The sequence below is a fragment of the Streptomyces eurythermus genome, assembly GCF_014649115.1.
GTDB classification, from domain to species: Bacteria; Actinomycetota; Actinomycetes; order Streptomycetales; family Streptomycetaceae; genus Streptomyces; species Streptomyces eurythermus.
This window is the reverse complement of the sequence record NZ_BMSK01000019.1, coordinates 382-57,668: the sequence shown is the minus strand read 5'-3', so window position 1 is coordinate 57,668 and position 57,287 is coordinate 382. Positions and strand designations below refer to the sequence as shown.

The 57,287-nt window shown below is 72.6% G+C and carries 48 protein-coding genes (1 of these 48 running past the window's edge); 22 read left to right on the top strand and 26 right to left on the bottom strand.

Translation table 11 applies throughout. The features are described 5' to 3' along the window. A protein-coding gene (locus IE251_RS31205) for an ATP-binding protein (protein ID WP_189756325.1) crosses the window boundary here: on the top strand, positions 1-2,448 show its 3' portion. 207 nt of this gene lie to the left of the window's left edge; the window shows 2,448 of its 2,655 coding nt (coding positions 208-2,655); its start codon lies beyond the left edge, outside the window; the stop codon is at positions 2,446-2,448. 88 nt (positions 2,449-2,536) lie between these two features. Here IE251_RS31205 and nucS read toward each other — a convergent pair whose 3' ends face one another. After that, positions 2,537-3,208, bottom strand: coding sequence for an endonuclease NucS (nucS, locus tag IE251_RS31200; RefSeq protein WP_189756324.1), 672 nt, complete (start codon positions 3,206-3,208; stop codon positions 2,537-2,539). Between the two features lie 276 nt (positions 3,209-3,484). Here nucS and IE251_RS31195 point away from each other — a divergent pair, with 276 nt between their 5' ends. Next, positions 3,485-3,877: an SCO5389 family protein gene (locus IE251_RS31195; protein WP_030610147.1), complete on the top strand. Its 393-nt coding sequence runs from the start codon at positions 3,485-3,487 to the stop codon at positions 3,875-3,877. 178 nt (positions 3,878-4,055) lie between these two features. Here IE251_RS31195 and IE251_RS31190 read toward each other — a convergent pair whose 3' ends face one another. Continuing rightward, positions 4,056-5,084, bottom strand: a complete 1,029-nt coding sequence (locus IE251_RS31190) for an LLM class flavin-dependent oxidoreductase (RefSeq protein ID WP_189756323.1) — start codon at positions 5,082-5,084, stop codon at positions 4,056-4,058. Positions 5,085-5,305: 221 nt separating this feature from the next. Here IE251_RS31190 and IE251_RS31185 point away from each other — a divergent pair, with 221 nt between their 5' ends. After that, positions 5,306-5,638: an Rv1322 family protein gene (locus IE251_RS31185; protein ID WP_189756322.1), complete on the top strand. Its 333-nt coding sequence runs from the start codon at positions 5,306-5,308 to the stop codon at positions 5,636-5,638. A 60-nt stretch (positions 5,639-5,698) separates the two neighbouring features. Here IE251_RS31185 and IE251_RS31180 read toward each other — a convergent pair whose 3' ends face one another. The 5 genes from IE251_RS31180 to mce all read right to left on the bottom strand — a co-directional run bounded on the left by IE251_RS31180 (position 5,699) and on the right by mce (position 14,237). After that, positions 5,699-6,580, bottom strand: a complete 882-nt coding sequence (locus IE251_RS31180; protein WP_189756321.1) for an ABC transporter permease — start codon at positions 6,578-6,580, stop codon at positions 5,699-5,701. After that, on the bottom strand, positions 6,577-8,004 hold the full coding sequence (locus IE251_RS31175) for an ABC transporter ATP-binding protein (protein WP_189756320.1): 1,428 nt from the start codon (positions 8,002-8,004) through the stop codon (positions 6,577-6,579). Before IE251_RS31175 ends, IE251_RS31180 begins: the two co-directional genes overlap by 4 nt. 253 nt (positions 8,005-8,257) lie before the next feature. Continuing rightward, a complete protein-coding gene (locus tag IE251_RS31170; protein ID WP_189756319.1) occupies positions 8,258-9,193 on the bottom strand; it encodes a coiled-coil domain-containing protein in 936 nt (311 codons plus the stop codon). Positions 9,194-9,379: 186 nt separating this feature from the next. After that, positions 9,380-13,567, bottom strand: a complete 4,188-nt coding sequence (gene scy, locus IE251_RS31165; RefSeq protein WP_189756318.1) for a polarized growth protein Scy — start codon at positions 13,565-13,567, stop codon at positions 9,380-9,382. A 229-nt stretch (positions 13,568-13,796) separates the two neighbouring features. Then, positions 13,797-14,237 (bottom strand): methylmalonyl-CoA epimerase, encoded by a 441-nt coding sequence (gene mce, locus IE251_RS31160; RefSeq protein ID WP_181797084.1) that lies wholly within the window; start codon positions 14,235-14,237, stop codon positions 13,797-13,799. Positions 14,238-14,386: 149 nt separating this feature from the next. Here mce and IE251_RS31155 point away from each other — a divergent pair, with 149 nt between their 5' ends. The 3 genes from IE251_RS31155 (at position 14,387) to IE251_RS31145 (ending at position 17,981) form a co-directional block, all read left to right on the top strand. Next, positions 14,387-15,586 (top strand): acetyl-CoA C-acetyltransferase, encoded by a 1,200-nt coding sequence (locus IE251_RS31155; protein ID WP_189756317.1) that lies wholly within the window; start codon positions 14,387-14,389, stop codon positions 15,584-15,586. 50 nt (positions 15,587-15,636) lie between these two features. Beyond that, positions 15,637-16,593: a methylmalonyl Co-A mutase-associated GTPase MeaB gene (meaB, locus tag IE251_RS31150; protein WP_030790104.1), complete on the top strand. Its 957-nt coding sequence runs from the start codon at positions 15,637-15,639 to the stop codon at positions 16,591-16,593. 149 nt (positions 16,594-16,742) lie between these two features. Then, a complete protein-coding gene (locus IE251_RS31145; protein WP_189756316.1) occupies positions 16,743-17,981 on the top strand; it encodes an MFS transporter in 1,239 nt (412 codons plus the stop codon). A gap of 740 nt (positions 17,982-18,721) precedes the next feature. Here IE251_RS31145 and IE251_RS31140 read toward each other — a convergent pair. The 4 genes from IE251_RS31140 to IE251_RS31125 form a co-directional block, all read right to left on the bottom strand. Next, positions 18,722-19,198 carry a MarR family winged helix-turn-helix transcriptional regulator gene (locus tag IE251_RS31140; protein WP_189756315.1) on the bottom strand — a complete coding sequence of 159 codons (477 nt, stop codon included), beginning with the start codon at positions 19,196-19,198 and terminating at the stop codon, positions 18,722-18,724. 91 nt (positions 19,199-19,289) lie between these two features. Then, positions 19,290-20,099, bottom strand: coding sequence for an AIM24 family protein (locus IE251_RS31135; RefSeq protein WP_189756314.1), 810 nt, complete (start codon positions 20,097-20,099; stop codon positions 19,290-19,292). Beyond that, on the bottom strand, positions 20,096-20,746 hold the full coding sequence (locus IE251_RS31130) for an AIM24 family protein (RefSeq protein ID WP_189756313.1): 651 nt from the start codon (positions 20,744-20,746) through the stop codon (positions 20,096-20,098). Before IE251_RS31130 ends, IE251_RS31135 begins: the two co-directional genes overlap by 4 nt. After that, positions 20,746-21,378, bottom strand: coding sequence for an AIM24 family protein (locus IE251_RS31125; RefSeq protein WP_189756403.1), 633 nt, complete (start codon positions 21,376-21,378; stop codon positions 20,746-20,748). The genes IE251_RS31130 and IE251_RS31125 overlap by 1 nt, the downstream gene beginning before the upstream one ends. A 228-nt stretch (positions 21,379-21,606) precedes the next feature. Between IE251_RS31125 and IE251_RS31120 the strand changes: the two genes are divergently transcribed. The 5 genes from IE251_RS31120 (at position 21,607) to IE251_RS31100 (ending at position 24,582) form a co-directional block, all read left to right on the top strand. Beyond that, positions 21,607-21,951, top strand: coding sequence for a DUF3817 domain-containing protein (locus IE251_RS31120; protein ID WP_189756312.1), 345 nt, complete (start codon positions 21,607-21,609; stop codon positions 21,949-21,951). Then, positions 21,948-22,241: an MTH1187 family thiamine-binding protein gene (locus IE251_RS31115; RefSeq protein WP_030790126.1), complete on the top strand. Its 294-nt coding sequence runs from the start codon at positions 21,948-21,950 to the stop codon at positions 22,239-22,241. Before IE251_RS31120 ends, IE251_RS31115 begins: the two co-directional genes overlap by 4 nt. Before the next feature lie 144 nt (positions 22,242-22,385). Further along, positions 22,386-23,138 (top strand): hypothetical protein, encoded by a 753-nt coding sequence (locus IE251_RS31110; protein ID WP_189756311.1) that lies wholly within the window; start codon positions 22,386-22,388, stop codon positions 23,136-23,138. A gap of 119 nt (positions 23,139-23,257) precedes the next feature. Further along, the gene (locus IE251_RS31105) at positions 23,258-23,938 is read left to right on the top strand and encodes a DUF4166 domain-containing protein (protein ID WP_189756310.1); all 681 of its coding nucleotides are present in this window, start codon (positions 23,258-23,260) and stop codon (positions 23,936-23,938) included. After that, positions 23,935-24,582, top strand: coding sequence for a TetR/AcrR family transcriptional regulator (locus IE251_RS31100; protein ID WP_189756309.1), 648 nt, complete (start codon positions 23,935-23,937; stop codon positions 24,580-24,582). Before IE251_RS31105 ends, IE251_RS31100 begins: the two co-directional genes overlap by 4 nt. A gap of 330 nt (positions 24,583-24,912) precedes the next feature. Here IE251_RS31100 and IE251_RS31095 read toward each other — a convergent pair whose 3' ends face one another. After that, a complete protein-coding gene (locus IE251_RS31095) occupies positions 24,913-25,155 on the bottom strand; it encodes a hypothetical protein (RefSeq protein ID WP_189756308.1) in 243 nt (80 codons plus the stop codon). Between the two features lie 275 nt (positions 25,156-25,430). On the opposite strand from IE251_RS31095, the gene IE251_RS31090 reads away from it, so the two are divergent. From IE251_RS31090 to icmA, 3 genes are all read left to right on the top strand, one after another. After that, positions 25,431-25,940, top strand: coding sequence for a MarR family winged helix-turn-helix transcriptional regulator (locus tag IE251_RS31090; RefSeq protein WP_189756307.1), 510 nt, complete (start codon positions 25,431-25,433; stop codon positions 25,938-25,940). A gap of 43 nt (positions 25,941-25,983) precedes the next feature. Then, positions 25,984-26,322 carry a DUF3817 domain-containing protein gene (locus tag IE251_RS31085; RefSeq protein WP_189756306.1) on the top strand — a complete coding sequence of 113 codons (339 nt, stop codon included), beginning with the start codon at positions 25,984-25,986 and terminating at the stop codon, positions 26,320-26,322. Between the two features lie 74 nt (positions 26,323-26,396). Continuing rightward, on the top strand, positions 26,397-28,097 hold the full coding sequence (icmA, locus tag IE251_RS31080; RefSeq protein WP_189756305.1) for a coenzyme B12-dependent isobutyryl-CoA mutase large subunit: 1,701 nt from the start codon (positions 26,397-26,399) through the stop codon (positions 28,095-28,097). 63 nt (positions 28,098-28,160) lie between these two features. Here the strand turns inward: icmA and IE251_RS31075 are convergent, their stop codons facing one another. Continuing rightward, complete coding sequence (locus IE251_RS31075; RefSeq protein WP_189756304.1) at positions 28,161-28,787, bottom strand: TetR/AcrR family transcriptional regulator; 627 nt, start codon at positions 28,785-28,787, stop codon at positions 28,161-28,163. A gap of 207 nt (positions 28,788-28,994) precedes the next feature. Between IE251_RS31075 and IE251_RS31070 the strand changes: the two genes are divergently transcribed. The 4 genes from IE251_RS31070 (at position 28,995) to IE251_RS31055 (ending at position 33,402) form a co-directional block, all read left to right on the top strand. Further along, the gene (locus tag IE251_RS31070; protein WP_189756303.1) at positions 28,995-29,966 is read left to right on the top strand and encodes a tetratricopeptide repeat protein; all 972 of its coding nucleotides are present in this window, start codon (positions 28,995-28,997) and stop codon (positions 29,964-29,966) included. A 625-nt stretch (positions 29,967-30,591) separates the two neighbouring features. Next, positions 30,592-31,251: a DUF6230 family protein gene (locus tag IE251_RS31065; protein ID WP_189756302.1), complete on the top strand. Its 660-nt coding sequence runs from the start codon at positions 30,592-30,594 to the stop codon at positions 31,249-31,251. A 110-nt stretch (positions 31,252-31,361) separates the two neighbouring features. Beyond that, positions 31,362-31,916: a DUF6114 domain-containing protein gene (locus IE251_RS31060; protein ID WP_189756301.1), complete on the top strand. Its 555-nt coding sequence runs from the start codon at positions 31,362-31,364 to the stop codon at positions 31,914-31,916. Further along, positions 31,906-33,402, top strand: a complete 1,497-nt coding sequence (locus IE251_RS31055) for a hypothetical protein (RefSeq protein ID WP_189756300.1) — start codon at positions 31,906-31,908, stop codon at positions 33,400-33,402. The genes IE251_RS31060 and IE251_RS31055 overlap by 11 nt, the downstream gene beginning before the upstream one ends. Before the next feature lie 90 nt (positions 33,403-33,492). On the opposite strand, the gene pyk is transcribed toward IE251_RS31055, so the two are convergent. The 3 genes from pyk to pta form a co-directional block, all read right to left on the bottom strand. Beyond that, on the bottom strand, positions 33,493-34,920 hold the full coding sequence (pyk, locus tag IE251_RS31050) for a pyruvate kinase (RefSeq protein ID WP_189756299.1): 1,428 nt from the start codon (positions 34,918-34,920) through the stop codon (positions 33,493-33,495). A gap of 84 nt (positions 34,921-35,004) precedes the next feature. After that, positions 35,005-36,216, bottom strand: coding sequence for an acetate kinase (locus tag IE251_RS31045; protein WP_189756298.1), 1,212 nt, complete (start codon positions 36,214-36,216; stop codon positions 35,005-35,007). After that, positions 36,213-38,309, bottom strand: coding sequence for a phosphate acetyltransferase (pta, locus tag IE251_RS31040; protein ID WP_189756297.1), 2,097 nt, complete (start codon positions 38,307-38,309; stop codon positions 36,213-36,215). Before pta ends, IE251_RS31045 begins: the two co-directional genes overlap by 4 nt. Positions 38,310-38,502: 193 nt before the next feature. Here pta and IE251_RS31035 point away from each other — a divergent pair, with 193 nt between their 5' ends. Further along, positions 38,503-39,528, top strand: a complete 1,026-nt coding sequence (locus IE251_RS31035; protein WP_030790176.1) for an ATP-dependent 6-phosphofructokinase — start codon at positions 38,503-38,505, stop codon at positions 39,526-39,528. A 43-nt stretch (positions 39,529-39,571) separates the two neighbouring features. Here the strand turns inward: IE251_RS31035 and IE251_RS31030 are convergent, their stop codons facing one another. The 6 genes from IE251_RS31030 to IE251_RS31005 all read right to left on the bottom strand — a co-directional run bounded on the left by IE251_RS31030 (position 39,572) and on the right by IE251_RS31005 (position 46,590). Then, positions 39,572-40,279, bottom strand: a complete 708-nt coding sequence (locus IE251_RS31030) for an XRE family transcriptional regulator (protein ID WP_189756296.1) — start codon at positions 40,277-40,279, stop codon at positions 39,572-39,574. A gap of 127 nt (positions 40,280-40,406) precedes the next feature. Then, positions 40,407-41,294 (bottom strand): carbohydrate ABC transporter permease, encoded by an 888-nt coding sequence (locus tag IE251_RS31025; RefSeq protein WP_229897017.1) that lies wholly within the window; start codon positions 41,292-41,294, stop codon positions 40,407-40,409. Beyond that, on the bottom strand, positions 41,294-42,157 hold the full coding sequence (locus IE251_RS31020; RefSeq protein ID WP_189756295.1) for a carbohydrate ABC transporter permease: 864 nt from the start codon (positions 42,155-42,157) through the stop codon (positions 41,294-41,296). Before IE251_RS31020 ends, IE251_RS31025 begins: the two co-directional genes overlap by 1 nt. Beyond that, the gene (locus IE251_RS31015; RefSeq protein ID WP_189756294.1) at positions 42,154-43,527 is read right to left on the bottom strand and encodes an extracellular solute-binding protein; all 1,374 of its coding nucleotides are present in this window, start codon (positions 43,525-43,527) and stop codon (positions 42,154-42,156) included. The genes IE251_RS31020 and IE251_RS31015 overlap by 4 nt, the downstream gene beginning before the upstream one ends. A gap of 181 nt (positions 43,528-43,708) precedes the next feature. Beyond that, on the bottom strand, positions 43,709-44,401 hold the full coding sequence (locus IE251_RS31010) for a response regulator (RefSeq protein WP_189756293.1): 693 nt from the start codon (positions 44,399-44,401) through the stop codon (positions 43,709-43,711). Continuing rightward, positions 44,398-46,590 (bottom strand): sensor histidine kinase, encoded by a 2,193-nt coding sequence (locus tag IE251_RS31005; RefSeq protein WP_229897016.1) that lies wholly within the window; start codon positions 46,588-46,590, stop codon positions 44,398-44,400. The genes IE251_RS31010 and IE251_RS31005 overlap by 4 nt, the downstream gene beginning before the upstream one ends. 153 nt (positions 46,591-46,743) lie before the next feature. Between IE251_RS31005 and IE251_RS31000 the strand changes: the two genes are divergently transcribed. Beyond that, positions 46,744-48,123, top strand: coding sequence for a cation:dicarboxylate symporter family transporter (locus IE251_RS31000; protein WP_189756292.1), 1,380 nt, complete (start codon positions 46,744-46,746; stop codon positions 48,121-48,123). 114 nt (positions 48,124-48,237) lie between these two features. Here the strand turns inward: IE251_RS31000 and IE251_RS30995 are convergent, their stop codons facing one another. Beyond that, positions 48,238-48,852, bottom strand: a complete 615-nt coding sequence (locus IE251_RS30995; protein WP_189756291.1) for a TetR/AcrR family transcriptional regulator — start codon at positions 48,850-48,852, stop codon at positions 48,238-48,240. 128 nt (positions 48,853-48,980) lie between these two features. On the opposite strand from IE251_RS30995, the gene IE251_RS30990 reads away from it, so the two are divergent. Both IE251_RS30990 and IE251_RS30985 read left to right on the top strand, forming a co-directional pair. After that, a complete protein-coding gene (locus IE251_RS30990; protein WP_189756290.1) occupies positions 48,981-50,654 on the top strand; it encodes an MFS transporter in 1,674 nt (557 codons plus the stop codon). Between the two features lie 220 nt (positions 50,655-50,874). Further along, complete coding sequence (locus tag IE251_RS30985) at positions 50,875-53,169, top strand: HelD family protein (RefSeq protein WP_189756289.1); 2,295 nt, start codon at positions 50,875-50,877, stop codon at positions 53,167-53,169. Here IE251_RS30985 and glgB read toward each other — a convergent pair. The 3 genes from glgB to IE251_RS41320 form a co-directional block, all read right to left on the bottom strand. Next, complete coding sequence (gene glgB, locus IE251_RS30980) at positions 53,144-55,396, bottom strand: 1,4-alpha-glucan branching enzyme (RefSeq protein WP_373302072.1); 2,253 nt, start codon at positions 55,394-55,396, stop codon at positions 53,144-53,146. The two genes, IE251_RS30985 and glgB, sit on opposite strands and share 26 nt — an antisense overlap. A 132-nt stretch (positions 55,397-55,528) precedes the next feature. Beyond that, complete coding sequence (locus IE251_RS30975; RefSeq protein WP_189756287.1) at positions 55,529-56,914, bottom strand: maltokinase N-terminal cap-like domain-containing protein; 1,386 nt, start codon at positions 56,912-56,914, stop codon at positions 55,529-55,531. A gap of 90 nt (positions 56,915-57,004) precedes the next feature. Beyond that, positions 57,005-57,287 (bottom strand): alpha-glucosidase C-terminal domain-containing protein (locus IE251_RS41320; RefSeq protein WP_229897015.1); only part of this gene is annotated, 283 nt, incomplete at its 5' end.

Below are 57,287 nucleotides of genomic sequence, written 5' to 3'. Positions count from 1 at the left end.
GCCACCAAGCGCACCGCCGTCGAGCGCGCCGAGGTCGAACTCGCCGCCCGTCCGCCCGCCCCGGCCGGTTCCGCCCCCGCCGCCCCCGAGGTGCCGGAGCGTCAGGAGGAACGCGAGCGCCTGGCCCGGCTCCTGGCCCGCGGGCGCTCCGTCCGCCTCACCGGCCCGGCCGGTTCCGGCCGCACCGCGCTGCTCGACGCGGTCGCCGAGGACTGCCGCGACCTCGCCCCCGACGGCGTGGTCCGGCTGAGCGGCTTCCGCCGGGCGTCCGGCGACCTGCTGCACGACCTGTTCCACGCCGTCCACGACGCCCCCGGCTACCGTCCCGATCCGGACGAACTCCGGGCGCTCGTGGGGGAGATCGGCGCGGTCGTCGTCGTGGACGACCTGGAGTTCGGCGGCGCCGCCCTGGACGAACTGCTCGACGCCACCCCCGAGTGCGCGTTCCTGTTCTCCGTCACGCCCGACGTCCCCGCGCCCTCGGCCGAGACGGACGTGGAGGAGGTCTTCCTCGGCGGTCTCGACCGGGCCGCCGGGCTGGCGATCCTGGAGCGGACCGCCGGCCGGGCGCTCACCGAGGAAGAGGTCAACTGGGCCGGCGACCTGTGGTTCGAGTCCGAGGGGCTGCCGCTGCGGTTCGTGCAGGCCGGTGCCCTGCTCCGGCAGCGCGACCGACTGCGGGCCAGCACCGGCGCGGTGGACGAGTACGGGGTCTTCGAGGACGTACGCCGGCCCGTCGAGCGGCCGGTGGAGCCGGGGGAGGAGGTTCCGCTGCCCTCCCTCGGCGAGGCGGCGGCACCCGCCCCGCTGCTCGCCTCCCGGCTCACCCCCTCCGCCCGGGCCGCCCTGCGCTTCGCGGTGGCCCTCGGCGGCGAGCTGCCGCACCAGGCGCACCTGCCCGCCCTGGTCGGCGACACCCACGCCGACGCGGCCCTCGGCGAGTTGGCGAGCTGCGGCCTGGTCTCCCCGGTCGGCTCCCGCTACCGGCTCGCGGCCGGTGTGCGGACCCAGCTGGAGGCCGCCGGATACGCCGACGACGCGGCCGGGCACGCCCTCACCGCCGCCCGGCACTACGCCTGGTGGGCCGGGCATCCCTCGGTCACCCCGGAACGGGTGTGCGCGGAGGCCGACGCGGTGCTGGCCGCGCTGGCCGCCGTCGTCCCGCGTGCGTCGTCCGCCGCCGCCGACGACGACGAGGGCGGCGCGGTGCGGCTGGCGCGTACGGCGGCGCCCGCCTTCGCCGCGGGACTGCACTGGAGCGCCTGGGAACGGGCCCTGCGGTCCGGCGCGGAGGCCGCCCGGCTGAGCGGAGAGGTGGCCGAACAAGCCTATTTCCACCACGAGTTGGGCATCCTCGCGCTGTGCTCCGGGCAGTTCGGCCGGGCCCGTGCGGAGCTGGAGGCGTCGAGCGGGCTGCGCGGCGCGCTCGCGGACAAGCGGGGCGCGGTGGCCGGCCGCCGGGCGCTGGCGCTGCTCGCCGACCGCGCCGGCGAGGCGCCGGGGCGGCCCGCGCCGTCGCCGGCCGCGCCGGTGCGGGAGGAGCCGGCGGAGGTACGGCCGGACGAGCCGGCGCCGGTGCCCCACGGCCCCGCGGGCGAGACCCAGGTCACCCGGCAGCTGCCCCAGCCCGTGCCCCGGCCGGTGGCCCCGCCGGTGGCGGAACCCGCGACCCGGCCCGTGGCGCGGCCCGCTGCGCGGGGCGGCGGCCTGCGGCGGCTGGCCCGGCGCAACCTGGTGGCGGCCGGCGCCGGGGCCCTGCTCGCGGCCGTGCTCGGTACGGTCGTCACGCTCGGCATGACGTCCTCCGGCAGCGCCGGCCAGGACCCGGGAGGCAAGGTCGACGCCAATCCGTCGGCGGGCCCCGAGGCGGGCGAGGAGGACTCGGGCGTGGGACCGTCGGACGGCGGCGACACCGGCGCGGTCGGCGGCCGGCCCACGGCACCGGGCCCGGACGGCACGTACGGCACGGCGGACGACCCCGCACCGCCGAGGGCCACGTACCGCCCCTCGGAGAGCGGCGAGCCGTCCCTGCCCGGCACGTCCTCCGGCTCGCCGTCGGCATCGCCAAGGCCCGGCGGGACGGGCGGCTCGTCCACGGGCGGGACGACGGGAGGCACGTCCGGCGGCTCGACCGGGAGCGGCGGCGCGGGCTCCACCGGCTCGACGGGGGGTACGCCGACGGGCGGCACCACGACCGGCGGCTCGACGGACGGCTCGGCCACGGGCGGGACGACGGGCACCGAGACGGGCGGCACCACCGGTACGACGGGGGAGACCACCGGCGGCCCGACGGACGGTTCGTCCACGGGCGGGGCGACGGGCGGCACCACCGACACGGGCGGCACCACCTCCGGCGACACCACCGGCACGACGACCTCCGGCTCCACCGGCTCCACCACGGCCTCGGCGACCTACCCGGCCCCGTCCGCGACGAACTCGGTGATCTGACCCGCCCCGCCGACGGCATCCGGCACACACCGCCGCCCCCGGCCCCCGCAGCGGGGGCCGGGGGCGGCGGTGTGCGTGGCGGGGGCGGTCAGAACAGGCGGAGTTTGTCGTCCTCGATGCCTCGGAGGGCGTCGTAGTCCAGGATGTGGCAGTTGATGCCGCGGTCGGTGGCGAGGACGCGGGCCTGGGGCTTGATCTCCTGCGCGGCGAAGACGCCGCGGACCGGCGCCAGATGCGGGTCGCGGTTGAGCAGCTCCAGGTAACGGGTGAGCTGTTCGACACCGTCGATCTCGCCCCGCCGCTTGATCTCCACCGCGACCGTCTGCCCGTCGGCGTCCCGGCACAGGATGTCCACCGGCCCGATCGCGGTCATGTACTCGCGGCGGATCAGGGTGTACCCCTCGCCCAGGGTCTCGATGCGGTCGGCGAGCAGCTCCTGGAGGTGCGCTTCCACGCCGTCCTTGATCAGGCCCGGGTCCACCCCGAGTTCGTGCGAGGAGTCGTGGAGGATCTCCTCCATCGTGATGATCAGTTTCTCGCCCGCCTTGTTGACGACGGTCCACACGCCCGCCTCCTCGCCGGTCCCCTCCTTCAGCGTGCAGGGCGGCGACATCCAGTTGAGCGGCTTGTAGGCCCGGTCGTCGGCGTGGATGGAGACGCTGCCGTCCGCCTTGACCAGGATCAGTCGCGGTGCCGAGGGCAGATGGGCGGTGAGCCGGCCGGCGTAGTCGACCGAGCATCGGGCAATGACGAGACGCATGGTCGGCAACGCTACTCGACGCGCGCCGGTGCACGCGATCCGCCCATCCTGCTCCCTGCGGATCGTCCCGATTGTCCCTGGAACCTCTTGTTCATCCCTGGCCGATAGTGAGCATGAGCCGACCGTTCCATATACGCATTCTGCTGGTGTGGTCACCGACCGTTGCCTACCGTAGGGAACGGGAGGTTGCGGCCCCTGTACCGAGCGTGTCGGAAATCGCGAACTCCCCTATCTGTCCGCCAGCCCCTGCGCTTCGGGGGTGCGAGAGGAGAACCCATGTCGCTCGACGTCTCACCGGCCCTACTCGAACAGGCCGAGCGAGGCGAGGTCGACGAAGCAGCATTCGTCGACTGCGTCCGGACCTCCCTGCCCTACGCATGGGAGATGATCAGCTCCCTGGTGGCCCAGCTGAAGGTGGACGGCGGACCCTTCGCCGACAACCAGACGCCCCCGCCGGACGAGCAGGCGCGCGGTCAGCTGCTGCGCGCGCTCGCGAGTGACGCGATACGCGGCGCGTTGCAGCGGCACTTCGGTGTGCGGCTGGCCTTCCAGAACTGCCACCGTGTGGCGGTGTTCCCGCTGGACGCCTCGGTGGACGAGAGGCTGGCCCGCTTCACGTCGGTGCGCGCCCAGCTGTTGAACCAGTCCCCGGAGCTCCGGGACTGCTGACGCGGCCGCGGCACGGCCGTGACCGAGTCGCCGGAGCCGTCGGCTTGCCGCTCCACCCCGGGGGAGGTGCACGCGTCGTCGGGGCGGCAAGCCCCCCGGCGGCCCCGCGCCGGGGACGGCCGGCGGGGCCCGGGAGAGCGGGACCGGCTGTCCGGGAGACCGGCGCGGTCCGGCGCGGTCAGCTCAGCTGGGGCAGTACCTCCGCGCCGAGCCGCCGCAGGTTCTCCTCGGTGGCCGCGAGCTGGCCCGAGCCCTCGGCCAGGAGGGCGAAGCGGGAGATCCCGGTGCGCTCCGAGGTGGCCGCGAGCCGGTCGGCGGCGAGCCGTGGGGTGCCCACCGGATGCAGCCCGCAGAGCAGTTCCGTGTAGGCGTGCGGGTCGCGCATCACGCGCTCCCGTCCGTCCACCGTCATATGGGCCCCGAGCCCCTGCCGCAGCCAGCCCGGCATCGCCTTCAGCAGGGTTTCGGCCGCGTCGCTGCGCCGGTCGGCGAGCTGGCAGACGCCGGCCGAGACATGGGCGGCGCCCGCGATCTCCTCGGCCGTCCGGCCCGCCGCGCGGGCGCAGTCCCGCCACAGGGCGACCATCTCGGCCTTCTCCTCGTCCCCGATGTGCATGCCGAGCAGCATCGGCAGCCCGCGCTCCGCGGCCAGCCGCACGCTCGCCGGCGAGGTGCAGGCCAGCACGACCTCGGGGCCGGGGCTGTCGGTCAGGGCGTCCGACGGGCGCGGTACGACGGGTACCTCGCGGAAGGAGAAGCGCTCGCCGCCGGCGGCCACCGCCGGTTCGCGCAGCCAGCGCAGCAGCAGATCGAGGGACTCCGGGAACCCGTGTTCGTACGCCTTCAGGCCCGCGCCGAACACCTCCAGGTCCACCCAGGGGCCGCCGCGCCCGACGCCCAGGGTGAACCGTCCGCCGCTGGTGACGTGGAGCAGCGCGGCCTGCTCGCCGAGGGCGACCGGGTGCGCGGTGGGCAGGACGCTGACCGCCGTGCCGACCCGGACGCGCCGGGTGCGGCCCAGCAGCAGCGCGGCCAGGGTGACCGCCGAGGGGCATGTGCCGTAGGGCACGAAGTGGTGCTCGGCCAGCCATACGGCGTCCAGCCCGGCCTGCTCGGCGACCTCCGCCGAGCGGACCGCCCGGTGCAGCGCCTCTCCCGGACCCTGACCGGGGAACTGGGCGGCCAGCACAAAAGTTCCTACGCGCATCACATTCCTGCTTCCTTGGCTCCGACCCGGAGCTCCCCCGCCCGGCATAACCGTCTGACACGTGCCAAGGACACGGTCCCGCAGGGAGATTTGCCGATTGTCTGCAGAATGGGTCGCCCAGGAGGGGGACTTGTGGGGGTTGGTTCCGTACCCGTACCCCGCTCGGCGCCGCGTAGGCTGGACGCAGCCCCTGCTTCCTGTATAGCCCCGAGAGGTGTCCCGTGTCCCCGCGTCGCAACCGACCGAAGGCAGCCGGATCGTCGGGCCGGAGCGCCGAGGACGACCCCGCGGGCCGGTACGGCGGCTGGCAGTCCACCGAGAGCTGGCAGGGCGAGGACTGGAGCGTGCGGCACGTGGCCGGGGCGAGCGCGCAGGGCAAGACCTACCGCTGCCCGGGCTGCGACCAGATGATCCCCTCCGGCGTCCCGCACGTGGTGGCCTGGCCCGAGTACGCGGGCGTCGACGACCGCCGGCACTGGCACAAGGCCTGCTGGAACGCGAAGGACCGCCGCACCACGCGGGTGCAGCGGTCCCGTAACGCGCCGAGGTTCTGAGCCGCACGGCCAGGTGCTGTCGTACGCCTCACACGTCGTACGGCTCACATGTCGTACGGCTCACACGTCCCGGCTCCGCAGCAGCGCGTACGTGCCCGCGTACACCGCCGCCGTCAGGCCCAGCATGATCCACAGCGGGTCCCAGCCGGACGGGCCGGACTCGGTCAGGGAGTTGGAGTAGAAGACGCTCAGCTGGTTCGGGATCGAGTACTCGAACAGCCAGTCGCGCAGCTTCTCCATCGACTGGGCGACCATGAACATCGCGATCACCAGCGGTGCCAGCACCACGCCGATCATGATGGTGATGGCGCCCGCGGAGTGCCGGATGACCGAGCCGATGAGCAGCGAGAGCAGGCCGAGCAGCGCGATGTAGAGGCTGATGCCGACGGTGGCCTTGAACCACTCCGAGCCGCTCGGGGTGCGGGCGCCGGCGCCCTCCAGCATGGACACCTGGACCATCGCCACGAAGGCGGACGCGACCAGGGTGAACACGAAGGCGACGGTGAAGAACACGATCGACTTGGCGGCGAGCACCCGGGCCCGGCTGGGGCACGCGGTCATCGTCGTGCGGATCATGCCCGTGCCATACTCCGAGGCCGTGGTCAGCACGCCGAGCGTGATGATGCAGATGGAGCCGAGCAGCAGGCCGAAGAAGCCGAGCGTCAGCGGGTTCTCGCCGTCCATGTCCGCGGAGCTGGAGTTGGCCGAGACCAGCGCGCCGGCGGCGAGACCGATGCCGACGACGAGCAGCACGAACACGCCGAGCGTCCACATCGTGGAGCGCACCGACCTGATCTTCGTCCACTCGGAGGCCAGCGCGTGCCCGAGATGGGTGCGCACGACCGGGATGGGCGAGGTGTAACCGGCGTACGACCCACCAGGCGCCTGCCACTCGGGCGCGGCGGCCGGGGCCTGCGGCATCGGGGGCTGGGGGGTGCTCATCGGGCGTCCTCGGGCTGGGTCGTCGGGGCGGGGGCGGGGGCGTCGGCCGGGCTCGTGGCGGGGGCCGTGGGAGTGGCGGCGGGCGCCTGCTGCGGCGCGGGCGGGGTCGCGGGAGCCTGCGGGGCGGCCGGCGCCTTCTTGGTCAGCAGCGTCGGCTGGTCCTGCGGCACCGGGGCGGCCGAAGGCACCGGGGCGGCCGCGGGAGCCGCCGCGCCCGGCTGAGCCGCGCCCGCCTGCGCCGGGGCCGCGGGCTGGGCCGGAGGGGCCGGCTGGGCGTACGGATTGGCCGTACCCGGCGCCGTGCCCGCGGCGCCGTACCCGTGCGCAGGGGCACCCTGGCCGTTGCCCGGTGCGCCGCCGTACGGGCCGCCCGGGGGCATCGCGAAGGGCTGGCCGCCCTGCTGCGGCGGCGGCGGGGCGTACCAGCCGGGCTGGCCCTGGCCGGGCACCGGCACGGGCGGCTGGGCGCCGGGCGGCAGCGGCTGCTGGAGGCCCGCCTTCTGGTCGGCGGTCGAGCGGTAGTCCACGGCGGCCTGGGTCATCCGCATGTACGCCTCCTCCAGGGAGGCCTGGTGCGGGGACAGCTCCCACAGCCGGACGCCCGCGTCGTGCGCGAGGTCGCTGATGCGGGGCAGCGGCAGCCCGGTCACACGCAGCGCGCCGTCCTGCTCGGGCAGTACGTGTCCGCCCGCCTCGGCGAGCGCGGCGGCGAGCTTCTCCCGCAGCTGCGGCTCGGTGTCGGGGGTGCGCACGCGCGCGAAGTCGGCGGAGTTCGCCGAGATGAAGTCCGTCACGCTCATGTCGGCGAGCAACTGCCCGCGCCCGATCACGATGAGGTGGTCGGCGGTCAGCGCCATCTCGCTCATCAGGTGGGAGGAGACGAAGACCGTACGGCCCTCCGCCGCGAGCGCCTTCATCAGGTTGCGGACCCAGAGGATGCCCTCGGGGTCGAGACCGTTGACCGGCTCGTCGAAGAGCAGCACCTGCGGGTCGCCGAGCAGCGCGGCGGCGATGCCGAGGCGCTGGCCCATGCCGAGCGAGAAGCCCTTGGAGCGCTTCTTCGCCACGTCCTGGAGGCCGACCACACCGAGCACCTCGTCCACGCGGCGGGCCGGGATGCCCGACAGCTGGGCGAGGCTCAGCAGGTGGTTGCGGGCGGACCGGCCGCCGTGCACGGCCTTGGCGTCGAGCAGCGCGCCGACCTGCCGGGGTGCGTTGGGCAGCTTGCGGTACGGATAGCCGCCGATGGTGACCGACCCGGACGTGGGGTTGTCCAGCCCGAGGATCATCCGCATCGTCGTGGACTTGCCCGAGCCGTTCGGCCCGAGGAAGCCGGTCACGGCTCCTGGCCGTACCTGGAAGGAAAGGTTGTACACGGCGGTCTTGTCGCCGTAGCGCTTGGTCAGGCCGACAGCCTCGATCATGCTCCGCACCCATCGAAAAGGTTCAGGAAGGCGGGGCACACGCCCCCGTAAGGGTTAGGAGGATATCCAGGCGCTGACGGTTCCGCCCAAGAGAGAGTAAAGCCGCAGAGCGACGCCGGCGCGCCACGCGGAACGACGGGCCCGGCCCGCCGGGCGTCCGGAGGCCGGGAGAGGCGCGCGGGCAGGCGGACACGGTGAAGGGGCGGCGGGCCCGGGCCCGCCGCCCCTTCACCGTGTCCGTCGCGCTTGACGACTACCGGGACTGCTGCGCCGGAACGCTCCGGGAGACCGGCTCGTCGTCGCTGGACGTGCCGGCCGCGGCCACCGCGGCGCCGGTCAGCGTGGCGAGCATCTCGCGGACGTTGGTCAGCTGGGCGTTGATGCTGTCGCGGCGGTTGGTGAGCGCCGCCAGCTCCCGCTCGGACTCCGAACGGATCCGGTCGGCCTTGGCGTTGGCGTCGGCCACGATGTCCTCGGCCTGCCGCTGGGCGGTCTCCACCGTCTGCCGGGCCCGGCGCTCGGCGTCGGTGCGCAGCTTCTCCGCCTCCAGGCGCAGCTGCTCGGCCCGGTGCTCGATCTCGGCGAGCCGCTTCTCCGCCTTCTGCTGGCGCGAGGCCAGGTCCCGCTCGGACTGCTCGCGCCGCTTGGCCAGGTTGGTCTCGAAGTCGGCGGCGGCCTGCGCGGCCTTGGCGCGGGTCTCCTCGAAGAGGGCCTCCGCCTCCTCCCGCTTGGACTGCGCGTCCTTCTGCGCCTCGGTACGCAGCTGGGCCGCGTCGGCCTTGGCCTTCTCGACGATCCGGACGCCCTCGTCCTCGGCCTTGGCCTTGCGCTCGGCCGCGTACGCCTCGGCGTCGTTGCGGACCTGCTGGGCCGCCGACTCGGCGAGGTCGCGGTGCTGCTCGGCCGCCCGCCGAGCCTCCTCACGCAGCTCCTTGGCCTCTTCCTCGGCCAGCCGCAGGATCTTCTCGACCCGCGCGCCGAGACCCGCGTACGACGGCTCGGCGTCGGTGATCTGGGCCTGGGCGTTCTGCGTCTCGAGGTGCAGCTCCTCGATGCGCTTCTCCAGGGCGGTGATCCGGGCGAGAGCGCTGTCACGGTCGGAGACGAGCTTGGAGATGCGTTCGTCCACCTGAGCGCGGTCGTATCCACGCCGCACAAGCTCGAAGCCGTAGGGGGAAGTGTCGCTCATGGGGTTCCTGTCGAATGAGACCGGTGAGTGAGGTGATACAAGAATCCTAGGGGCCACAGCGGTGTGTCATCGAGCGGATACGGTTTTGATCTGGAGAATGGCACCTCTTTCGGGTGGCCGGCCGGGGGGCCACTTGCCGAGAAGACGGGCAAAGCACCCAGAAGACACCACAACGCCCCCGGTCCGCTAGCTCTCTGACGACTTGCCACCTGATCGGGGGGCGCCCACGGTGGCGCCCGCCTTGACCCCGCCGTCCTTCCCGGGCGCGGGCGCCTCGAGGGACCCCAGCGCCTCCAGGACGTCCTGCACCCGGGAGATCTCGGCGTTGATGTCCTCGCGCCGGCGCATCAGGATCTCCAGCTCCCGCTTGCCCTCGTCGACGGTGCGCCGCGCCTCGCGGATCGCCTCCGCCTTCAGCTCCTCGGCCTCCTCCACCGTACGCCGGGCCTCGCGGACCGCCTCGGCCTTCAGCTCCTCGGCCTCCTTGACCAGGCGCGCCTTCTTCTGCTCGGCCTCCTTGAGCAGGCCCTCCGCCTTCTTCACCGCGGCGATCCGCACCTTGCCCGCCTCGGAGTCGGCCTCCGAGACCAGCTCCTTGGCCTTGGCCTCGGCCTTCGCCAACTGCTCCTCGGCGGCCTTGATGAGCGCGTCGCAGCGGTCGCCGGTGGACTTCATCGTCTCGGCCGCCTCGTGGCGGGCCCGCTCGTGCAGCTCCTCGATCTCGGTGGTGATCCGGCTCTGCAGCTCCTCCGCGCGCTCCCTTATCGCGGTGGCGTCCCGGCGCGCGCCGACCAGCAGCTCGTCGGCGTCCGTACGGGCCTTCTCCACCAGCGAGTTGCCCTCGATGGTCGCCTCGGCGACGATCCGCTCGGCCTCGCTGCGGGCCGCGCCCACCATCGTGTCGGCCTGCGACTCGGCGTCCGCCGTGGTCTTCAGGGCCTGCGCCTGCGCCTCGGCGAGCAGCTTGTCGGCCTCCGCCGTGGTCTCCGAGATGAGCTTGTCGACCTGCTCGGCCGCCTCCGAACGCCGCTTGTTGGCGTCCTTGCGGGCCTCGTCCAGGGTCCGCTCGGCCTCCTTCCGCGCGGAGTTGACGAGCCGTTCGGCCTCGGCCTCGGCGTCCGCCTTCGTCCGCTCGGCCTCCGCCCGAAGCCGCTCGGCGTGCGCCTGCGCGGAACCGACCGTCTCGGCGGCCTCGGCGCGCAGCCGCTCGGCCTCGCCCGTGGCGTCCCCGACCAGCTGCTCGGCGTTCGCGACGGCCTCCGCGCGCACCCGGTCCGCCTCGGCCAGCGCCTCGGTGCGTACCCGCTCCGCCTCGGCCGCGGTCTCCGTCTGGAGGAGTTCGGCTTCCTTGCGGGCCTCGGTGATGAGGGTGTCGGCCTGGGCGGCGGCGTCGGAGCGGATGCGGTTGGCGTCCTCGCGGGCGTCCGCCCGGGTACGCGCCGCCGCCTCGTTGGCCTCGGTGAGCGTCTCGGACGCCTCGGTACGGATCCGCTCCGCCTCGGCCGCGGTCTCGCTCCGCAGCCGCTCGGCCTCCGTGACCGCCTCGGTGCGTACCCGCTCCGCCTCGGCGGCGGTCTCGGTCTGGAGGAGTTCGGCTTCCTTGCGGGCCTCGGTGATGAGGGTGTCGGCCTGGGCGGCGGCGTCGGAGCGGATGCGGTTGGCGTCCTCGCGGGCGTCCGCCCGGGTACGCGCCGCCGCCTGGTCCGCCTCGGCGAGCGCGTCCGACGCCTCGGTACGCACCCGCTGCGCGTACTCGCCCGCGTCCGCGCGCAGCCGCTCGGCCTCGGCGATCGCCTCCGCCGTCGTCCGCTCGGCCAGCGCCTTCGCGGCCTCGGACTCCTCGTGCGCCTCGCGCCGGATCCGGGCGGCGTCCTCGCCGGCCCGCTCCCGCTCGGCGTAGGCGTCGGAACGGACCCGGTCCGCCTCCTCCTCGGCCTCCCGCCGGGTACGGTCCGCCGCGTGCTCGGCGGCCGAACGCAGCCCGGCGATCTCCTCCTGCGCCTGCTCGTGCAGCCCCGCGACGGAGTCCCGTACCTGCTGGGCGTGCTGCTCGGCGGCGGCGACCATCTCGCCGGCCCGCCGGTCGGCCTCCTCCACCAGCCGGGTCGCCTCGGCCTGCGCCTCCTCGACCCGCTTGCGGGCGGCGGCCAGCAGCTCCTCGCTCTGCTCCCGGGCCCGCTGCCGCTCCTGGCCGGCCTCCTCGCGGGCGGCACCGAGCAGCTCCTCGGCCTCGCGGCGGCGCCGGGCGGCCTCCTCCTGCGCGGCGGCCAGCGTCTCGGACGCCTCGGCACCCAGCCGCTCGGCGGCGGCCTGCGCCTCCGCGCGCACCCGGTCGGCGGTGTCCTGGGCCTCCGCCTTCAGCCGCTCGGCCTCCGCGGCGGCCTCCGACCGCAGCCGTACGGCGATGGCCTCGCCCTCGGCCCGGGACGCGGACGCGTCGGAGGCGGCCTCGGTACGCAGGCGCTCGGCCTCGGCCTCGGCCTGCTCCTGGAGCGCCCGGATCCGCTCGGCGGACTCCGCGCGCAGCCGCTCGGTCTCCTCGGCGGTCTCCCGGCGGACCCGGGCGGCCTCCTCGCGGGCCTCGGTCAGCGCCTGCTCGGCCGACGACAGCCGCTCCTGCGCCTCGGCCTGCAGCCGGGACAGCTCCTCGGCGGTCTCCGCCCGGCGGGCCTCGACGGCCTTCTCGGTCTCCTCGCGCAGCTCCCGCGCGGCCTTCTCGGCGCCCGTCCGGGCCGCCTCGGCCTGCTCGGCGGCCTCGGCGCGCAGCCGCTCGGCCTCCTCGCGGGCGCGCTCCAGGGCCTCCTCGGCCTGCCGGCGCAGCGCGGTGGCGCGCTCGGCGGCCTCGGCGCGGACCTTCTCGCTGTCCGCCGTCGCGGTCTGCCGCAGCTCCTCGGCGTCCGCCTTGGCCTTGCCCAGCAGCTCCTCGGCGGACCTGGCCGCCTCCTCGATCTTGGCGACGGCCTCGCGGCGGGCCTCGGCACGGATCGACTCGCCCTCGGCGACCGCGTCGGCGCGCAGCTGCTCGGCCTCGCCGCGCAGCCGGCGGGCCTCCTCCTGGAGCTCGACCGTCTTGGCCCGGTACTCCTTGGTGTCGTCCTTGGCCGCGCCCTTGAGCTGCTCGGCGATGTCGTGCGCCTCGGCACGCAGCCGGTCCGCCTCCGACTCGGCCTCCGAACGGATCCGCTCGGCCTCCTCGGCGGCGGCCCGGGTGGTCTTCCGGGCGTCCTCCGACGCCTTGTTGAGCACGTCCTCGGCGGTCTTGGCCGCCTTGGACAGCTGGGTGGCCGTCTCCTCCGCGGCGATCGTGCGGGCCTTCTCCGCGGCCTCGGCGACGATCTTCTCGGCCTCGGCGCGGGCGTCCGCGACCAGCTGCTCGGCCTCGGACCGGGTGTGCTCGGCCTCCTTGGTGGCCTCCTCGACCAGCCGGGCGACCTGCTCCTTGGCGGTGCGCGTACGCGTCTCGTTGGCGGCCTCGGCGCTCGCCAGCGCCTTGGCGGCGGCCTCCTTCGCCTCGGTGACCACCTTCTCGGCCTCGGCCTGCGCCTTGCGCAGCGCCTCCTCGGCCGCCGTCATCCGCTCCTCGGCGGCCCGGCTCAGCTCGGCGGCCTGCCGGCGGGCGGCGTCCGACTCGGTGACCGTGGCGGTGCGCAGCTGCTCGGCGTGCTCGGTGGCCTCCTGCGCCTGCGTGGAGGCCGCGTTCAGCAGCCGCTCGGCGTCCGCGCGGGCCCGGCGCAGGATCTGGTCGGCCTCGGCGCGGGCGGACTCGGCCTCGTCGCGCAGCCGCTCCCGGGCCTCCCGGGTCAGCCGCTCGGCCTCCGCGCGGGCGGCGGCCATCGCCTGCTCGGCCTCCGCGCGGGACTCCTCCAGCAGCCGGCGGGCCTGCTGCTCGGTGCGGGCGCGCAACTGCTCCGCCCACGCCACGTTCTCGTTGACGTGCGACTCGACGGTGGCGCGGCGCTCGGCCAGCTCCTGGTCGAGCTGCTGGCGCCGGGTCACCGCCTCCTGGTGCAGCTCCGCCTGGAGCCGGGCGGCCTGCTCGGCGTGCTCCTGGAGGATGCGCTGGGTCTGCGCGCGGGCCTGGCTCAGCTCGCGCTCGGCGTCCTGGCGCAGCTGCTCGGCCTGCATCTGGGCGTTGCGGAGCAACTGCTCGGCCTGGTAACCGATGTCACCGCCGTCGTAGGCGGGCCGGGTCATGAGGGTGCGGCGCGCCTCGTGCAGCTTGGCGCGCAGCACCTCGACCTGGTAGCCGAGGTCCTCGGCGTGCTGGATCGCCTTCTCCCGCTCGGTCCTCAGCCGCTTCATCTCGGCCTCGAACCGAGAGAGGTGGTCGACGTCAGCCGCCGGCTCTCGCTCCTGGCTCTCGTAGCCCCGCACTGCGCGGTCCCATCCGTCCCCTGGTCAGCTTCTCCAACGAGCTCCGTCCATCCGACGGACGGGGCCCCCGGGGAAGGGTGTCGGACAGAGGGCGGAGCACGGGCTGCTGCCCCGACGCTCGTCCCCCGAAACCCGGACCCCGGCTCGGTCCCGCCGGCAACGACGGGACCCGGTCGCCCCGGTTGACGGGACGACCGCCCCCAACCCTACCGGCCCTTATGTACGGGGGTCAGTGCTCGGGCGACTCAACAGGGGCCGAAGTGACCAGTTCTGTGAGGACGCCATGGCAGTCCTTGGGGTGCAGGAAGGTGATCCGCGAGCCCATGGAGCCGCGCCGGGGCTCGTCGTAGAGCACGCGCACGCCCTTGCCCCGGATCTCCTCGGAGTCGGCGTCCACGTCCGCGGTGCCGAAGGCGATGTGGTGGACGCCCTCCCCGTTCTTCGCGAGCCACTTGGCGACCGTGGAGTCCTCGCGGACCGGCTCCAGCAGCTGGAGGTAGGAGGCACCGCCGTCGGAGGTGCCGTTGATCCGGAGCATGGCCTCGCGCACGCCCTGCTCCTCGTTGACCTCGGTGTGGAACACCTCGAAGCCGTACGTGGCCCGGTAGAACTCGACGGTCGCGTCGAGGTCGTGGCAGGCGATCCCGATGTGGTCGATTCGCGTCAGCATGGATTCAGTGCAGCGCTCCCGGGGTGGTTACGCAACGTGCGCGCGATCACACCGACAGGCCGGTGACGACCTGTCCAACCGCTCAGTACATTCGAAGTAAACCCTCGTTCACTCCTCGGCTGTGCGCAGCTGGAAGGGGATCGCACCTCATGTCTTCTGGAACGACCAGCTCGGTGATCGTCGCGGGCGCCCGGACGCCCATGGGGCGGCTGCTGGGCTCCCTGAAGTCCTTCTCCGGAGCCGACCTCGGCGGCTTCGCGATCAAGGCCGCCCTCGACCGTGCGGGGATCGGCGGCGACCAGGTGCAGTACGTGATCATGGGGCAGGTGCTCCAGGCCGGCGCGGGCCAGATCCCGGCCCGCCAGGCCGCCGTCAAGGCCGGCATCCCGATGAACGTCCCGGCGCTCACCGTCAACAAGGTGTGCCTGTCCGGCCTCGACGCCATCGCCCTCGCCGACCAGCTGATCCGCGCCGGCGAGTTCGACATCGTCGTGGCCGGCGGCCAGGAGTCCATGACCAACGCCCCGCACCTGCTGCCGGGCTCCCGCGAGGGCTACAAGTACGGCGCGCTCGAGATGCTCGACGCGATGGCCTACGACGGCCTGACCGACCCCTGGGAGAACATCCCCATGGGCGAGTCCACCGAGAAGCACAACACCCGCCTGGGCATCAAGCGCCCCGAGCAGGACGAGATCGCCGCCCTGTCCCACCAGCGGGCCGCCGCCGCCCAGAAGAACGGCCTGTTCGAGGCCGAGATCACCCCGGTGGAGATCCCGCAGCGCAAGGGCGACCCGGTGCTGTTCAGCAAGGACGAGGGCATCCGCGCCGACACCACCGCGGAGTCCCTGGGCAAGCTGCGCCCGGCCTTCACCAAGGACGGCACGATCACCGCCGGCACCTCCTCGCAGATCTCCGACGGCGCCGCCGCCGTGGTCGTGATGAGCAAGGCCAAGGCCCAGGAGCTCGGCCTCGACTGGCTCGCCGAGATCGGCGCGCACGGCAATGTGGCCGGTCCCGACAACTCCCTTCAGTCGCAGCCGTCCAACGCCATCCGGCACGCGCTGAAGAAGGAGGGCCTGGACGTCTCCGACCTGGACCTCATCGAGATCAACGAGGCGTTCGCCGCGGTCGCCGTGCAGTCAATGAAGGACCTCGGCGTGTCCACGGAAAAGGTGAACGTCAACGGTGGCGCCATCGCGCTCGGCCACCCGATCGGCATGTCCGGCGCCCGCCTCGTGCTGCACCTGGCGCTGGAGCTCAAGCGCCGGGGCGGCGGGATCGGCGCCGCCGCGCTGTGCGGCGGCGGCGGCCAGGGCGACGCGCTCATCGTGCGGGTGCCGAAGGCCTGAGACCCCGTAGGTGACGATTCCGGTACGTCGGTGAAGTGAACGGAGCTGTGATGCAGGACGTCTCCTCTCTGGTGGCCCAGGCCAGGGAAGGCCGGCCGCGGGCCGTGGCCCGGCTGATCTCCCTGGTGGAGGGGGCGTCACCGCAGCTCAGGGAGGTCATGGCGGCACTGGCGCCGCTGACCGGCAACGCCTATGTGGTGGGCCTGACCGGCTCGCCCGGCGTCGGCAAGTCGACCTCCACCTCCGCGCTGGTCACCGCCTACCGCAAGCAGGGCAGGAGGGTCGGCGTCCTGGCCGTCGACCCGTCCTCCCCGTTCTCCGGCGGCGCCCTGCTCGGCGACCGGGTCCGGATGTCCGACCACGCCTCCGACCCCGGTGTCTACATCCGCTCGATGGCCACCCGCGGCCACCTCGGCGGGCTGGCCTGGGCCGCCCCGCAGGCCATCCGGGTGCTGGACGCGGCGGGCTGCGACGTGATCCTGGTCGAGACGGTCGGCGTCGGCCAGTCGGAGGTCGAGATCGCCTCCCAGGCCGACACCAGCGTGGTGCTGCTCGCCCCGGGCATGGGCGACGGCATCCAGGCGGCCAAGGCCGGGATCCTGGAGATCGGCGACGTGTACGTGGTCAACAAGGCCGACCGGGACGGCGCCGACGCCACCGCCCGCGAGCTGAACCACATGCTGGGGCTGGGCGAGGCCCGCGGCCCCGGCGACTGGCGCCCGCCCATCGTCAAGACGGTCGCGGCCCGCGCCGAGGGCGTCGACGAGGTGGTGGAGGCCCTGGAGAAGCACCGCGCCTGGATGGAGGAGCGGGGCGTCCTCGCCGAGCGGCGCACGGCCCGCGCGGCCCGCGAGGTGGAGACCATCGCCGTCACCGCGCTGCGCGAACGCATCGGCGACCTGCACGGCGACCGCCGGCTCGGCGCCCTCGCCGAACGCATCGTCGCCGGCGAGCTGGACCCCTACCGCGCGGCGGACGAACTGGTCGCGGGACTGACCCAGGGCTGAACCCTGGCCGGTCCGGTGATCACCCTGTACCGTGACCGGCATGCTGTTCCTCATCATGGCGTAGGGCCACACCCGGCAGGCGGGGCCGCGCAGTCGGCCACCGCGCCCTCAGGTGTCCCCTTCTTCCGCCTCTCCAGAGGAACTCCCGCGTGTCCACGCTCCCGCCGCGGCCCTCGTACGCCGCCGTCCTGCGCGTGCCCCAGGCCCGCCGCACCTTCACCGCCGCCCTGACGGGCCGTCTGTCCTACGCCACGGTCGGCCTGGCGGTACCGCTGTCCGTCACCGCCGCCACCGGCTCCTGGGCCGTCTCCGGCGTCGTACTGTCCCTGTTCGGCGCCACCACCGTCCTGCTGATGCCGCTGCGCGCCGCCCTGGTCGACCGCCACGGGCCGCGCCGCGTCCTGCTGCCCATGTCACTGCTGTACGGCGCCCTGCTGGCCCTCCTCGCCGCGCTGACCTGGCGTCCGGGCGCACCCGCGGCGGCCGTCGCCGGCACGGCCGCGCTCGCGGGCTGCTGCGCGCCGCCGCTCGGCCCGGCCATGCGCGCCCTGTGGTCCGCGCTGATGCCGGACGAGGGCATGGCCCGGCGCGCCTACAGCCTCGACGCCGTCGCCGAGGAACTGCTGTACGTCTCCGGCCCGGCGCTGGTCGGCGCGCTGCTGGGCGTCGCCCCGGCGGCCGCCGGGATCCTGCTGAGCGCGGCCCTGAACGTGGCCGGCACCTGTGCCTTCGCCACCTCCCCGGCCCTGCCCGGCCCGCGCCCCGCCGCCCGCCGGCGACCGTCCGTCCCGGTGCGGGGACTGCTGCCGGCGGTGGTGGTCGCGCTGGGCCTCGGGCTCGCCATCAGCGCCGTGGAACTGCTGGTGCTGGCCTTCGCCGAGGCACGCTCCTACGACACCGCGCTGGTCCCCTGGATCCTGGGCGCCCTGTCGGCGGGCAGCGCGCTCGGCGGACTCGCGGTCGGGGCGGTGCGCTGGCGGGCGTCCGCCCGGGCCCGGCTGTGCCGGTTCGCCGCGGCCTTCGGACTGGTGCTGGCGGCGGCGGGCCTGGCCCCCGGCCCGTGGACCCTGTCCGGTGTGCTGGCCCTCGCGGGCGCGTTCATCGCCCCGGCGCTGACGACCGCGTATCTGCTGGCCGACGAGACGGCGACGGAGGAGACCCGCATCCAGGCCGGGGCGTGGGTGAACACCGGGGTCAACGCGGGGAGTTCGGCCGGGGCCCTGGCGGCCGGCCTGCTGATCGGCCGCCTGCCGCTGCCGCTGTGCTTCGCCCTGGCGGGCGCCGCCGCCCTCGCGACGGCCGCGGCCGCCACCATCCGCACGGCGAGCCCGGGCCGTACGTCCGCGCCGACGCCGTCCCCCGCACCGGCCCCCGGCGACCACGGATGACCGAGCACACCGCCACCACCCGCCCGCCGACAGCGGCCGCCGGGCGGGCGGGGTGGAGCGGCGGCCGTGTGGCGCCTGCGACCGACCTGGTGTGATGCGCGCCGGTAGGCGTTCTCAGCCGCCGTCGCCCGTGCGGGCGCGCGGCGGACGCCGATCGGTGCTCGATGCGCGACCTCGGCTGCCGCCGGGCGGACACGGTGGAGCGGGTGGCCGGGCCAGCACCTGGCCGGACGCCCGGTGAGCGGGACCGGGCGGGCCCACGCGGGCGGGATGGTGCGGGTGGTGGTGTGAGTGCCGGCGGATGCTGAGCGATTGCTTCCTGCGCGGCCTCGGCTGCCGCCGGTCCGCGTCGGCGGCATGGCTGCGGGTGGCCGGGCCAGCACCCGGCGGATGCCCGGTGAGCGGTGCCGACCGGGCACACGCGGGCGGGTGAGCGAAACCACCGGCACCGCCCGCCCGCCGAGGGCCCCGATTCGTCCTGCTCCGCACCACCCCGCCCACACGGAGGCGGCCACTGCCGGCACCGGTGCGGGTGGCCGTGCGGATGCGTGGCGGACGCTGGGCGGTGTGCCCCGGGGTGGCCGGGGCCGTGCCCGGCGGGTGCCGGTGAGCGGTGCCGGGCGGCTCACGGGATGCCGTGAGCGGTGCCGGGTGCGCTCACGCGGGTGCCGGGTGCCGGGTGCCGGGTGGCTTGCGGGGGCGGCGGGGAGCCGGGTCGCCGCCGCCCGTGCGCGGTGGGCTCAGGGGCGTCCCCGCTGTCCCCTCAGGTGCTCGGCGACCGGCTTGAGTGCCTTGTCCAGTTCCAACAGCGCGTCCGGCGACAGCAGGTCGATGAAGTGCCGGCGCACCGATGCCACGTGATGCGGGGCGACCTTCCGCATCGTCTCCATGCCGTGGTCCGTGAGCACGGCGTACAGTCCCCGCCGGTCGGTGTCACAGTTCTCGCGGCGCACCAGGTTGGCGTTCTCCATGCGCGTGATCTGGTGCGAGAGCCGGCTCTTGGACTGAAGGGTCGCGGAGGCCAGGTCGCTCATCCGCATCCGGACGTCCTCCGACTCGGACAGGTTCACCAGGATCTCGTAGTCGTTCATTGTCAGGCCGAACGGCTGCAGATCCTTTTCGAGCTGGTACGTCAACAGCCTGTTGACCTCCAGGTGGGTGCGCCAGGCGCACTGCTCCGCATCGGTCAGCCAGCGCGTGGCCGTCTCGGTCTCCATGAATGAAGTCTACCTAAGAAGTTGAATGGCGAACTAACTTGGGTGGTGTGACGTGCGCACGCGTTCGACGTCACACTCCGCAGACTACCGCTCACAGCCCGAAGCGACGCTGGAGGTCTCCCAGCTGTCCGGGAAGGCGCGGTGGACCCGACGATTGCGGACCGTGTCCACCCGGTGTCATTCCGCCACCTCCCGGGACCCCGGGTTCGGGCGGAACCGCCCCCGTCGCCACCTCGGCCATGAGGGTCTCGGTCGACTGCAGCAGGACCGTCCCCGCGCCGGCGAACTCGAACTGGTGCTCCTCCCCGGAGACCCCGCCGAGGCCCGTCATCGCACGTAGACCGCCCAGTACACCCGTCAGGTACCCATGGTCGTAGTGATGGCACGGGGACGGGCAGTCGGCCCACCCGACGAGCGCCTGCGGGTCCACCCGGATCGGAGGTTCCACGAACACCACCGGACCGTTTGATGCGGCTACGAACTTTCCGGTTCCGATAAGGGTCAGAAATCCCGGGACGATCGACTGTTTGAGCGCGAGACTTGGCTGAAAAGCGAGCAGATTGCCCGCGCGAATGGTCAAGTTCCCGTCGTCCAGGTCGTAGGAGTTGACGTCGAACGCCCGGTCGGCCAGCAGCATCTTCCCCGAGCCCTCGGCCACGACCCAGTCGCTCGCGTGCAGTGGCGAATGAAACGACGTACGGACAAGCCGGTCGAGTCGACCGTGCCCGATGCCGTTGAACTCGATCGACCCGTAGTAGGCGATCATCTTTCCCTTCTGCAGGAACCACTGCCCGCCCTTCAGCTCCACACAGAAGGTGTACGCGTTGACGTTGTCGTCGGCGGGCAGCGTCAGCGGGTCGTGCACGACCGGTCCGGCGCCCGGGATCCCGTAGATGCTCACAGCTTCTCCTCCGACGCCTGGACGTACACCGTGCCGTTGCCGCTCAGCTCCAGCTGGAAGGCCTCGCCGGAGCCGCGGCCCACCATCTCGCGCCAGCCGAGCGCGGTGGAGAGCCTGTTGCGGAGCTCGCCGTGGTGGGCGACGTACGCCTGGGGGTCGACATGGACCGGGCGCTGCGGGGTGACCGGGACCTCGAAGACGCCGCCGTGCGCCATCACCGCCACCGAGCCGTGTCCCTGGAGCGTGGTCGTGAACAGCCCCTGCCCGGTGACCTGCCCGCGCACCAGGCCCATCACCCCGCCCTGGGCGCCCAGGAACATCGTGCCCTGCCGCAGGGTGCCCTCGAAGGCGAGCAGCCGGTCGGCCTCCACGTAGAGCGTGTCACCGGAGAGGGTGATCACATGGACGTGGTGGCCGCCGTGCCCGAAGAACACCGTGCCGCTGCCCTCGACGGTCATCAGCGGGGTCGCCTCGCCGGCCACCCTGCGCCCGATCATGGACATCAGCCCGCCCTGGCCGCCCTGGACGTTGGGCGTGAAGGACACGTCCCCGCGGTAGGCGAGCATCGCGCCGCGCTGGCTGAACAGCCGCTGCCCCGGCGCCACGGTCGCCTCCACCATCTTGGAGTTGATCTCCCGGAAGGTCATCACACGTCCCCCGCGATCGTGGTCCGCTCGCTCGGCTGCACGTACACCAGCCCGTCGCCCTCGAAGCGGATCTGGAAGGCCTCGCCGCCGCCCTCGCCGAGGAACGTGCGGAACGTCACACCGGACTGGAAGGACTGCCGGACTTGACCCTGGTGGGCGACATAGGCGCCCGGGTCGACGGTCAGCGGGTACTGCGGGGTCACCCGGAGGACGACCGCCGGGCCGTCGGAGAGGATCGCCGCCTGTCCGTGACCCTCCACGGTCGTCGTGAACAGGCCGTTGCCCTGGGAGGCGCCGCGCACCCCGGTGAACGTCGTGCCCGTGCGCAGCCCCGCGTCCGTCGCCAGCAGATTGCTCGCCTCGACGTAGAGCTTGTCCCCCTGGAGGGAGACCAGGTTGATCTCGGACGCCCGGTCCGCGAACCAGCACGTCCCGTGCCCTTTCACCTCCATCACCGTCATCTGCTCGCCGGTGAGCCGCCGGGTCACCATTCCCCGCAGCCCCTCGCCGCCGCCGCTCAGCTTCTTGAAGGCCATCTGCCCGTCGTACGCGACCATCGAGCCGTTCTTCGCCTTCACGGCATCCCCGGTCATGTCGACGGCGAGCACCTTGCTGCCCTGGAGTCGGAACATCGCCACGCTGCGAAACTAGCGGCGGCACGGGTGGACGGAACAGGGCCCACGGGTGGAAACCCACCCTGAGCCGACCCCTAGGGGCGGGGTTTGCCACAATGGGGGAACGCTTGTGCGTGCGTTCACAAACCGGGTTCCGCCGTCGGCCGGCCCGGCACGCATCGGCACGCACAAACCGGCAGTCCGTAACCGGCAGACCGTCGTCGACCCTCCCACCGAAGGTGACCCGTGGACATCAAGACCGCCACCGCCCTCCGCCGCCTCCGCCTGGTCTCGGCCCCCGAGGCCGTGTCCTTCCTGATCCTGCTCGTCTGCTCGGTGCTGAAGCGGACCACGGACTTCGACGCGGTCCCCGTGATGGGAGCGATCCACGGCGTCCTCTTCATCCTGTACGTGATCTTCTGGGCGGACGCCTGGAACCGCGCCAAGTGGCCCCTGAAGACGGCCGCCCTCTACTTCGTCCTGTCGGTGCTGCCCACCGGCGGCTTCTTCGCCGAGCGCAAGCTGCGCCGCGAGGCCGAGGACGCCGTCATCGCCGCCCGCGCCCGCAAGGAAGGAGTCGTGAACGCATGATCGTCGCCTTTTCCGTGACGCCCCTCGGCGTCGGCGAGGACGTGGGGGAGTACGTCGCGGACGCCGTGCGCGTGGTCCGCGAGTCGGGCCTGCCCCACCGCACCGACGCCATGTTCACCTCGATCGAGGGCGAGTGGGACGAGGTCATGGACGTCGTCAAGCGCGCCGTCGCCGCCGTCGAGGCCCGCGCCCCGCGCGTGTCGCTCGTCCTCAAGGCCGACATCCGCCCCGGGGTGACCGACGGGCTCACCAGCAAGGTGGAGACCGTCGAGCGGTACCTCGCCCAGTAGCGGCGCACCCTCCCGCGAGAACCCTGGTCCTCTGGGCCGGGGTTTTTCCGTCCCCGACATTTGAGCGATCGCTCAAAGCGGTGTACGTTCGGCGCCAGACGATTTGAGCAGTCGCTCAAACACCGTGCTCACGTGGGGGAACACATGGGTCTCTACATAGAGACGCACATCCGCGCCGACCTCGACGACCTGTGGGCGCGCACCCAGGACCCCGCCCGGCACCAACGCTGGGACCTGCGCTTCACCGAGATCGACTACCTCCCGCGCGCGGAAGGCGAACCGCAGCGCTTCCGCTACGCCACGCGCGTGCTGCCGTTCCTCACCGTCTCCGGCACCGGCGTCGCCGCCGGCGAGAAGGAACGCGCCGACGGCACCCGCACCTCCGCCCTGCGCTTCGCCTCCCCGCACCCCCTCTCCCTCATCGCCGAGGGCAGCGGCTACTGGCGCTACGTGCCCGACGCCCACGGCGTCCGCTTCCTCACCGGCTACGACTACCGCCCGCGCTGGGGCCTCCTCGGCGCCCTCGCCGACCGCCTGCTGTTCCGCCCCCTCATGGGCTGGGCGACCGCCTGGTCCTTCGACCGGCTCCGGCTCTGGCTGGAGCGGGGCATCACCCCGGAGCGGGCCCGCCGCAACTGGCTCGCCGAACTCACCGTCCGGGCCCTGGTCCTCGCCCTCTGCCTGACCGTGCTCGGCCACGGCTCGCCCCCCGGCCTGCCCGGCCCCTTCGCCGACGCGACGGCCTACCTGTGCCCGCTGCTGCTCGTACCCGGAGTCTTCCTCGCCCTGTTCAAAGCGCCCCTCGCCGGCACCCCGGCCGCCCGCCGCTGCCTGCGCACGCCGGCCACCCGCACCAGGGCGCCCCGCCTGCTGAAGACGCTGGAGGAACACGGATGACGAAGCGCCTCCCCGGACAAGCACCGGCGACGCCTGTGGACGAGCACCGGCCACGCCCGCGGACCGAGCGCCGTGGACACCCCCGGACACGCACCGACGACGCCCCTGGAGAAGTACCGATGACCTCGATCTTCCGGGCCGCGATGGGCCCCGCTTTCGACCGCCTCCACCCCGCGCTGCGCCGCCGCTTCTCCGTCGGCCTGGCCAGCGGCGAGGCATGCACCGGCCGGGGCGTGATGGACCGGATCTGGCACGGACCGGCGTTCGTGAAGCCGTTCCTCGCCCTGGGCGGCACCCGCAACATCCTCGTCCCGCGGGCCGGCCGGAACGTCCCCTTCGTGATCGAGAACGTGCCGTACACCGACGGCTTCGGCCGTGAGACGGTGAGCTTCGTGCGCACTTTCGACCTGCCCGGCCGGCCCCGCCGCTTCGACGCGCAGATGGTCCTCGGCCCCCGCGGCGACCGCGTCCTGGACTACCTCGGCACCCACCAGCACCTCGCCACCGACCTGCACTTCCACGCCGAACCCGACGGTTCCCTGCTCATCCGCTCCGGAACACACCGGTTCCGGGAGGGCCCGGTGGACCTACGCGTCCCCGACCTCGTCGGCGCCACCGCCGAGGTGCGCGAGTCCTACGACGACACCACCGGCCGTTTCCGTATCCGGGTGCGCGTGGTGAACCGGTACTTCGGGCCGCTCTTCGGCTACGAGGGGTCCTTCACCGCCTCGTACACCGACATCCGCGCCTGCGGCGTACGGCCCGGACTGCGTCCGGTGCGGGAGGAGGCGCGCGCATGAGCCCGGAGACCGCGAAGTCACTGGAGACCAAGACCAGACTGCTGGAGGGCGCCCTGCGTACGCTCACCGAGCAGGGCATCGCCAAGACCTCGGCCCGTACGGTGGCCGCGGCGGCCGGTGTCAACCAGGCGCTGGTCTTCTACCACTTCGGATCCGTGGACGAGCTGCTCGCCGCGGCCTGCCGGTACGGGGCGGAGAAGGCGGTGGCCCGCTACCGGGAGCGGCTCGCCGAGGTGGGCACGCTGTCCGAACTCCTGACCGTCGGCCGCGAGATCCACGAGCGTGAGCGGGCCGGGGGCCATGTCGCCCTGCTCGGCCAGCTGCTGGCCGGCGCCCCGACCCACCCCGGCCTGGGCCCGGCCACCGCAGCCGGGCTCGACCTGTGGATCACCGAGATCGAGCGGGTCCTGCGCCGCGTCCTGGCGGCGACACCGTTCGGCGAGTTCACCGACCCGGCGGGGCTGGCGCGCGCGGTCGCCGCGTCCTTCGTCGGGATCGAGCTGTACGAAGGGGTGGACGAGGCCGGGGCCGGGGCGGCGCTGGACGCGCTGGAGCAGCTGGGGGCCCTGGTCGCCGCGGTGGAGTCCCTGGGCCCGGTCGCCCAGCGCGCCGTACGGCACCAGCTGCGGCGGCGGACCCAGTAGAGCGGGGGCGCGGCGGCGGGTGCGGGCGTGTCCCGACGGTTGCCCGCGTCCCGCCGCGCCCCTTCCGTCCGAGCCGGGCGAGCCGTCCCCCTCGACACCGAGGGCGGGGCGAGGCCCAGCCGGTGGGCGAGGGCACCGGTGGTCGAGGGTTCCGCCGGCGCCGCGGGGACGGCGGCCCGGTTTCGGCCCGGCAGCCGTACCAGCGCCTCGGCGCCCCGGGCGCCCGGATCCGTCCACAGGCCCCCAGACCGCGGGCCGGATGGACCAGTGTGGACTGCCATGGGGCCTCGAAACCCGTGACCACGTCCGGCCAAGAGAAGACGTTCGGCATCAGCGCCAGGCCCTGCCCGCCGAGGTCGCGGCGTACTCGACGTGCGGCGCGAGGGCCGGCGTCCGGCCGTTCCAGGACGGCCGGGGGACCAGCTCCGGCAGCGGCCTGCCGAGCCCCACCTCGGCCAGCCGCCGCGAGGGGAAGGCCACGTCCGCCTCCAGCAGGGCCCGCAGCGGCGGCCGGTCCGGCTCCACGAGCACCCGCCACGCCCGTTCCAGGCCGTACACCGGCTCCGGCACCATCCGCGCCGGATCCGCCGGCCGGGCCGTACGCCGACTCCGGCGCACCCGGGGAGCGGGCCGGCGACCGGGCGGTGTCCTCGCGGGCCGCCTCGGGGTCGAGCCCCACCGGGGATCAGCAGCTACAAGCAGCCACAGCGGTTTCGCCCTGCGGGCGCCGGCGCGCTCGGCACCCTGTGCTGCCGCGTGCTCGCCCTGCGCGCCCGGTGGGAACGGCCGGTGACCGAAAGCCGAGACAGGGCTGACCGGCATATGACCGGCCGGTAGGGTCTGATGACGTGCCCAAGCCTCTCAGCCTTCCGTTCGACCCCATCGCCCGCGCCGACGAGCTGTGGAAGCAGCGATGGGGAAACGTGCCCTCCATGGCCGCGATCACCTCCATCATGCGGGCCCAGCAGATCCTGCTCGCGGAGGTCGACGCGGTGGTCAAGCCGTACGGGCTGACGTTCGCCCGCTACGAGGCGCTCGTGCTGCTCACCTTCTCCAAGGCCGGTGAGCTGCCGATGTCCAAGATCGGTGAGCGGCTGATGGTGCACCCCACGTCCGTGACGAACACCGTGGACCGGCTGGTGAAGTCCGGGCTGGTGGCCAAGCGTCCCAACCCCAACGACGGCCGGGGCACCCTCGCCGTCATCACCGACAAGGGCCGCGAGGTGGTCGACGCGGCCACCCGCGACCTGATGGCCATGGACTTCGGGCTCGGGGCGTACGACGCGGAGGAGTGCCGCGAGATCTTCGCGATGTTCCGTCCCCTGCGGATCGCGGCACACGACTTCACGGAGGAGTGACCCGGGACAAGATCTCCCGGAACGGGTGGTTACGCTCGACTCCATGAAAAAGAGCGTGCTGACCCGCTACCGCGTCCTCGCCTACACCACGGGCGTCCTGCTGGTGCTGCTGTGCCTGAGCATGATCGCGAAGTACGGGCTGGACATGGACGGCGCCGCCGACTTCACGCGGGTCGTCGCCATCGCCCACGGCTGGCTGTACGTCGTCTACCTGGTCTTCGCCTTCGACCTGGGCTCCAAGGCGAAGTGGCCGGTCGGCAAGCAGCTGTGGGTGCTGATCGCGGGCACGATCCCCACGGCCGCGTTCTTCGTCGAGCGCAAGATCAGCCACGAGCTCGAGGCCAAGGTCGCCGAGCAGACCCCGGCCGTCGCCGAGGCGTAGCGACACCGCCGTACGGATGCCGTGCGGCGGTCTGCCATCGACATTTACTAGGACGTCCAAGTAAATTCGAGGGTATGGACGCTCACGCCATCGAGGAAGGCCGCCGTCGCTGGCAGGCCCGTTACGACGCCGCGCGCAAGCGGGACGCGGACTTCACCACACTCTCCGGTGACCCCGTGGAACCGGTGTACGGGCCCCGGCCGGGTGACACGTACGAGGGATTCGAGCGGATCGGCTGGCCCGGGGAGTACCCCTTCACGCGCGGGCTCCATCCGACCGGCTACCGGGGGCGCACCTGGACCATCCGCCAGTTCGCCGGCTTCGGCAACGCCGAGCAGACCAACGAGCGGTACAAGATGATCCTCGCGGCGGGCGGCGGAGGGCTGTCCGTCGCCTTCGACATGCCGACGCTCATGGGGCGCGACTCCGACGACCCGCGCTCCCTCGGCGAGGTCGGGCACTGCGGGGTCGCCATCGACTCGGCCGCCGACATGGAGGTGCTGTTCAAGGACATCCCGCTGGGGGATGTGACGACCTCCATGACCATCAGCGGTCCGGCCGTGCCCGTCTTCTGCATGTACCTGGTCGCCGCCGAGCGGCAGGGTGTCGATCCGCGGGTGCTCAACGGGACCCTCCAGACGGACATCTTCAAGGAGTACATCGCGCAGAAGGAGTGGCTCTTCCAGCCGGAGCCCCATCTGCGGCTGATCGGCGACCTGATGGAGTACTGCGCGGCGGGCATCCCCGCGTACAAGCCGCTGTCGGTCTCCGGCTACCACATCCGGGAGGCCGGGGCCACGGCCGCGCAGGAGCTGGCGTACACCCTGGCCGACGGGTTCGGGTACGTCGAGCTGGGGCTCAGCCGCGGCCTGGACGTGGACGTCTTCGCACCGGGGCTGTCCTTCTTCTTCGACGCGCACGTGGACTTCTTCGAGGAGATCGCCAAGTTCCGCGCGGCCCGGCGCATCTGGGCACGGTGGATGCGGGACGTGTACGGGGCGAAGAGCGACAAGGCGCAGTGGCTCCGGTTCCACACCCAGACGGCCGGTGTGTCGCTGACCGCGCAGCAGCCGTACAACAACGTGGTGCGTACGGCCGTGGAGGCGCTGGCCGCCGTGCTCGGCGGGACGAACTCGCTGCACACCAACGCCCTGGACGAGACCCTCGCGCTGCCCAGCGAGCAGGCGGCGGAGATCGCGCTGCGCACCCAGCAGGTGCTGATGGAGGAGACCGGGGTCGCCAATGTGGCCGACCCGCTGGGCGGTTCCTGGTACGTCGAGCAGCTGACGGACCGGATCGAGGCGGACGCGGAGAAGATATTCGAGCAGATCAAGGAGCGGGGCCTGCGGGCTCACCCGGACGGGCGTCACCCGATCGGGCCCATCACCTCCGGGATTCTGCGCGGTATAGAGGACGGCTGGTTCACCGGCGAGATAGCCGAGTCCGCCTTCCGCTACCAGCAGGCGCTGGAGAAGGGCGACAAGAAGGTGGTGGGCGTCAACGTCCACACCGGGTCGGTGACCGGGGACCTGGAGATCCTGCGGGTCAGCCACGAGGTGGAGCGCGAGCAGGTCCGGGCCCTCGCCGAGCGCAAGGAGGCCCGCGACGAGACGGCCGTGCGCGCCGCCCTCGACGGCATGCTGGCGGCGGCCCGCTCCGGGGCCAACATGATCGAGTCGATGCTGGACGCCGTACGCGCCGAGGCCACCCTGGGCGAGATCTGCGGGGTGCTGCGGGACGAGTGGGGGGTCTACACCGAGCCGGCCGGCTTCTGACCGGACCGCCGACGTGCCGCCCGCCGGGAAGTGTCCCGGCGGGCGGCACGTCCATGCGGGTCTTCAGGGGGTCCGGGACGCACCCACCAGGCCCAGCAGGAGGACCCGGATGAAGCTGTGGACCCATTCCCCGTCGGCGGGTTTGCCGCTGACCAGGGTGCGGTGGACCACCGCGCCCGCGACCATGTCGAAGATCAGGTCGACCGTGCGGGCCGCCTGCTCGGGGTCCGGCTCCGGGGGGAGTTCGCCGCGGTGCTGGGCGCGGGCGCGGCCCTGGAGGACCAGGCGCATCTGCCGGTCCACGATCGAGGCGCGGATGCGTTCGCGCAGCGCGTCGTCGCGGGTGGACTCGGCGACCACCGCCATCAGCCCGCTGCGGGCCTCCGGGCGCGCGAGGATGGCCGCGAACTGCAGGACCACGCCCTCGATGTCGGCGGCGAGGCTGCCGAGGTCGGGGAGTTCCAGCTCGTCGAAGAGTTCCGCGACGGCGTCCACGACCAGCTCGTTCTTGCCGGCCCAGCGGCGGTACAGGGTCGTCTTGGCAACCCCGGCGCGCGTCGCGACGTCCGACAGGGTGAGCTTGGACCAGCCCAGCTCGACCAGAGCCTCCCGGGTCGCGGCCAGGATCGCGGTGTCCGCGGCGGCGCTGCGCGGGCGTCCGGTTCGGCTGGCGGGGGTGCGGCTCTGCATTCCCCGACCATAACCGGCGGGTCCCGGAGGGCCGTGAGGGAGATCACCGGGGTGTGGTGTCGCGCGATGCCCGCGTGGCATTACGCTACGACTCGTAGCGAAAGCTCGTGAGGGACGTACACGGGCGATGGCCACAAGGCGCGGGTGGGGACCCGGCGCCACACAATGCTTTTTCGTTCAGGCGCCGGCTCGGGGGAGGATAGACGCATGCAGCCACGGAACATGTCCATGAGCGGTGTCGTCGACCTCGCCGCGGTGAAGGCGGCCCAGGAGGCCAAGGCCAAGGCCGAGCAGGCGCGCGCCGAAGCCGCCCGGCAGGGCGGCACGGGGGCCGTCTCCCCGGCCGATCTCGTCATCGACGTCGATGAGGCAGGATTCGAGCGGGACGTCCTGCAGCGCTCCGCCGAAGTCCCCGTCGTCATCGACTTCTGGGCCGAGTGGTGTCAGCCCTGCAAGCAGCTGAGCCCGGTCCTGGAGCGGCTGGCCGTCGAGTACAACGGGCGCTTCCTCCTCGCCAAGATCGACGTCGACGCCAACCAGATGCTGATGCAGCAGTTCGGGATCCAGGGCATCCCGGCCGTCTTCGCCGTCGTCGCGGGCCAGGCCCTCCCGCTCTTCCAGGGCGCGGCCGGCGAGCAGCAGATCCGGGAGACCCTGGACCAGCTGGTGGCGGTGGCCGAGCAGCGCTTCGGGCTGACCGGTCTGACCGTCGACCCGGAGGCCGAGCCGGGCGGCGCGCCGGTGGCCGCGCCGGCCGAGGGCCCGTACGACGCGGCGCTGAACGCCGCCGCGCAGGCGCTGGACGCGGGCGACCTGGACGGCGCCGTGCGGGCGTACCAGAACGTGCTGGCCGACGATCCGGCCCACCTCGAGGCCAAGCTGGGCCTGGCGCAGGCCGAGTTGCTCCGGCGCGTGCAGGGGATGGACCCGCAGAAGGTGCGTCAGGAAGCCGCCGACAAGCCCAAGGACGCCGAGGCGCAGATCGCCGCCGCCGACCTGGACCTGGTGGGCGGTCATGTCGAGGACGCGTTCGGCCGGCTGATCGAGACCGTGCAGCGTACGGCGGGTGACGACCGGGACGCCGTACGGCGCCGGCTGCTGGAGCTGTTCGAGGTCGTGGGCCAGGAGGACCCGCGGGTCGTGGCGGCTCGCAGGGCCCTCGCGCGCGCCCTTTTCTGAGGGGCGGTACCCGGCCACGGCTTGTGATGCCGTGGTGAAAGATTCTCCGCCAAGGCGTCACGGCGGCCGCGCTTTACCAAATCTTGGTAAACGCGGCGGCTGTTACTGCGAGTAAATCGAAGCCGTTGGTCTGTCTGGATTCGTCCAGGGATCAACGGCTTTGCTCTGCCCAGCGATGCGACCGTATGTCGCGCTCCGAGACCGGTAGGTCTTCCTCCGGTTATCTCGCCGTTACTAGCCAGTAACGAACCCCCTTGTGTCCAGGCCGAGAATGCACCACGATCGGCGACGCTCGGTCCATTCCCGTACCCCGGCAGCCGGCCGGGTCACGGGGCAATCTGGGTCCCCACCGAGCGGGGCCGGCGGCAGTGGCGCCGGGTCCAGGGCAGGGGGGTCTTCGCCACCCCGGCGAAGCCTGTCCAGCAAGGTTGTGCGTGATGTGTGTCAGGCGCGACCCAGTGGTTGTCGCTCGGGGGTGATCGCCGGTGATTCGGGCGCGCAGTGCGCCGCCGAGTGCGGGCGCTCTCCTTTCCGAGGACGTAGCACTTCTCCCATCCCTGCCCGGCTGAGCCGCCGACCGAGGGCGAGTCCGGGCCAGGAGATGTACGTCCGAGAAGGAGGAAATATGGAGTCCCAGGTGCGTGGCGGGACCAGATGGAAGCGGTTCGCTGTGGTCATGGTGCCCAGCGTGGCCGCTACAGCCGCGATAGGTGTCGCCCTCGCGCAGGGCGCTCTCGCGGCTTCGTTCAGTGTGTCGGGGCAGGAATTCAAGGTCAGCGCAGGCCAGCTCGAAGGCTGGGGCTTCACCCAGTATGGCGCGGTCGACACGGGCAAGAGCCTCGACGGCAGCGAGGACCAGGCGCACCCGGTGGCGATCTCGGCGTTCAACAGGGCCGAGATCACCGACATGTGCCAGTCCGTGGTCACTCCCATCCCGTTCCTGAACAAGAAGGTCACCCTCAAGCTGACCGCGGGTGACAAGGGCAAGAAGGTCGAGGCGTCGCAGCTCTACATCGACGTCGCCAACCTCGACGCCAAAGAGGCCCTGTTCGAGGACATGGACATCGGCGTCGCGGCCGGCAGCGGCACCAAGGGCCCCAAGCCCAAGCCCGAGGAGTACAAGCAGAAGAAGGCCAGCCCCTTCGGGTTCGCGCAGCAGGCCGACAAGGCCACGCTGACCGGTGTGAAGCAGACGGCGTGGGCGACCACCGCCGGCACGTTCCAGCTGGCCAACCTTCACATGGGCCTGAGCTGGGGCAGCGGCGAGGGAATCGAGTGCTACTAGGCACACGATGACGGGTGGGGGAGCCTCTGGTTTCCCCGCCCTGCCCTCGCCCCGGCCTTCCCAGCCGCACCACATCACCAGAGCAACGCCGCACCAGGGAGCTGTTGTCTATGAGCGCCGAGACTTCTGCCGCCGTACCCGGCCAGTTCACCCGCCGGAGGCTGCAGTTCCGCGCCTGGCGGGGCACGCGTCCGTTCTGGGCCGGGCTGTTCGTCATGCTCGGCGGCTTTCTGATCCTGTACTTCCCGTACGCGCACGTGCAGCTCGGCAACCTCAGCATGACGGTCGGAACGCCCGGCGGCTCCAGTTCCCTGATCATCGGCGGACTGCTCATCGCCCTCGGGATCATCCTCTGGTTCCAGCAGCACATCCGGGTCTTCGGAGGTGTCGCGGCGATCCTGCTGGCGCTGGTGTCCATCCCGCTGTCCAACATCGGCGGCTTCATCGTCGGGTTCCTGTGCGCGCTGACCGGCGGAGCGATGGCCATCGCCTGGTCGCCGGGCGCACCCGCGCAGCCGCAGCCGACGGACGGGACCGCGGGCCAGGGCGGTTCGCCCGCCGCCGCACACCTGCCGGAGCAGCACGTGTACGGGCTGGACGACCCGAACGACCTGTCAGGAACGAACCCGGCCAACGGGGCGAACGGGAGGCACAGTGCCGGCTGACGAGGTGACTCGCGGGACCGACGTGGACGGGTCCCGCGCGAGAACCGGGCCCCGTCACGCGGCCCCCAGGAAGCCACTGTTCACCAGGTTCCACATGCCGGCCGGCAAGGCCATAGCCTCCGTGGCGATGCCCACGGCCGTGCTCATGGGCATGGGATTCACCTCCACGCTGGCCATCGCCGACAACAACGGCAACTCGTCGTCGTCCCCGTCCGCGCCGCCGTCCGCGTCGGCCAAGGACCTCACGCGTGAGGAGTACGAGGCCTGCGTCAAGGCGCTGGACGAGGAGAAAGGCAAGGAGAAGGACCCTTCCCGGTCACCGTCGCCGTCCGCCTCCGAGGGCGCGTCGGACGCGTCGTCGAAGGAGACCGCCGGGAGCGGCAAGGAGAGCGGGAGCGAGAAGACGCGGGAGAAGGGCGGTGCCTCTTCGCCGGATTCAGGTTCCGACGACAAGGCCACGCCCGAACCGACCGCGACCTCGGACTCCGCTTCCGCCGGGCCGGACGCGGGCAACTCCGGCTCGTCCGGCACGGGTTCCGACTCCTCCGGCTCGGACTCCCGTACGGCGGGCTCGGGTTCGGGCTCCGGCGCCGACACGGACACGTCGGCGAAGACCCGGGACGGGAACCTCCTGGACACCATCGGCGACGCGGTCGGTGACCTCCTCACCGGCGGCCGGGGCAACGACACCGGCACCTCCACGGAGGCATCGGACCCGGCCCCTACGGCGTCCCAGTCGCCCAAGGTCGAGGGCTCCGGCACGGACTCCGGCGGTGGCGCCGCCGGGGACACGCGCAAGACGGCCGACGACACCACCGGCACCGGTGCGAAGACCGGCGAGGGTACGACCACCGGAACCGGTACGAAGTCCGGCGAAGGCGACACCGTCAAGCCGGCCGGGGACGCCACCCCGACCCCGTCGTCCAGTCCTTCGTCCACCCCTTCGGACACCCCGTCGTCCACCCCTTCGGGCACGCCCAGCCCGTCCGGGAGCGAGTCCGCCGCCCCGGAGGACTGCCCGGTGGCCACGGACGAAGAGGGCGCCGTCGACAACACCGTGGCGGTGGCGGACGACCCCTGGTACCTGGACGCCAGCTCCCTGTACCTCAAGGGCGCCGACTACCAGGGCGTCGTGGAGGTGCGCAGGGCGAACGGCACCACGAAGAAGGTGCTGAAGTACGTCATCTCCAATGGCACCGAGATCGGTGACCTGCACCAGACGGTCAAGGACAAGCAGGCGAACAAGACCTACCACGTCCAGGCCGCCAAGGGCTCGACGTCCACCATCACCGGCGGCGACACGGTGATGTACACCGAGAGCATCTCCGGGAACCTCTTCGGGCTGCTCCCGGTGACCTTCAGCCCCGACAGCCCGCCCCCGCTGAACATCCCGCTGATCTACTTCACCCACGTCAAGGTGGTCCAGGCGGCCCAGTTCGGCGGCAATCTGCACATTCCGGGTATGCGTATGTACACGACCGACTGAGCGGTCGCACAAGCCGGTTCGGGAGCCGCACAAGGCCGAGGGCGCCCCCTGTCACAGGGGGCGCCCTCGGTGTGTCACGGGACCGCCGGGTCAGCTGCTCTGGTCGCCCAGGTGGTGGACACGGATCATGTTGGTGGTGCCGGGGACGCCGGGGGGCGAGCCGGCGGTGATGATCACGGTGTCGCCCGCGTCGAACCGGCTCAGCTTGACGACCTCCTGGTCCACCAGGTCGACCATCTCGTCCGTGGTGTTCACGAACGGCACGACGTAGGACTCGACGCCCCAGCTCAGGGTGAGCTGGTTGCGGGTCGACTCCTCCGTGGTGAAGGCGACGATCGGCTGGGTGGCCCGGTAGCGGGACAGCCGGCGCGCGGTGTCACCGGACTTGGTGAACGCGATCAGGCCCTTGCCGCCGAGGAAGTCGGCGATCTCGCAGGCCGCGCGGGCCACCGAACCGCCCTGGGTGCGCGGCTTCTTGCCCGGCACCAGCGGCTGCAGCCCCTTGGACAGCAGCTCCTGCTCGGCCGCGGTGACGATCTTCGACATGGTCTTGACCGTCTCGACCGGGTACGCGCCCACCGAGGACTCGGCCGACAGCATGACCGCGTCGGCGCCGTCCAGGATCGCGTTGGCCACGTCCGAGGCCTCGGCGCGGGTCGGCCGGGAGTTGGTGATCATCGACTCCATCATCTGGGTCGCGACGATCACCGGCTTGGCGTTGCGCCGGCACAGCTCGATCAGGCGCTTCTGCACCATGGGGACCTTTTCGAGCGGGTACTCGACGGCGAGGTCGCCACGGGCGACCATCACGGCGTCGAACGCCGCGACGACGTCCTCCATGTTCTCCACCGCCTGCGGCTTCTCCACCTTGGCGATGACGGGGACGCGGCGGCCCTCCTCGTCCATGACGCGGTGCACGTCCTGGATGTCCTTGGCGTCCCGGACGAAGGACAGCGCGACCATGTCGCAGCCCATGCGGAGGGCGAAGCGCAGGTCCTCGACGTCCTTCTCGCTCAGCGCGGGGACGTTCACGGCCGCGCCGGGCAGGTTGATGCCCTTGTGGTCGGAGACGACACCGCCCTCGATGACGATCGTCCGCACCCGCGGGCCCTCGACGTCCACGACCTTCAGCTCGACGTTGCCGTCGTTGATCAGGACCTGGTCGCCGCGCGAGACATCGCCCGGCAGCCCCTTGTACGTCGTACCGCAGATGTGCTTGTCGCCCGGCACGTCCTCGGTCGTGATGACGAACTCGTCACCGCGCTCCAGCTCGACCGGACCCTCGGCGAAGGTCTCCAGACGGATCTTCGGGCCCTGGAGGTCGGCGAGGACGCCGATGGGGCGGCCGGTCTCCTTGGACGCGGCCCGGACGCGGTCGTACCGCGCCTGGTGCTCGGCGTGGGTGCCGTGGCTGAAGTTGAAGCGGGCTACGTTCATGCCCGCCTCGATCATGGCGACGAGCATCTCGTGGGAGTCGACCGCGGGGCCGAGAGTACAGACGATTTTCGAACGGCGCATGGGGCGATCCTATCGGTTTGTTTCGCTACGGAATATTCCGTCTGGCGGAAGATACAAATGAGTGCCACACCGCTCAGGTGCTATTCACTTGTTCTTTCCGACCAGTGCGTAGGTCTGCGTCGCGATCTCCAGTTCTTCATCCGTCGGCACCACGGCGACCGCCACCCGGGCGGTGTCCGGCGAAATCAGCCGCGCCCCGCCGCCGCGCACGGCGTTGCGCTCGGGGTCGACGGCCAGGCCCAGGCTCTCCAGGCCCGTGATCGCCGCCTCCCGCACCGGTGCCGCGTTCTCCCCGACCCCGGCCGTGAAGGCCACCGCGTCCACGGTGCCGAGCACCGCGTAATAGGCGCCGATGTACTTCCTGATCCGGTGAATGTAAATGTCGAAGGCGAGCGCGGCCTCTTCGTCGCCCTCGTCGATCCGGCGGCGGATCTCCCGCATGTCGTTGTCCCCGCACAGACCGAACAGGCCGCTCCTCTTGTTGAGAAGAGTGTCGATCTCGTCCATGGACATATCGCCAACCCGGGCCAAATGGAAGATGACGGCCGGATCCAGATCACCGGACCGCGTACCCATCACCAGCCCCTCCAAGGGGGTCAGTCCCATGGAGGTGTCCACACAGCGGCCCTTCTCCACCGCGGAGGCGGAGGCGCCGTTGCCCAGGTGCAGCACGATCACGTTGACCTCGGACGGGTCCTTGCCCAGCAGCCGCGCGGTCTCGCGGGAGACGTAGGCGTGCGAGGTGCCGTGGAAGCCGTAGCGGCGGATCCGGTGGCGGTCGGCGATCTTCGGGTCGATGGCGTAGCGCGCCGCGGACTCCGGCATCGTCGTGTGGAACGCGGTGTCGAAGACGGCGACCTGGGGCAGGTCGGGGCGCAGCGCCCGGGCGGTGCGGATGCCGGTGAGGTTGGCCGGGTTGTGCAGCGGGGCGACCGGGATCAGCCGCTCGATCTCGGTGAGCACCTCGTCGTCGATGACGGTGGGCTCGGTGAAGAACATCCCGCCGTGCACCACCCGGTGCCCGATGGCGGCCAGTTCGGGGGAGTCCAGGCCGAGGCCGTCGCGGCTCAGCTCCTCGCCGACCGTCTTGAGGGCGGCCTCGTGGTCGGCGATGGGGCCGGTGTGCTCGCGGGTGCCGCCGCCGGTGAGGCAGGTGTGCTCGATCCGGGAGGTCTGCTCGCCGATCCGCTCGACCAGGCCCACCGCGAGGCGGCTGCTGTCCCGCATGTCCAGCAGCTGGTACTTCAGCGACGAGGAGCCGGAGTTGAGGACGAGGACACGGGTGGGGGAGGTCACTGCTGGGACGCCTTCTCGGTGGGGGTGGGGGTCTGGGCCTGGATCGCCGTGATGGCGACCGTGTTGACGATGTCCTGGACGAGGGCGCCGCGGGACAGGTCGTTGACCGGCTTGCGCAGGCCCTGGAGGACCGGGCCGACGGCGATCGCGCCGGCCGAGCGCTGCACGGCCTTGTAGGTGTTGTTGCCCGTATTGAGGTCCGGGAAGATCAGAACCGTCGCCTGCCCGGCCACGTCCGAGTCGGGCAGCTTGGTCGCCGCGACGGACGGCTCCACGGCCGCGTCGTACTGGATCGGGCCCTCGATCTTCAGGTCCGGCCGGCGCGAGCGGGCCAGCTCGGTGGCCTCGCGCACCTTGTCCACGTCGGCGCCGGAGCCGGAGGTGCCGGTGGAGTACGACAGCATCGCGATCCGCGGCTCCACGCCGAACCGGGCGGCGGTGGCCGCCGACTGGATGGCGATGTCCGCGAGCTGCTCGGCGTTCGGGTCCGGGTTGACCGCGCAGTCGCCGTAGACCAGCACCTTGTCGGCCAGGCACATGAAGAACACCGACGAGACGATGGAGGCGTCCGGCCGGGTCTTGATGATCTCGAAGGCGGGCCGGATGGTGGCGGCCGTGGAGTGCACCGAGCCGGAGACCATGCCGTCGGCCAGGCCCTCCTGGACCATCAGGGTGCCGAAGTAGTTCACGTCGGAGACGACGTCGTAGGCCAGCTCCACCGTGACGCCCTTGTGGGCGCGCAGGGCCGCGTACTTCTCGGCGAAGGCGTCGCGCAGCCCGGAGGTGGCCGGGTCGATCAGCTGGGTGTCGCCGAGGTCGATGCCGAGGTCCGCGGCCTTCTTGCGGATCCGGTCCTCGGGGCCGAGCAGGGTCAGGTCGCACACGCCCCGGCGCAGCAGCACCTCGGCCGCGTGCAGCACCCGCTCCTCGGTGCCCTCCGGGAGCACCACGCGGCGCTTGTCGGAGCGGGCCTGCTCCAGCAGCTTGTGCTCGAACATCATCGGGGTGACCCGGTCGCTGCTCGGTGCCGAGACCCGGCGGGCCAGCTCGGCGGTGTCGACGTGGCGCTCGAACAGGCCGAGGGCGGTCTCCGCCTTGCGCGGGGTGGCCGCGTTCAGCTTGCCCTCCAGGGAGAACAGCTGCTCGGCGGTGGGGAAGCTGTTGCCGGACACCGACAGCACCGGGGTGCCCGGGGCGAGCCGGGCGGCCAGGGTGAGGATCTCGTCGCGCGGCACCTCGTTGAGCGTCAGCAGCACACCGGCGATCGGCGGGGTGCCGGCGCTGTGCGCGGCCAGCGAGCCCACGACCAGGTCGGCCCGGTCGCCCGGGGTGACCACCAGGCAGCCCGGGGTCAGGGCGCCCAGCAGATTGGGCAGCATGGCGCCGCCGAAGACGAAGTCCATCGCGTCCCGGGCCAGGCCGGAGTCGTCGCCGAGCAGCACCCTGGCGTCCAGGGTCTGGGCGATCTGGGCGACCGTCGGCGCGGAGAGGGCGGGCTCGTCCGGGACCACGTAGCAGGGCACCGGCAGCCGGTCGGCCAGCCGCTCGGCGATCTTGTCGCGGTCCTCGCGGGCCACCCGGTTGGCGACCATGGCCAGCACGTCGCAGCCGAGCCCTTCGTAGGCGCGGTAGGCGTTGCGGGTCTCGGCCAGCACCGACTCGTCGGTCTGCTTGCGGCCGCCCACCACGGGGATGACCGAGGCGCCGAACTCGTTGGCGAGCCGGGCGTTCAGGGACAGCTCGTCCGGCAGCTGGGTGCCGGCGAAGTCGGTGCCGAGGACCAGGACCACGTCGTAGTCCCGGGCCACCAGGTGGAAGCGGTCGACGAGGGCGGAGACCAGCTCGTCCGTGCCCTGCTCGGCCTGGAGCGCGGACGCCTCCCGGTAGTCCATGCCGTAGACCGTCGCCGGGTCCTGCGCGAGGCGGTACCGGGCCCGCAGCAGCTCGAACAGCCGATCGGGTCCGTCGTGGACGAGCGGACGGAACACGCCCACCCGGTCGACCTGCCGGGTGAGGAGTTCCATGACCCCCAGCTCCACGACCTGGCGGCCGTCACCGCGGTCGATCCCGGTCACGTACACGCTGCGCGTCACGTGTCCACTCCGTTCCTCATGTCGCTTCTGTCGCCTCTTCGGCATAAAAATCGCCCACCGAGGTGAGCTGAACCCTCTTGACAATACCCCCGCTGACGGATAAGGCGCCCGTCAGGACTTCACCGCATCGGCGGACGTGAAAGAATCGTCACTGGCTCACCGGCACACGACAGCGAGCAGGAGACACAGCACGATGCGCATCGGAGTTCTCACCGCAGGCGGCGACTGCCCCGGCCTGAACGCCGTGATCCGCTCGGTCGTGCACCGGGCGGTCGCCCAGTACGGGGACGAGGTCATCGGCTTCGAGGACGGCTACCGCGGCCTGCTCGACCGCCACTACCGGCCCCTCGACCTGGACGCGGTCAGCGGCATCCTGGCCCGCGGCGGCACCATCCTCGGCTCCTCCCGCCTGGAGCGCGACCGGCTGCGCGAGGCCTGCGAGGGCGCGGCGGACATGGTCGAGGAGTTCGGCATCGACGCGCTGATCCCGATCGGCGGCGAGGGCACCCTCACCGCGGCCCGCATGCTCTCCGACGCGGGCCTGCCGGTCGTCGGCGTGCCGAAGACCATCGACAACGACATCTCCTCCACCGACCGCACCTTCGGCTTCGACACGGCCGTGGGCGTGGCCACCGAGGCGATGGACCGCCTGAAGACCACCGCCGAGTCCCACCAGCGGGTGATGGTCGTCGAGGTCATGGGCCGCCACGCCGGCTGGATCGCCCTGGAGTCCGGCATGGCCGCCGGCGCCCACGGCATCTGCCTGCCCGAGCGGCCCTTCGACCCCGCCGACCTGGTCAAGATGGTCGAGGAGCGGTTCGCCCGCGGCAAGAAGTTCGCGGTCATCTGCGTCGCCGAGGGCGCCCACCCCGCCGAGGGCACCATGGACTACGGCAAGGGCGAGATCGACCAGTACGGCCACGAGCGCTTCCAGGGCATCGGCACCGCCCTCGCCTACGAGCTGGAGCGGCGCCTCGGCAAGGAGGCCAAGCCGGTCATCCTCGGCCACGTCCAGCGCGGCGGCGTCCCCACCGCCTACGACCGCGTCCTCGCCACCCGCTTCGGCTGGCACGCCGTCGAGGCCGCGCACCGCGGCGAGTTCGGCAGGATGACCGCGCTGCGCGGCACCGACATCGTGATGGTGCCGCTCGCGGAGGCCGTCACCGAGCTGAAGACGGTGCCGAAGGACCGCATGGACGAGGCCGAGTCGGTCTTCTAGAAACGGTCGCGGCCGGTCCGGAACCGGCCGCGGTCGCCGTCCGTCAGGCGGTCCGGTCCGTCACGGACCGCCAGAACGCCTCCACGATGGCGTCCAGGAACCGCTGCCCCGGTTCGCCGGCGCTCCGGCTGCCGCCGCCCCAGCCGAGGGTGGCGGCCATGTGCCCCTGGTAGTCCTGGTGCAGTTCCTGGAGGACCGGTTCCAGGACCTCCCGGTCCAGGGGAACGAGCTTCAGCAGCGGCCGTACATACGCCTGCCAGCGGGTCGTCACCGCGCTGCGCAGCAGCTCCGCCAGCTTCGCCTCGCGGCCGGTGACGGCGACGAAGTCGGGCAGCGCCAGACGGAGGATCCGCGCGAGCGCGGCCGACTGGCGCTCGTTGCCCCGCCACACCCCGCTCTCCTCCGCCCTCAGATACGCGCGCAGGTCCATGCCGACGGCGTGGGCGACGTCCTCGGGCGCCACGGACCGGGCGATGCGATGCTCGCGCAGGGTCCGCGGCCGGCTGAGCAGCTCACCCGGCGAACACCACAACACACCCGCCAGCGCGGTGAGTTCGGGGTTTCCGGGTGAGACCGTGCCGCGCTCCCAGGCGATCACGAGATCGGCGGTGACGTACGGCAGCCCGTACGAGACGCGCATTCCGTGGGCGACGTGCTCGGGCCCCATGCCGAGCGCGGCGCGGAGCCTGCGGGCGGCCGGGGCGTCGAACGGGAGGGCCGGGGGGTTCGGTGGGGCTGAGGGTGGGCGCACCCCGCACAACGTAGGGGCGCGGAGGGGTCCTGACCACGGTCGGTTCCGCCGAGATCACGGATCGTAGGAACGTACGGGGTGATCGCCGGGCATACCCCGGCACCCGGTGTCACCCCGCGTCGCGGCATCACCCCTTCACCGCCCCGCCCAGCGCGAACCCGCCGCCCAGTCGCCGGGCCACCAGGACGTACAGCAGGATCACGGGCGTCGAGTAGAGCACGGAGAACGCGGCGAGCTGGCCGTAGGCCACCATGCCCCGGTTGCCGAAGAAGTCGTTGACGCTCACCGAGGCCGGCATCCGGTCCGGGCTGAGCAGCAGCATGAACGGGACGAAGAAGTTCCCCCACATCATCACGAACGAGAACACCGTCACCACGGCCAGCCCCGGCCCCATCAGCGGCAGCACGATCCGCACCAGCGACTGCGCGGCCGAGGCCCCGTCCGTCCAGGCCGCCTCCTCCAGCTCCCTCGGCACACTGTCCATGAAGTTCTTCATCAGCCAGATGGCGAAGGGGAGTTGGGAGGCGGCGAAGAAGAAGACGGTGCCCTGGAGGGTGTCGATCAGGTTCACCCGGACGAACAGGGCGTACACCGGCACCATGATCGCCGTGATGGGCAGGCTGGTCGCGAACAGGATGGTCAGCAGGAACGGGCGGTTCAGCCGGGAGGGGAACCGGGACAGCGGATACGCGGCGAGGGCCGCGCAGCCGACGGTCAGCGCCGTGCCGCCCCCGCACAGCAGCAGGCTGTTGAGCAGCGGTGTGTAGGTGATGTCGGGGGTGAGGACCGCGCGGAAGTTGTCCAGGGTGAGCCCGTCCGGGACCCGTACCCGCAGGCCGGCGCCCGGGTCCACGGCGGACAGCAGCACCCAGGCCAGCGGCAGCGCGAAGGCGGCGGCCACGGCGAGCAGCGCGAGGTCTGCGGCGAGCCGCCGGGTGGCGCGCCGGCGGAACGGACCCCGGCGGAACGGACCCCGACGGGAGGCGCGTCGGTGTGGGGCGCGTCGGCGGGGCATCAGACCTCCGTCCGCAGCAGCCGCAGATAGACCACGGAGAACAGGGAACCGACCAGCAGCAGGAGCAGCGCGACCGCCGTGCCGTACCCGATCATGCTGTTCTGGAACGCCTGTTCGTACATGAACAGCGGCAGGGTCTGGCTGCGGTCGCCGGGCCCGCCCCGCGTCATCACCCAGATCAGCCCGAACACCGAGAGCGTCTGGAGGGTGTTGAGCATCAGATTGGTGCCGATGGAACGGCGGATCATCGGCAGCGTGATGTGCCACAGCCGCCGCCATCCGCCGGCCCCGTCCACCTCGGCGGCCTCGGTGATCTCGGCGGGGATCTCGTCCAGCGCGGCGGAGTACACCAGCATCGAGAACGCCGTCCCGCGCCAGACGTTGGCGAAGGACACGGCGAGGATGGGCAGCGTGAACAGCCAGTTCTGGCGGGGCAGACCCAGCCAGTCCAGGACCGCGTTCAGCGTGCCCTCGCGGCGGAAGAACGCGTACAGCAGGAACCCGGCCACCACCTCCGGCAGCACCCACGCGGTGATCACCACCCCGCCGGTGAGGGTGCGGACGGGTTTCGAGGCGCGCTTCATCAGCGCGGCCAGCACGAGCCCGAGGGTGTTCTGCCCGATGAGCGAGGACAGCACCGTGAACACCAGGGTCAGCCGGACGGCGTTCAGGAAGGCGTCGTCCCGGAAGGCCCGGCGGAAGTTGGCGAGCCCGGTGAAGGAGGAGTGGGCCTGGCCGGTGAGCTGGAGGTCGGTGAAGGCGATCCAGACGCAGTAGGCGATCGGCCCGGCGAGGAAGAGCAGCAGCAGGACCAGCGCGGGAACGACCGGGAGGGCCCGGACGGCCGGGTGCCCGCGCCTCACTTGCGGACCACTCGGCCGCCGGTGACGTCCTTGACGGTGGCGTCGTAGCCGCTCGCCGCCTCCGCCACGGACAGGTCACCGGTCGTGACGCCCTCCATGGCCTCCTGGATGGCGGTCGACACCTTCGGGTACGCCGGGTACGCGGGCCGGTAGTGCGTGTGGGCCACCAGGCCGGTGAAGAACCGCAGGCCGGGCTGGGCGCCGGTGTAGGCGGGGTCGGCGGCGACGTCCTGGCGTACGGCGATGCCGGAGTTGGCGATGTACCACTTGCGGGCGTTGTCCTTCGTCTGGAGCGTCTTGACGAAGTCGAAAGCGAGGCCGGGGTTGGCGGCCTTCGCCGGGATGGCCCAGGTCCAGCCGCCGGACATGCTCACCTTGCCGGGCGCCTGGCCGTGCTGGGTGGGCATGGCGGCGAGCCCCAGTTGCCGGGACCAGTCGGGCCACACGTGCCCGGAACCCGGCTGCCAGGACTGCGGCAGCCAGGAGCCGTCGAGGGCGATGCCGAGCTTGCCCTGGGGGAGCAGTTCGCCGTTGACGGTGGTGTTGAAGTTCGGGTCGAGGGCGTCGGAGACGTCGGGGCCGAGCTTCTCCCGGTAGACGGTCTCCACGAACGTCAGCGCGTCCTTGAAGCCCCGGGACCCGACGACCCACTTGCCGGTGGTGTCGTCGTACAGCGGGTCCGAGGAGCCGTCGCCCGTGCCGTACAGGAGCATCTCGAACCCCTGCATCGTGGCCCGTTCGCCCGCCGGTTTGCCGGTGTAGACGTTGAGCGGGACGACGCCGGGGACCTTCCGCTTGATGGCGCGGGCGGCGGCCAGGACGTCCGCCCAGGTCCGCGGCTGCCAGTCCGCCGGCAGGCCCGCCTTCGCGAACACCCGCCTGTCGTACCAGAGTCCGCGGGTGTCCGTGCCGTCCGGCACCCCGTACGTCTTGCCGTCCCGGCCCTTCGCCGCCGCCTTCGCGCTGCCGATGAACTGCTTCCAGTCCGGCCACTTGGCCAGATAGGCGTCGAGCGGTCTCAAGTACCCGCTGGTGATGTCGGAGTTGATGAGGAAGGTGTCCTCGTAGACCAGGTCCGGGGCGGTGCGCGGGGAGCGCAGCATCTGCTGGAGCTTGGTGTAGTACTCCGCGTCCGGCGCCTTGATCGGCACGAACTCCACCTTCTTGCCGGGGTGTTCGCGCTCGAACTGCTTCTTGACGCCGGCCAGGTAGGTGTCCGCCACCTTGACGGAGTTGTCGGTGGACTGCTTGTACGACACCTTGACCGTGTCCGGGCCGTGACCGGAACCGCTGCCGCAGGCGGCGAGCGCGGTGACGGAGAGGGCGGCGGCGAGGAGGGCGGAGAGGGCGGCGGTGGGGCGCACGGGCATGACCTCCTGAGCGCACGTGGGGGTGGCGCGGAGATGACTGCCGTGTGAAGGTAAGAGCGCTGGTCCGGTCAGGTCAATGCGTCTGCGGGGTGATAGCGCGCGCCGGCCGGGCCGTCCCGGGCACCGCGCGGTCCGCCGTACCCGGGCGGGGGCGGCCGGGGATCGCCCCCGCGCCGTGGCCTCACCGCCCCTGCGGCACCCACCGGTACACCAGCTCCGGCCGGCCCACCTGCCCGTACAGCGGGCTCCGGGCGGCCCGGCCCGTGTCCACCAGGTGTTCCAGGTAGCGGCGGGCCGTGATGCGGGAGATGCCCACCGCCTCGGCCAGCCCGGCCGCCGTGAGCCCGTCCGGCGCCTCCCGCAGCGCGCCCGTCACCCGTTGCAGCGTCGGTGCGCTCAGGCCCTTCGGCAGGGCCGCCGGCGTGGGGGCGCGCAGGGCCGCCAGGGCCCGGTCGACCTCGTCCTGGCCGCTCGCCTCGCCCGCCGCCGCGTGGAACTCGGCGTAGCGCACCAGCCGGTCCCGGAGCGTCGCGAACGTGAACGGTTTCAGGACGTACTGGACGACGCCCAGCGAGACGCCCTCCCGCACCACCGCCAGGTCCCGCGCCGAGGTCACCGCGATCACGTCCGCGTGGTGCCCGCCCGCGCGCAGCGACCTGGCCAGCTGCAAGCCGTGCACGTCGGGCAGGTGCAGATCCAGCAGGAGCAGGTCCACCGGGGTGCGGTCCAGGATCCGCCGGGCCTCCGCGCCGGTGTGCGCCTTCCCGACCGCGACGAATCCCGGCACCCGGCCGACGTACATCACGTGGGCGTCGGCGGCCACCGGGTCGTCCTCGACGACCAGGACGCGGATGGGCTGCCGTTCGTCCGTCATCCGCCACCGCCCAGGGGTGCGCTTCCGCCACTGCGCGTGGTCGCGGGTCCGTCGGCTTGGGGCGCGTACCCGCCGCTGCCCGTAGTCGCGGACCCACCGGCGGGAGACGGATATGCGCCGCCGCCCGGGGACGCGGGTCCGTCGCCCGCGGACGTGCGTGCGCTGCCTGGTGACGCATAGCCGTCGCTGCCCGTGGTCGTTGGTTCGTCGCCTGGGGGCGCGTATCCGCCGTCGCCTGGGGGCGCGGTCCCGTTGCCCGTCGACGTGGATGCGCTGCCTGGTGACGCATAGCCGTCGCTGCCCGTGGTCGCGGACCCACCGGCGGGAGACGGACATGCGCCGCCGCCCGGGGACGCGGGTCCGTCGCCCGCGGACGTGCGTGCGCTGCCTGGTGACGCATAGCCGTCGCTGCCCGTGGTCGTTGGTTCGTCGCCTGGGGGCGCGTATCCGCCGCCGCCCAGGGGCGCGGTCCCGTTGCCCGTCGACGTGCGTGCGCTGCCTGGTGACGCGTACGCGTCGTCGCCTGTAGTCGCGGATCCGCCGCCCGGTGACGCGCCTCCGCCACCACCCAGGGGCGCGCGCAACGGCAACCGCACCTCGAACACCGCTCCGCCCTCGCCGTCCTCGCCGGATCCCGTCACCGTCAGCGTGCCCTCGTGGCGGGTCACCGCCTGCCGGGCCAGGGCCAGCCCGAGTCCCCGCCCGCCCGGCCCGGCCGGCTTGGTGGAGAACCCCCGCTGGAATACCAGGCCGGCATGCGCGGGGTCGACACCGGGGCCGGTGTCCGACACCCGCAGCACCAGCTCGGCGCCCGAAGCGTACGCCGTCACCGTCACCCGCGCCCGGACGCTGCCCTGGGCCGCGTCCACCGCGTTGTCGATCAGGTTGCCGAGGATCGTGACCAGGTCCCGCGCCGGCAGCTCGGCCGGCAGCAGGCCGTCGTCCAGGCGGCTGTCCGGGGAGACCACCAGCTCCACGCCCCGCTCGTGCGCCTGGGCGGTCTTGCCCAGCAGCAGCGCGGCCAGCACCGGCTCGCCGACCGCCGCCACCACCTGGTCGGTGAGGGCCTGGGCCAGCTCCAGCTCGGCCGTGGCGAACTCCACCGCCTCCTCGGCGCGGCCCAGTTCGATCAGCGAGACGACCGTGTGCAGCCGGTTCGCGGCCTCGTGCGCCTGCGAGCGCAGCGCCTGCGTGAAGCCGCGCTCGGAGTCCAGCTCGCCCATCAGGGACTGGAGTTCGGTGACGTCCCGGAGCGTCACGACCGTGCCCCGGCGCTCGCCCCCGGACACCGGGGAGGTGTTCACCACCAGCACCCGGGACGCGGTCAGGTGCACCTCGTCCACCCGGGGTTCGGAGGACAGCAGGGCGCCGGTGAGCGGGGCCGGCAGGCCGAGCCCGGCGACCGAGCGGCCGACCAGTTCCGCGTCCGGGGTGCCGCCGAGCCCCAGCAGTTCCCGGCCGCCGTCGTTGACCAGTGCGACGCGGTACTGGCCGTCGAGCATCAGCAGCCCTTCCCGGACCGCGTGCAGCGCCGCCTGGTGGTAGTCGTGCATCCGGCTCAGCTCGGTGGCGTTCATGCCGTGGGTGTGGCGGCGCAGCCGGGCGTTGATCACATAGGTGCCGACCGCGCCCAGCACCAGCGCCCCGCCGGCCACCCCGAGCAGCGCGGTGACCTGGTCCTGGATCCGGGCGCTGATCGTCTCGACCTTGATGCCGGCGCTCACCAGCCCGGTGATCCGGCCGCCGTCCGTGACCGGGGTCACCGCGCGGACGGACGGGCCGAGCGTGCCCGTGTAGGTCTCGGTGAAGGTACGGCCGTGCCGGGCCGGTTCGATGCTGCCGAGGAAGCGTCCGCCGATCTGCGCGCGGTCCGGGTGGGTCCAGCGGATGCCGGACGGGTCCATGATCGTCACGAAGTCGACGTTGGCGTCCCGGGTGACCTGGAGGGCGTACGGCTCCAGCCGGGCCGTCGGGTCCGGGCCGCGGATCGCCGCGCGGACCGAGGGGGCGTCGGCGACCGACCGGGCCACCGCCGTGGCCTGCCGCGCGGCGGCCTCCTCGGCCTGCCGCCGGTCGCTGACGTAGGTGAAGAGCGCGTACCCGGCCACGACCACCGCGATCAGCACGGCCTGCATGGCGAACAGCTGGCCGGCCAGGCTGCGGGGTCGGGGGAGGGCGGGCAGACGCATGTCAGCAGTGTGCCTCTCCGTCCGATCGTGAACTAAATGAACGGAAGGGTGACCGCCCTCACAGGCCGGGAGATAGTCACGGCGTTCCCAACAACGCCCGGACGTGAGCCGCACGCCGGTTGTTCGCCGACGAAGACGTCAAGGAGGGCAGTCGTGGCCGCCAGCCCCGCCGATACGGCACCTGCCGCACCCCGCGCCCAGCGGGACCGGACCCATTACCTGTACATCGCCGTCATCGCGGCGGTCGCGCTCGGCATCGCCGTGGGCCTGATCTGGCCCGACGCGGCGGTGGAGCTGAAGCCGCTGGGCACCGGCTTTGTGAACCTGATCAAGATGATGATCTCGCCGATCATCTTCTGCACGATCGTGCTCGGTATCGGTTCGGTACGGAAGGCCGCGAAGGTCGGGGCCGTCGGCGGCATCGCCCTCGGCTACTTCCTGGTGATGTCGCTCGTCGCGCTCGCCATCGGTCTCGTGGTCGGCAATGTGCTGCACCCCGGCGACGGGCTGCACCTGACCGACGCGCTCCGCAAGAGCGGGCACGCCCAGGTGGAGAGCGACGCGCTGCCGCCGGTGGACTTCGTGCTGTCGATCATCCCCAACACGTTCGTGTCCGCGTTCACCCAGGGCGAGGTGCTCCAGACGCTGCTGGTGGCGCTGCTCGCCGGGTTCGCGCTCCAGGCCATGGGCCCGGCCGGGCAGCCGGTGCTGCGCGGGATCGAGCACCTCCAGCGGCTCGTCTTCCGCATCCTGTCGATGGTGATGTGGGCGGCGCCGGTCGGCGCGTTCGGCGCGATCGCGGCCGTGGTCGGCTCCGCCGGCGTCGACGCGCTCAAGAGCCTGGCCGTGCTGATGCTCGGCTTCTACGTCACCTGCTTCCTGTTCGTCTTCCTGGTGCTCGGCGCGCTGCTGCGGATCGTCGCGGGGCTGAACGTCTTCTCGCTGTTCAAGTACCTCGCCCGCGAGTTCCTGCTGATCCTGTCCACGTCGTCGTCGGAGTCCGCGCTGCCCCGGCTGATCGCGAAGATGGAGCACCTCGGCGTCAGCCGGCCGGTGGTCGGCATCACCGTGCCGACGGGCTACTCGTTCAACCTCGACGGCACGATGATCTACATGACCATGGCGTCGCTGTACATCGCGGACGCGCTCGGGACGCCGATGTCGGTGGGCGAGCAGATTCCGCTGCTGCTGTTCCTGCTGCTGGCGTCCAAGGGCGCGGCCGGGGTCAGCGGCGCGGGCCTCGCCACGCTGGCCGGCGGCCTGCAGTCGCACAAGCCGGCCCTGGTCGACGGCGTCGGGCTGATCGTGGGCATCGACCGCTTCATGAGCGAGGCGCGGGCCCTGACGAACTTCGCGGGCAACGCGGTGGCGACGGTCCTGGTCGGGACGTGGACCAAGGAGATCGACAAGGACCGGGTGCGCCGGGTGCTGGCCGGCGAGATGCCGTTCGACGAGACCACGCTGCTGGACGAGGGGCGGTCCTCGGTGAGCGAGACCCCGTCCGTCCGTAAGGAGGGGCTGGTCAAGGCCTGAGCGCCCGCCGCCGGTCTCCGGCCGCCCGGCTCATCCGAACCGCCGCCGTTCTCCGGCCGTCCGGCCCCGCCTGAACCGGGGCCGGACGGCCGGTTCTCCGTTTCCCAGGCGCTGCTACGACACCTCGGCCACCAGTTCCATGGCCCGGGAGGCGGGCACGCCCGCCGCGGTCAGGACGGCGACCGTGGCCGAGCGGCCCGCCTGCGCCGCTGCCAGAAGGCCGTCGTTCACCGCCTCCATCAGGGCGAACAGCATCTGCTCGTGGACGTACGCCAGCGCCGGGGCGGGCAGCGGCGACTGGAACACGCCCGTGTCCAGCCCGCGCTGGAGCAGCCGTACCTTCGACTCGCGCAGGGGGGCGAGGCGGTCGCGGATGCCCTGGACGGTGACCGTCCGCTGGGCCAGCGCGATCAGCAGCCGGTAACGGTCGGCGGTCTGCCAGACCGCGAGCACCGACCGGGCCACCGCCTCCGCCGGATCCGTCACTCCCGCCCGGCCCGCCGCGTCGGCGTCCGCCAGCGCCTGCACCGCCTCGTCCACGAGCGTGCTGATCAGCGCCTCGCGGCTCGGGAAGTGGCCGTACACCGTCCGTCGTACGACGCCTGCCGCGCGGGCGATCTGGTCCATGGACGCGTCGGGATCGCGCAGCAGCTCCGCGAGGGCGACGTCGAGGATGCGGCGCCGGTTTGCGTCGGCGCGGCTGGTGTTACCCGTGGTCATGGCGGTCATTGTGCCTTCCCGACCCCCTTCGGACTGGACTTGCACAGTCCTGTGCAACGTCGTACATTGCACAGTGTTGTGCAATTGCACGTTACTGTGCAAGTCCGTCGCGTACCCCGAGGAAGGCGATCCCTGCCATGCGACTCGTCATGACCGAACCGGTCGAGAGGATGGAGCGCCCCTACGCCCGGCGATGGTGGGCGCTGCTGGTGCTCTGCCTCAGCCTGCTGATCATCGTGATGGCGAACACCGCCCTCACGGTCGCCGCGCCCGACATGACGAAGGACCTCGGGCTCTCCAGCGCCGACCTGCAGTGGGTGATCGACGGCTACACCGTGCCGTACGCGGCGCTGATGCTGCTGCTCGGCGCCATCGGCGACAAGTACAGCCGGCGCGGAGCGCTCGTCCTCGGTCTGGTGGTGTTCGGCGGCGGAGCCGTCTTCGGCTACCTCGCCGACAGCGCGGCGACCGTCATCGCGGCCCGCGCCGTGATGGGCGTCGGCGCGGCGCTGATCATGCCGGCCACGCTGTCGCTGCTCGCCGCGACCTTCCCGCGTGCCGAGCGGGCCAAGGCCATCACCCTGTGGACCGCCACCGCCGGGCTCGCCATCGCCGCCGGACCCGTGGTGGCCGGCGCCCTGCTGCGCGACCACGGCTGGTCCTCCACCTTCCTGATCAACGTGCCCGTCGCGGCCGTCGCGCTCGTCGCCGCCTTCGTCCTCGTCCCGCCGTCCAAGGCGGGCCACCACGACCGCATCGACTACGTCGGCGGCGTGCTGTCGGTGATCTGGACCGCCGCGCTCGTCTACATGATCATCGAGGGCCCGCACTTCGGCTGGGGCGCCAAGGCCGTCGGCGCGGCCGTCGTCGCCGGCGTGGGTCTGGTCGCCTTCGTGCTGTGGGAGCTGCGCCACCCGCGCCCGATCCTGGACGTGCGCCGCTTCACCGCCCGCCGGTTCGCGGGCTCCAACCTCGCCGTCGCCCTGTTCTTCCTGGCCGTCTTCGGCGCCTTCTACTACCTGACCCAGCACCTGCAGTTCGTCCTCGGCTACGACGCCCTGCAGACCGGTGTGCGCATGCTGCCGCTGGCCGGCGCGGTCTTCGTCGGCTCGGCCCTGACCGCCCTGCTCACCCCGCGCGTCGGCATGAAGTGGACCGTCGGCGCGGGCATGGCCGGCGGCACGGTCGCCCTCGCGCTGCTCACCCGGGTCGACGCGGGCTCCACGTACGGCGACTTCGTGGCGCCGCTGATCATCCTGGGCCTGGCGATAGGCCTGGCGCTCTCGCCCTGCACCGACGCCATCATGGGCGCGTTCCCGGAGTCGGAGCTGGGCGTCGGCGGCGCCGTCAACGACACCTCGCTGGAGCTGGGCGGCTCGCTCGGCATCGCCATCCTCGGCTCCCTGCTGGCCACCTCCTACAGCGACCACCTGTCCGACGCCACCAAGGGCAGCAAGCTCCCGGCGAGCGCCCTGGACACCGCGCAGGACTCCGTCGGCGCCGGGTACGCCGTCGCGCAGGGCATCGGCGAGAAGGCGCACCAGGCCGCCGCGCGGGCCCAGCAGGCGACCGACCCGCAGCAGGCCGCGCAGCTCAAGCAGCAGGCCGGCGAGCTGGCCTCCGGCGCCCGGCAGATGGCCGACGCGGTCGGCTCCGCCTTCTCCGACGCGGTCGCCCACACCAGCCTGGTCGGCGCGGTGATCCTGGGCGTCGGCACGGTCCTGGTGGCCGTCCTGCTGCCGCGCCACGAGGCCGCGGCCCAGGAGAAGGAGAACGCGGAGAAGGAACTCGCGGACAGCCGCACCGCCTGACCCTTCGGAGTACGAGACCGGCCGGGACCGATGTCCCGGCCGGTCTCGCGTGGAGGGACTGCCGGTGCTGGCGCAGTTCACGGCCGACGTGCGGTGAAGCGCCGTGGCCGGACACCAAAAATCCCCCGGGCAATTGCGCTCGGGGGATTTCGCTGCGTATATTCGGTGGTTCGCGACTTCCATTTCGAGAGATCGCGAAGAAGTTCAGTGACCACAGTATATGCGGGCGGGAGCAGAATTGTCAAACGCGGATCTGTCGAACAGCGAATTTCCCGACGATGAATTGCGCGGTGAGCAGGAATTCATCGACGGACTGTACGCGCGCGTGGACGTCCTGCGCGGCGAGACCGAGACCTCGGTCGCGGACGCGCTCGCCCAGGGCGACAAGCCCATGCAGGCCCGGCTGGAGCGGGACATCCTGGTCGCCGAGCGCTCGGGGCTGCTCGCCGCGCTGAACGCCGTGGACGGCTCGCTGTGCTTCGGCCGGATCGACCTGGCCGACGGCACGACACACCACATCGGCCGGATCGGGCTGCGCGAGGACGACGCCCAGCGCACCCCCGTGCTGATCGACTGGCGGGCCGACGTCGCCCGCCCCTTCTACCTGGCCACCGGCCACACCCCGATGGGCCTGCGGCGCCGCCGGCACATCACCACCGAGGGCCGGACGGTCACCTCCCTGCACGACGAGATCCTGGACCTCGGCGACGCCACCCGCACCGGCCACGAGGACCACAACGGCGACGCCGTGCTGCTGGCCGCGCTGAACTCGGCGCGCACCGGCCGGATGAGCGACATCGTGCAGACCATCCAGGCCGAGCAGGACCGGATCATCCGGGCGCCGCACCGCGGGGTGCTCGTCGTGGAGGGCGGCCCCGGCACCGGCAAGACCGCGGTGGCCCTGCACCGGGCGGCGTACCTGCTCTACGAGCACCGGGAGCTGCTGGCCCGCCGCGCGGTCCTCATCGTCGGCCCCAACCCCGCCTTCCTCGGCTACATCGGCGAGGTGCTGCCCTCCCTCGGCGAGACCGGGGTGCTGCTGGCCACGGTCGGCGAGCTGTTCCCCGGGGTGAGGGCCACCGCGGCCGACACCCCCGAGGCCGCCGCCGTCAAGGGCCGTGCCGACATGGCCGAGGTGCTGGCCGCCGTCGTCCGCGACCGGCAGGCCCTGCCGGACCCGGTGATCGCGATCGAGCACGACCGGGAGGTGCTGATGCTGGACGACGGCCTGGTGAACGTCGCCCGCGAACGCACCCGCGCCGCCAAGCTGCCGCACAACGCGGCCCGCGAGCACTTCGAGGGCTACATCCTCAACACGCTCACCGAGCTGTACGCCGAGCGCGTGGGCACCGACCCCTACGACGGCGGCAGCCTGCTCGACGCCTCCGACATCACCCAGATCCGCGACGAACTCGCCGAGAACCCCGAGGTCTGGGACGCCATCGACCGGCTGTGGCCGCGGATCACCCCGCGGCGGCTGGTCGCCGACTTCCTCGCCGAGCCCGACGGCTATCTGCCGGAGGAGGACGCCGACGCGATCCGCCGCCCGGTGACCCGCGCCTGGACCGTCGCCGACGTGCCGCTGCTGGACGAGGCGGCCGAACTCCTCGGCGAGGACGACCGGCTGGTCCGCGCCCGCGCCGAACGCGAACGCGAGACCCAGGTGGCCTACGCGCAGGGCGTGCTCGACGTGTCGTACGCCTCCCGGACCTACGAGTTCGAGGACAAGGACGACGAGGAGTCGGAGGTGCTGTCCGCGCACGACATCATCGACGCCGAGCGGTTCGCCGAACGGCAGGAGGAGGCCGACCACCGCAGCGCCGCCGAACGGGCCGCCGCCGACCGCACCTGGGCGTTCGGGCACATCATCGTGGACGAGGCGCAGGAACTGTCGCCGATGGCCTGGCGGCTGCTGATGCGGCGCAGCCCGACCCGCTCGATGACCCTGGTCGGCGACCCCGCCCAGACCGCCGAGGCGGCCGGCGTCGGCTCCTGGGCGGACATCCTCGCCCCCTATGTCGAGGACCGCTGGGAGCACACCCGGCTGGGCGTCAACTACCGCACCCCGGCCGAGATCATGGACCTGGCGGCGGCCGTGGTCCGCGCCGAGCACCCGGACTTCGAGCCGCCCAGCTCGGTCCGCTCCACCGGCGTACGGCCGTGGGTGCGGCAGGCATCCGGCGACCTGCCCGGCGCGGTCGCCGAGGCGGTCGCCGAACTCACCCCCGAGGAGGGCCGGCTGGCCGTGATCGCCCCCCGCGAGCTGCACCGCGCCCTGGCCGCGCGCCTGGACGGGATCACGGCCGGCGCGGAACCCGACCTGACCCGCACGGTGGTCCTGCTCGACCCCCGCCAGGCCAAGGGCCTGGAGTTCGACTCGGTCCTGGTGGTGGAACCCGCCGCCTACGGCACGAGCGACCTGTACGTGTCCCTGACCCGCGCCACCCAACGCCTGGGTGTCCTGCACACCGGATCGCTCCCGGCCGGGCTCACGCCGGCCGCAGCCACACCGTAGCCAGTGGGGGCAGGGTGAGGCGGAGGCTCGCGGGGCGGCCGTGGGCGCCCTGGGGGTCCGGCTTGAGGGGGTCCGGGTGGGTGACGCCGCTGCCGCCGTACCGGGTGGCGTCGGTGTTCAGGACCTCCACCCAGGCCGGGACGTCCTCCGGCACCCCGACGCGGTAGTCGGGGCGGACCACCGGCGCGAGGTGGGAGACCGCGAGCAGCGGGGTGCCGTCGGCGGCGCGGCGCAGGAACGCGAAGACGTTGTCGTCCGCCGCGTCCCCGGCGATCCACTCGAACCCCGCCGGATCGGTGTCCCGCTGCCACAGCGCCGGGGCCGCCCGGTACACCGCGTTCAGGTCCCGGACGAGGTCCCGCACGCCCCGGTGGTCCGCCGCCGCGCCGTACCCCGGATCCAGCAGCCACCAGTCCGGGCCGTGCGCCTCCGACCACTCGGTGCCCTGTGCGAACTCCTGTCCCATGAACAGCAGTTGCTTGCCGGGGTGGGCCCACATGAAGCCCAGGTACGCCCGGTGGTTGGCGCGCCGCTGCCACCAGTCGCCCGGCATCTTCGACACCAGGGACCCCTTGCCGTGCACCACTTCGTCGTGCGAGATCGGCAGGACGTAGTTCTCGCTGTAGGCGTACACCATCGAGAACGTCATCTCGTGGTGGTGGTACCTGCGGTGCACGGGGTCGTGGCTCATGTACTGGAGCGAGTCGTGCATCCAGCCCATGTTCCACTTCAGGCCGAAGCCGAGCCCGCCGAAGCCGCTCGGGCCCCGGTGGTGGGTGGGGCGGGTGACGCCGTCCCAGGCGGTGGACTCCTCGGCGATGGTGACCACGCCCGGGCAGCGCCGGTAGACGGTGGCGTTCATCTCCTGGAGGAAGGCGACCGCGTCCAGGTTCTCCCGGCCGCCGTGCTCGTTGGGCGTCCACTGCCCGGAGTCGCGTGAGTAGTCCAGGTAGAGCATGGAGGCGACGGCGTCCACCCGCAGCCCGTCGATGTGGAACTCCTCGCACCAGTACACGGCGTTCGCCACCAGGAAGTTGCGCACCTCCCGCCGGCCGAGGTCGAACTCCAGCGTGCCCCAGTCCGGATGGGCGGCCCGCTGCGGGTCCTGCGGCTCGTACAGCGGGCGCCCGTCGAAGGCGGCCAGCGCCCACTCGTCGCGCGGGAAGTGCGCCGGGACCCAGTCCATCAGCACCCCGATCCCGGCCTGGTGCAGCCGGTCCACCAGGTACTTGAAGTCGTCGGGGGTGCCGAGGCGGGCCGTCGGGGCGTAGTACCCGGTGACCTGGTAGCCCCACGAGCCGCCGAAGGGGTGCTCGGCGACCGGCATCAGCTCCACGTGCGTGAAGCCCATCTCCCGTACGTACGCGGTGAGTTCCCCGGCCAGTTCGCGGTACGTCAGCCCCGGCCGCCAGGAGGGCAGGTGCACCTCGTAGACGGAGAAGGGCGCCTCGTGCACGGGGGTGTCCGCGCGGTGCGCCAGCCACTCGGCGTCGCCCCACTCGTGGCGTGAGACGTCCACGACGGACGACGTCGCGGGCGGGACCTCGGTGCGGCGGGCCAGCGGGTCGGCGCGCAGCGTGCGCGACCCGTCCGGCCGGGTGATCTCGAACTTGTACAGCTCCCCTTCGCCGATCCCCGGCACGAACAGCTCCCAGACCCCGCTGCCGCCCAGCGAGCGCATCGGGAAAGCGGTGCCGTCCCAGAAGTTGAAGCCGCCGCAGACCCGCACGCCCCGCGCGTTCGGCGCCCACACCGCGAACCGGGTGCCGGTGACGCCCTGGTGGGTGAGGACGTGGGCGCCGAGCGCCCGCCACAGCTGCTCGTGCCGGCCCTCGCCGATCAGGTGCAGGTCCAGCTCGCCCAGGGTGGGCAGGAAGCGGTAGGGGTCCTCGGTCTCCAGGTCCGTGCCGTCGTACGTCACGAGCAGCCGGTAGGCGGGGACCGAGGCGAGCGGGAGCAGGCCGGAGAAGAAGCCGTCGCCGTCGTCGTGCAGCCGCGCGCGCAGCTCGCCGCAGTCCACGGTGACGGCCCGCGCGTACGGGCGGAAGGCGCGGAGGGCGACCCCGCCGGGGACCGGGTGGGCGCCGAGGACGGTGTGCGGATCGTGGTGGGTGCCGTACAGCAGCCGCTCACGGTCCCCGGGTTCCACGGCGGCGGGGACCGCGGAGACCACGGGGGCGGGGGCGGGCGCGGCCTCCGGCCCGGACGGCGCGGACTGCGCGGGCACCCGCGCGGACCGTGCCCGCGCCGCCTGGGTCTGCCCGGCTCGGGGTTGTCCGCCGGTGTTCCCGGTGGATGGCTTCTTGGACGTCACGAGTGAGTCTCCCGGACGAGGAACGGGTCGGTCAGGTCGGGTCGGTCAGGTCGGGTCGGACGTGGCGAGGCGGCGGATCGCCGACATCGGTACGGGGAGCCAGTCGGGCCGGTGCCGGGCCTCGTAGACGACCTCGTAGACCGCCTTGTCGGTCTCGTAGGCCCGCAGCAGCACCGGATCGGTGCGCGGATCGCGGCCGGATGCCTCCGCGTACCCGGAGCAGTAGGCCGCCCGGCAGGTGTGCGCCCAGTCCGGGGCGGGCGGGCGGACCGAGTGGGCCGCGTAGTCGAAGGAACGGAGCATGCCCGCGATGTCCCGCACCACCGGCTGCGGCATGCGCCGTTCCGCCAGCGGCCGGGCCGGCTCGCCCTCGAAGTCGATCAGCGACCAGCCGCCGGCCGGCGCCCGCAGGCACTGCCCCAGGTGCAGATCGCCGTGCACCCGCTGGGCGGTCCAGGTGCGGCCCTCGGCGGCGAGCCCGGCCAGCGCGGTGTAGGCCGAGCGCAGCCCGGGTTCGTACGGCGTCAGGGCCGGCACCGCCCGTACGGCCGCCGCCAGCCGCTCGGTCATGCCGTCCACCAGCAGCTCCAGCTGGGCGCGGCCGAGGGTGACGGTGGGCAGGGCACGGGCGAGCGCGGTGTGCACCTCGGCGGTGGCCCGGCCCAGGGCGTGCGCCTCCGCCGCGAAGTCCTCGCCCTTGGCCAGCTCGCGCAGCGCCAGCTCCCAGCCGTCGCTCGCCCCGCTGACATAGGGCTGGAGCACGGCGAGCACATACGGCTCCCCGCCCGGCTCGGCCCGCAGCCAGCCCGTCGGCGCGGGCACCCGGGGGCAGCCCTCCCGGGCCAGGGCGAGCGGCAGCTCCAGATCGGGGTTGACGCCGGGCACCACTCGGCGCAGCACCTTGAGAATAAACGTATCTCCATAAACGACGGAGGAGTTGGACTGCTCGGCGGTCATCAGCCGGGGCACGAGACCGGGCCGGATTTCCTGGCGCGTGTCCCGCTCGAAGCGCAGCACACCGATCCGGGTCCGGTGGCGCAGGGCCTCCAGGAGCAGTTCGGCGGGCCGGGGGTCGTACAGCGCGTCGTACACCGTGCAGCCGGCCAGCGGGCCCTCGGTGACGTGTCCGATCAGCGCGGGCGCCAGCCGGGGCGGCAGCGCCTCGCGGGCGCCGACGAGGAGCTGGTAGCAGTCGCCGGGGTGTGTCTCCCCGCCCGGCGCGGACGGCTGGTGGACCCGCAGCAGCAGGTGGTACAGGCCCAGCCGGCCGCCGGACGGCAGCAGTTCGGTGACGGTCACCGGGGTGAAGCCGGTGACCGGGCGCCCCTTGCCCGCGAACCAGCGCTGCCGGGGCAGCCAGGTGCGCAGCAGGGGGTCGAGCGAGGCGAGGAGTGAACCTGTGGTGCCTAAGGGGGTGACCGTTTCCGCCATGGCGTCACGTCCTTTCCCCGGGGAGTAGTCGGGGTGTTACTGAGGGGTGCCCCGGGTGGGACGGTGGAAACCGCCCCACCGGGCGCCGGGTTACGCGGCCTCGCGGCGCAGCCGGAACCAGTAGAAGCCGTGCCCCGCGAGGGTGAGCAGGTACGGCAGTTCGCCGATGGCGGGGAACCGCACCCCGCCGAACAGCTCGACGGGATGCCGCCCGCCGAACCGGCTGAGGTCCAGCTCCGTGGGCTGGGCGAAGCGGGAGAAGTTGTGCACGCACAGCACGAGGTCGTCCTCGTACTCCCGCAGGAAGGCGAGCACCGCCGGGTTGGACGACGGCAGTTCGGTGTAGGAGCCGAGTCCGAAGGCGGGGTTCTGC

Excerpts from the sequence above, each read along its gene's own strand:
- nucS (WP_189756324.1), bottom strand. The coding sequence starts at position 3,208 with ATGCGTCTCGTCATTGCCCGATGCTCGGTCGACTACGCCGGCCGGCTC.
- IE251_RS31195 (WP_030610147.1), top strand. The coding sequence starts at position 3,485 with ATGTCGCTCGACGTCTCACCGGCCCTACTCGAACAGGCCGAGCGAGGC.
- IE251_RS31190 (WP_189756323.1), bottom strand. The coding sequence starts at position 5,084 with ATGCGCGTAGGAACTTTTGTGCTGGCCGCCCAGTTCCCCGGTCAGGGT.
- IE251_RS31180 (WP_189756321.1), bottom strand. The coding sequence starts at position 6,580 with ATGAGCACCCCCCAGCCCCCGATGCCGCAGGCCCCGGCCGCCGCGCCC.
- IE251_RS31175 (WP_189756320.1), bottom strand. The coding sequence starts at position 8,004 with ATGATCGAGGCTGTCGGCCTGACCAAGCGCTACGGCGACAAGACCGCC.
- IE251_RS31170 (WP_189756319.1), bottom strand. The coding sequence starts at position 9,193 with ATGAGCGACACTTCCCCCTACGGCTTCGAGCTTGTGCGGCGTGGATAC.
- mce (WP_181797084.1), bottom strand. The coding sequence starts at position 14,237 with ATGCTGACGCGAATCGACCACATCGGGATCGCCTGCCACGACCTCGAC.
- IE251_RS31155 (WP_189756317.1), top strand. The coding sequence starts at position 14,387 with ATGTCTTCTGGAACGACCAGCTCGGTGATCGTCGCGGGCGCCCGGACG.
- meaB (WP_030790104.1), top strand. The coding sequence starts at position 15,637 with ATGCAGGACGTCTCCTCTCTGGTGGCCCAGGCCAGGGAAGGCCGGCCG.
- IE251_RS31140 (WP_189756315.1), bottom strand. The coding sequence starts at position 19,198 with ATGGAGACCGAGACGGCCACGCGCTGGCTGACCGATGCGGAGCAGTGC.
- IE251_RS31130 (WP_189756313.1), bottom strand. The coding sequence starts at position 20,746 with ATGACCTTCCGGGAGATCAACTCCAAGATGGTGGAGGCGACCGTGGCG.
- IE251_RS31125 (WP_189756403.1), bottom strand. The coding sequence starts at position 21,378 with ATGTTCCGACTCCAGGGCAGCAAGGTGCTCGCCGTCGACATGACCGGG.
- IE251_RS31115 (WP_030790126.1), top strand. The coding sequence starts at position 21,948 with ATGATCGTCGCCTTTTCCGTGACGCCCCTCGGCGTCGGCGAGGACGTG.
- IE251_RS31110 (WP_189756311.1), top strand. The coding sequence starts at position 22,386 with ATGGGTCTCTACATAGAGACGCACATCCGCGCCGACCTCGACGACCTG.
- IE251_RS31105 (WP_189756310.1), top strand. The coding sequence starts at position 23,258 with ATGACCTCGATCTTCCGGGCCGCGATGGGCCCCGCTTTCGACCGCCTC.
- IE251_RS31100 (WP_189756309.1), top strand. The coding sequence starts at position 23,935 with ATGAGCCCGGAGACCGCGAAGTCACTGGAGACCAAGACCAGACTGCTG.
- IE251_RS31095 (WP_189756308.1), bottom strand. The coding sequence starts at position 25,155 with ATGGTGCCGGAGCCGGTGTACGGCCTGGAACGGGCGTGGCGGGTGCTC.
- IE251_RS31085 (WP_189756306.1), top strand. The coding sequence starts at position 25,984 with ATGAAAAAGAGCGTGCTGACCCGCTACCGCGTCCTCGCCTACACCACG.
- icmA (WP_189756305.1), top strand. The coding sequence starts at position 26,397 with ATGGACGCTCACGCCATCGAGGAAGGCCGCCGTCGCTGGCAGGCCCGT.
- IE251_RS31075 (WP_189756304.1), bottom strand. The coding sequence starts at position 28,787 with ATGCAGAGCCGCACCCCCGCCAGCCGAACCGGACGCCCGCGCAGCGCC.
- IE251_RS31070 (WP_189756303.1), top strand. The coding sequence starts at position 28,995 with ATGCAGCCACGGAACATGTCCATGAGCGGTGTCGTCGACCTCGCCGCG.
- IE251_RS31065 (WP_189756302.1), top strand. The coding sequence starts at position 30,592 with ATGGAGTCCCAGGTGCGTGGCGGGACCAGATGGAAGCGGTTCGCTGTG.
- IE251_RS31060 (WP_189756301.1), top strand. The coding sequence starts at position 31,362 with ATGAGCGCCGAGACTTCTGCCGCCGTACCCGGCCAGTTCACCCGCCGG.
- pyk (WP_189756299.1), bottom strand. The coding sequence starts at position 34,920 with ATGCGCCGTTCGAAAATCGTCTGTACTCTCGGCCCCGCGGTCGACTCC.
- IE251_RS31035 (WP_030790176.1), top strand. The coding sequence starts at position 38,503 with ATGCGCATCGGAGTTCTCACCGCAGGCGGCGACTGCCCCGGCCTGAAC.
- IE251_RS31025 (WP_229897017.1), bottom strand. The coding sequence starts at position 41,294 with ATGCCCCGCCGACGCGCCCCACACCGACGCGCCTCCCGTCGGGGTCCG.
- IE251_RS31015 (WP_189756294.1), bottom strand. The coding sequence starts at position 43,527 with ATGCCCGTGCGCCCCACCGCCGCCCTCTCCGCCCTCCTCGCCGCCGCC.
- IE251_RS31010 (WP_189756293.1), bottom strand. The coding sequence starts at position 44,401 with ATGACGGACGAACGGCAGCCCATCCGCGTCCTGGTCGTCGAGGACGAC.
- IE251_RS31005 (WP_229897016.1), bottom strand. The coding sequence starts at position 46,590 with ATGCGTCTGCCCGCCCTCCCCCGACCCCGCAGCCTGGCCGGCCAGCTG.
- IE251_RS30995 (WP_189756291.1), bottom strand. The coding sequence starts at position 48,852 with ATGACCGCCATGACCACGGGTAACACCAGCCGCGCCGACGCAAACCGG.
- IE251_RS30990 (WP_189756290.1), top strand. The coding sequence starts at position 48,981 with ATGCGACTCGTCATGACCGAACCGGTCGAGAGGATGGAGCGCCCCTAC.
- IE251_RS30985 (WP_189756289.1), top strand. The coding sequence starts at position 50,875 with ATGCGGGCGGGAGCAGAATTGTCAAACGCGGATCTGTCGAACAGCGAA.
- IE251_RS30975 (WP_189756287.1), bottom strand. The coding sequence starts at position 56,914 with ATGGCGGAAACGGTCACCCCCTTAGGCACCACAGGTTCACTCCTCGCC.